The sequence below is a fragment of the Amycolatopsis sp. CFH S0740 genome (genome assembly GCF_004522315.1).
GTDB classification, from domain to species: Bacteria; Actinomycetota; Actinomycetes; order Mycobacteriales; family Pseudonocardiaceae; genus Amycolatopsis; species Amycolatopsis nivea.
Genome location: NZ_SDLS01000008.1, coordinates 225,656 through 281,006, shown reverse-complemented (window position 1 = coordinate 281,006; position 55,351 = coordinate 225,656). Strand labels below are relative to the sequence as shown.

General features: G+C 69.4%; 61 protein-coding genes (2 of these 61 cut by a window edge). 49 read left to right on the top strand and 12 right to left on the bottom strand.

Annotated features, from left to right (window positions below):
- The 23 genes from EIZ45_RS16950 to EIZ45_RS16840 form a co-directional block, all read left to right on the top strand.
- Window positions 1–1,467: the 3' portion of a thiamine pyrophosphate-binding protein gene (locus EIZ45_RS16950; RefSeq protein WP_134663573.1), read on the top strand. 159 nt of this gene lie to the left of the window's left edge; the window shows 1,467 of its 1,626 coding nt (coding positions 160–1,626); the start codon falls outside the window, past its left edge; the stop codon is at window positions 1,465–1,467.
- Window positions 1,468–1,479: 12 nt separating this feature from the next.
- Window positions 1,480–2,067, top strand: coding sequence for a dienelactone hydrolase family protein (locus tag EIZ45_RS16945; protein ID WP_134663572.1), 588 nt, complete (start codon window positions 1,480–1,482; stop codon window positions 2,065–2,067).
- 44 nt (window positions 2,068–2,111) lie between these two features.
- Window positions 2,112–3,494: an MFS transporter gene (locus EIZ45_RS16940; protein ID WP_134663571.1), complete on the top strand. Its 1,383-nt coding sequence runs from the start codon at window positions 2,112–2,114 to the stop codon at window positions 3,492–3,494.
- A complete protein-coding gene (locus EIZ45_RS16935; protein ID WP_240690663.1) occupies window positions 3,491–4,387 on the top strand; it encodes an MBL fold metallo-hydrolase in 897 nt (298 codons plus the stop codon). The genes EIZ45_RS16940 and EIZ45_RS16935 overlap by 4 nt, the downstream gene beginning before the upstream one ends.
- 14 nt (window positions 4,388–4,401) lie before the next feature.
- Window positions 4,402–5,520 carry an FAD-dependent monooxygenase gene (locus EIZ45_RS16930; RefSeq protein ID WP_134663570.1) on the top strand — a complete coding sequence of 373 codons (1,119 nt, stop codon included), beginning with the start codon at window positions 4,402–4,404 and terminating at the stop codon, window positions 5,518–5,520.
- Window positions 5,521–5,619: 99 nt separating this feature from the next.
- Window positions 5,620–6,195, top strand: coding sequence for a dihydrofolate reductase family protein (locus EIZ45_RS16925; protein ID WP_134663569.1), 576 nt, complete (start codon window positions 5,620–5,622; stop codon window positions 6,193–6,195).
- A gap of 86 nt (window positions 6,196–6,281) precedes the next feature.
- Window positions 6,282–6,857, top strand: a complete 576-nt coding sequence (locus tag EIZ45_RS16920) for a TetR/AcrR family transcriptional regulator (RefSeq protein WP_134663568.1) — start codon at window positions 6,282–6,284, stop codon at window positions 6,855–6,857.
- 128 nt (window positions 6,858–6,985) lie between these two features.
- Window positions 6,986–7,480, top strand: coding sequence for a hypothetical protein (locus EIZ45_RS16915; protein ID WP_043840253.1), 495 nt, complete (start codon window positions 6,986–6,988; stop codon window positions 7,478–7,480).
- Window positions 7,477–8,637 carry a WXG100 family type VII secretion target gene (locus tag EIZ45_RS16910; protein WP_134663567.1) on the top strand — a complete coding sequence of 387 codons (1,161 nt, stop codon included), beginning with the start codon at window positions 7,477–7,479 and terminating at the stop codon, window positions 8,635–8,637. The genes EIZ45_RS16915 and EIZ45_RS16910 overlap by 4 nt, the downstream gene beginning before the upstream one ends.
- A 7-nt stretch (window positions 8,638–8,644) precedes the next feature.
- Window positions 8,645–9,466, top strand: coding sequence for an ESX secretion-associated protein EspG (locus EIZ45_RS16905; RefSeq protein ID WP_043840249.1), 822 nt, complete (start codon window positions 8,645–8,647; stop codon window positions 9,464–9,466).
- Window positions 9,467–9,502: 36 nt separating this feature from the next.
- Window positions 9,503–10,285: a transglycosylase SLT domain-containing protein gene (locus tag EIZ45_RS16900; RefSeq protein ID WP_134663566.1), complete on the top strand. Its 783-nt coding sequence runs from the start codon at window positions 9,503–9,505 to the stop codon at window positions 10,283–10,285.
- Window positions 10,286–10,295: 10 nt separating this feature from the next.
- The gene (locus EIZ45_RS16895; protein ID WP_134663565.1) at window positions 10,296–11,384 is read left to right on the top strand and encodes a CHAP domain-containing protein; all 1,089 of its coding nucleotides are present in this window, start codon (window positions 10,296–10,298) and stop codon (window positions 11,382–11,384) included.
- A complete protein-coding gene (locus EIZ45_RS16890) occupies window positions 11,381–11,680 on the top strand; it encodes a YbaB/EbfC family nucleoid-associated protein (protein WP_037814821.1) in 300 nt (99 codons plus the stop codon). Before EIZ45_RS16895 ends, EIZ45_RS16890 begins: the two co-directional genes overlap by 4 nt.
- Entirely contained in the window at window positions 11,680–12,255 is a 576-nt protein-coding gene (locus EIZ45_RS46470; protein WP_205669961.1) for a hypothetical protein, read from the top strand. The genes EIZ45_RS16890 and EIZ45_RS46470 overlap by 1 nt, the downstream gene beginning before the upstream one ends.
- A gap of 478 nt (window positions 12,256–12,733) precedes the next feature.
- Complete coding sequence (locus tag EIZ45_RS16880) at window positions 12,734–12,925, top strand: hypothetical protein (protein ID WP_037814825.1); 192 nt, start codon at window positions 12,734–12,736, stop codon at window positions 12,923–12,925.
- Window positions 12,926–13,036: 111 nt separating this feature from the next.
- Complete coding sequence (locus EIZ45_RS16875; RefSeq protein ID WP_134663564.1) at window positions 13,037–14,815, top strand: glycoside hydrolase family 76 protein; 1,779 nt, start codon at window positions 13,037–13,039, stop codon at window positions 14,813–14,815.
- Between the two features lie 587 nt (window positions 14,816–15,402).
- Window positions 15,403–16,062: a GntR family transcriptional regulator gene (locus tag EIZ45_RS16870; RefSeq protein ID WP_134663563.1), complete on the top strand. Its 660-nt coding sequence runs from the start codon at window positions 15,403–15,405 to the stop codon at window positions 16,060–16,062.
- Window positions 16,059–16,871, top strand: coding sequence for a carbon-nitrogen family hydrolase (locus EIZ45_RS16865; protein ID WP_043840239.1), 813 nt, complete (start codon window positions 16,059–16,061; stop codon window positions 16,869–16,871). Before EIZ45_RS16870 ends, EIZ45_RS16865 begins: the two co-directional genes overlap by 4 nt.
- A complete protein-coding gene (locus EIZ45_RS16860; RefSeq protein ID WP_167756469.1) occupies window positions 16,868–17,527 on the top strand; it encodes a DUF2848 family protein in 660 nt (219 codons plus the stop codon). Before EIZ45_RS16865 ends, EIZ45_RS16860 begins: the two co-directional genes overlap by 4 nt.
- A complete protein-coding gene (locus EIZ45_RS16855) occupies window positions 17,527–18,987 on the top strand; it encodes a 4-hydroxyphenylacetate 3-hydroxylase family protein (protein WP_037814842.1) in 1,461 nt (486 codons plus the stop codon). The genes EIZ45_RS16860 and EIZ45_RS16855 overlap by 1 nt, the downstream gene beginning before the upstream one ends.
- A complete protein-coding gene (locus EIZ45_RS16850; protein WP_134663561.1) occupies window positions 18,984–19,328 on the top strand; it encodes a cupin domain-containing protein in 345 nt (114 codons plus the stop codon). The genes EIZ45_RS16855 and EIZ45_RS16850 overlap by 4 nt, the downstream gene beginning before the upstream one ends.
- A 55-nt stretch (window positions 19,329–19,383) precedes the next feature.
- On the top strand, window positions 19,384–19,902 hold the full coding sequence (locus EIZ45_RS16845; protein WP_037814847.1) for a flavin reductase family protein: 519 nt from the start codon (window positions 19,384–19,386) through the stop codon (window positions 19,900–19,902).
- A gap of 108 nt (window positions 19,903–20,010) precedes the next feature.
- On the top strand, window positions 20,011–21,351 hold the full coding sequence (locus EIZ45_RS16840) for an MFS transporter (RefSeq protein ID WP_134663560.1): 1,341 nt from the start codon (window positions 20,011–20,013) through the stop codon (window positions 21,349–21,351).
- Between the two features lie 125 nt (window positions 21,352–21,476).
- Here the strand turns inward: EIZ45_RS16840 and EIZ45_RS16830 are convergent, their stop codons facing one another.
- Together EIZ45_RS16830 and EIZ45_RS16825 are read right to left on the bottom strand one after the other, a co-directional pair.
- Window positions 21,477–22,457 carry a biotin-dependent carboxyltransferase family protein gene (locus tag EIZ45_RS16830; protein WP_134663559.1) on the bottom strand — a complete coding sequence of 327 codons (981 nt, stop codon included), beginning with the start codon at window positions 22,455–22,457 and terminating at the stop codon, window positions 21,477–21,479.
- On the bottom strand, window positions 22,454–23,407 hold the full coding sequence (locus tag EIZ45_RS16825; protein WP_043840226.1) for an allophanate hydrolase subunit 1: 954 nt from the start codon (window positions 23,405–23,407) through the stop codon (window positions 22,454–22,456). Before EIZ45_RS16825 ends, EIZ45_RS16830 begins: the two co-directional genes overlap by 4 nt.
- Before the next feature lie 182 nt (window positions 23,408–23,589).
- Between EIZ45_RS16825 and EIZ45_RS16820 the strand changes: the two genes are divergently transcribed.
- From EIZ45_RS16820 to EIZ45_RS16750, 15 genes are all read left to right on the top strand, one after another.
- Window positions 23,590–25,113 carry a PucR family transcriptional regulator gene (locus EIZ45_RS16820; RefSeq protein WP_134663558.1) on the top strand — a complete coding sequence of 508 codons (1,524 nt, stop codon included), beginning with the start codon at window positions 23,590–23,592 and terminating at the stop codon, window positions 25,111–25,113.
- A gap of 474 nt (window positions 25,114–25,587) precedes the next feature.
- Complete coding sequence (locus tag EIZ45_RS16815; protein ID WP_043840223.1) at window positions 25,588–26,295, top strand: hypothetical protein; 708 nt, start codon at window positions 25,588–25,590, stop codon at window positions 26,293–26,295.
- A gap of 23 nt (window positions 26,296–26,318) precedes the next feature.
- On the top strand, window positions 26,319–27,815 hold the full coding sequence (locus EIZ45_RS16810; RefSeq protein ID WP_134663557.1) for a YHS domain-containing protein: 1,497 nt from the start codon (window positions 26,319–26,321) through the stop codon (window positions 27,813–27,815).
- Between the two features lie 11 nt (window positions 27,816–27,826).
- The gene (locus tag EIZ45_RS16805; protein WP_043840220.1) at window positions 27,827–28,081 is read left to right on the top strand and encodes a toluene-4-monooxygenase system B family protein; all 255 of its coding nucleotides are present in this window, start codon (window positions 27,827–27,829) and stop codon (window positions 28,079–28,081) included.
- A gap of 10 nt (window positions 28,082–28,091) precedes the next feature.
- Entirely contained in the window at window positions 28,092–28,415 is a 324-nt protein-coding gene (locus EIZ45_RS16800; protein ID WP_043840218.1) for an MmoB/DmpM family protein, read from the top strand.
- On the top strand, window positions 28,412–29,398 hold the full coding sequence (locus EIZ45_RS16795; RefSeq protein WP_043840216.1) for a toluene monooxygenase: 987 nt from the start codon (window positions 28,412–28,414) through the stop codon (window positions 29,396–29,398). Before EIZ45_RS16800 ends, EIZ45_RS16795 begins: the two co-directional genes overlap by 4 nt.
- Before the next feature lie 7 nt (window positions 29,399–29,405).
- The gene (locus EIZ45_RS16790) at window positions 29,406–30,416 is read left to right on the top strand and encodes a 2Fe-2S iron-sulfur cluster binding domain-containing protein (RefSeq protein ID WP_043840214.1); all 1,011 of its coding nucleotides are present in this window, start codon (window positions 29,406–29,408) and stop codon (window positions 30,414–30,416) included.
- Between the two features lie 15 nt (window positions 30,417–30,431).
- Window positions 30,432–30,767, top strand: coding sequence for a Rieske 2Fe-2S domain-containing protein (locus tag EIZ45_RS16785; protein ID WP_043840212.1), 336 nt, complete (start codon window positions 30,432–30,434; stop codon window positions 30,765–30,767).
- Between the two features lie 33 nt (window positions 30,768–30,800).
- Window positions 30,801–31,523, top strand: coding sequence for a 5-oxoprolinase subunit PxpA (pxpA, locus tag EIZ45_RS16780; RefSeq protein WP_043840210.1), 723 nt, complete (start codon window positions 30,801–30,803; stop codon window positions 31,521–31,523).
- A 38-nt stretch (window positions 31,524–31,561) separates the two neighbouring features.
- Window positions 31,562–31,810, top strand: a complete 249-nt coding sequence (locus EIZ45_RS16775) for an acetyl-CoA carboxylase (protein WP_037717008.1) — start codon at window positions 31,562–31,564, stop codon at window positions 31,808–31,810.
- A complete protein-coding gene (locus EIZ45_RS16770) occupies window positions 31,807–33,165 on the top strand; it encodes an acetyl-CoA carboxylase biotin carboxylase subunit (RefSeq protein ID WP_134663556.1) in 1,359 nt (452 codons plus the stop codon). Before EIZ45_RS16775 ends, EIZ45_RS16770 begins: the two co-directional genes overlap by 4 nt.
- The gene (locus tag EIZ45_RS16765) at window positions 33,162–34,052 is read left to right on the top strand and encodes an allophanate hydrolase subunit 1 (protein WP_134663555.1); all 891 of its coding nucleotides are present in this window, start codon (window positions 33,162–33,164) and stop codon (window positions 34,050–34,052) included. Before EIZ45_RS16770 ends, EIZ45_RS16765 begins: the two co-directional genes overlap by 4 nt.
- A complete protein-coding gene (locus EIZ45_RS16760; protein WP_043840204.1) occupies window positions 34,042–35,007 on the top strand; it encodes a biotin-dependent carboxyltransferase family protein in 966 nt (321 codons plus the stop codon). Before EIZ45_RS16765 ends, EIZ45_RS16760 begins: the two co-directional genes overlap by 11 nt.
- 12 nt (window positions 35,008–35,019) lie before the next feature.
- Window positions 35,020–35,205, top strand: a complete 186-nt coding sequence (locus tag EIZ45_RS16755; RefSeq protein WP_043840203.1) for a tautomerase family protein — start codon at window positions 35,020–35,022, stop codon at window positions 35,203–35,205.
- On the top strand, window positions 35,205–35,594 hold the full coding sequence (locus EIZ45_RS16750) for an SRPBCC family protein (RefSeq protein WP_205669960.1): 390 nt from the start codon (window positions 35,205–35,207) through the stop codon (window positions 35,592–35,594). Before EIZ45_RS16755 ends, EIZ45_RS16750 begins: the two co-directional genes overlap by 1 nt.
- A gap of 26 nt (window positions 35,595–35,620) precedes the next feature.
- Here the strand turns inward: EIZ45_RS16750 and EIZ45_RS16745 are convergent, their stop codons facing one another.
- Window positions 35,621–36,505, bottom strand: coding sequence for an MBL fold metallo-hydrolase (locus tag EIZ45_RS16745; protein WP_134663553.1), 885 nt, complete (start codon window positions 36,503–36,505; stop codon window positions 35,621–35,623).
- A gap of 91 nt (window positions 36,506–36,596) precedes the next feature.
- On the opposite strand from EIZ45_RS16745, the gene EIZ45_RS16740 reads away from it, so the two are divergent.
- Genes EIZ45_RS16740 through EIZ45_RS16730 form a run of 3 tightly spaced genes read left to right on the top strand, consistent with a single transcriptional unit; the run spans window position 36,597 to window position 38,648 of the window.
- Window positions 36,597–36,794 carry a hypothetical protein gene (locus EIZ45_RS16740; RefSeq protein ID WP_037814852.1) on the top strand — a complete coding sequence of 66 codons (198 nt, stop codon included), beginning with the start codon at window positions 36,597–36,599 and terminating at the stop codon, window positions 36,792–36,794.
- Window positions 36,781–38,097: an amidase gene (locus tag EIZ45_RS16735; RefSeq protein WP_134663552.1), complete on the top strand. Its 1,317-nt coding sequence runs from the start codon at window positions 36,781–36,783 to the stop codon at window positions 38,095–38,097. Before EIZ45_RS16740 ends, EIZ45_RS16735 begins: the two co-directional genes overlap by 14 nt.
- Complete coding sequence (locus tag EIZ45_RS16730) at window positions 38,094–38,648, top strand: TetR/AcrR family transcriptional regulator (RefSeq protein ID WP_043840193.1); 555 nt, start codon at window positions 38,094–38,096, stop codon at window positions 38,646–38,648. The genes EIZ45_RS16735 and EIZ45_RS16730 overlap by 4 nt, the downstream gene beginning before the upstream one ends.
- On the opposite strand, the gene EIZ45_RS16725 is transcribed toward EIZ45_RS16730, so the two are convergent.
- From EIZ45_RS16725 to EIZ45_RS16695, 7 genes are all read right to left on the bottom strand, one after another.
- Window positions 38,645–39,838, bottom strand: a complete 1,194-nt coding sequence (locus tag EIZ45_RS16725; protein ID WP_134663551.1) for a GNAT family N-acetyltransferase — start codon at window positions 39,836–39,838, stop codon at window positions 38,645–38,647. The two genes, EIZ45_RS16730 and EIZ45_RS16725, sit on opposite strands and share 4 nt — an antisense overlap.
- 71 nt (window positions 39,839–39,909) lie before the next feature.
- A complete protein-coding gene (xdhC, locus tag EIZ45_RS16720; RefSeq protein ID WP_134663550.1) occupies window positions 39,910–40,734 on the bottom strand; it encodes a xanthine dehydrogenase accessory protein XdhC in 825 nt (274 codons plus the stop codon).
- Window positions 40,731–43,100, bottom strand: a complete 2,370-nt coding sequence (gene xdhB, locus EIZ45_RS16715) for a xanthine dehydrogenase molybdopterin binding subunit (RefSeq protein ID WP_134663549.1) — start codon at window positions 43,098–43,100, stop codon at window positions 40,731–40,733. Before xdhB ends, xdhC begins: the two co-directional genes overlap by 4 nt.
- The gene (locus EIZ45_RS16710) at window positions 43,097–44,521 is read right to left on the bottom strand and encodes a xanthine dehydrogenase small subunit (RefSeq protein WP_134663548.1); all 1,425 of its coding nucleotides are present in this window, start codon (window positions 44,519–44,521) and stop codon (window positions 43,097–43,099) included. The genes xdhB and EIZ45_RS16710 overlap by 4 nt, the downstream gene beginning before the upstream one ends.
- A gap of 439 nt (window positions 44,522–44,960) precedes the next feature.
- Window positions 44,961–45,383: a DUF2871 domain-containing protein gene (locus EIZ45_RS16705; protein WP_043840185.1), complete on the bottom strand. Its 423-nt coding sequence runs from the start codon at window positions 45,381–45,383 to the stop codon at window positions 44,961–44,963.
- On the bottom strand, window positions 45,380–46,078 hold the full coding sequence (locus tag EIZ45_RS16700) for an ABC transporter ATP-binding protein (protein WP_134663547.1): 699 nt from the start codon (window positions 46,076–46,078) through the stop codon (window positions 45,380–45,382). Before EIZ45_RS16700 ends, EIZ45_RS16705 begins: the two co-directional genes overlap by 4 nt.
- Complete coding sequence (locus tag EIZ45_RS16695) at window positions 46,078–47,094, bottom strand: ABC transporter permease (protein ID WP_134663546.1); 1,017 nt, start codon at window positions 47,092–47,094, stop codon at window positions 46,078–46,080. The genes EIZ45_RS16700 and EIZ45_RS16695 overlap by 1 nt, the downstream gene beginning before the upstream one ends.
- 171 nt (window positions 47,095–47,265) lie before the next feature.
- On the opposite strand from EIZ45_RS16695, the gene EIZ45_RS16690 reads away from it, so the two are divergent.
- From EIZ45_RS16690 to EIZ45_RS16665, 6 genes are all read left to right on the top strand, one after another.
- Window positions 47,266–48,441: a sensor histidine kinase gene (locus tag EIZ45_RS16690; protein WP_043840181.1), complete on the top strand. Its 1,176-nt coding sequence runs from the start codon at window positions 47,266–47,268 to the stop codon at window positions 48,439–48,441.
- The gene (locus tag EIZ45_RS16685; RefSeq protein WP_134663545.1) at window positions 48,438–49,055 is read left to right on the top strand and encodes a response regulator transcription factor; all 618 of its coding nucleotides are present in this window, start codon (window positions 48,438–48,440) and stop codon (window positions 49,053–49,055) included. The genes EIZ45_RS16690 and EIZ45_RS16685 overlap by 4 nt, the downstream gene beginning before the upstream one ends.
- A gap of 75 nt (window positions 49,056–49,130) precedes the next feature.
- Entirely contained in the window at window positions 49,131–49,508 is a 378-nt protein-coding gene (locus EIZ45_RS16680) for a hypothetical protein (RefSeq protein WP_043840179.1), read from the top strand.
- A gap of 101 nt (window positions 49,509–49,609) precedes the next feature.
- Window positions 49,610–50,566: a hypothetical protein gene (locus EIZ45_RS16675; protein ID WP_043840177.1), complete on the top strand. Its 957-nt coding sequence runs from the start codon at window positions 49,610–49,612 to the stop codon at window positions 50,564–50,566.
- Between the two features lie 142 nt (window positions 50,567–50,708).
- Complete coding sequence (locus EIZ45_RS16670; protein WP_037815060.1) at window positions 50,709–51,305, top strand: GNAT family N-acetyltransferase; 597 nt, start codon at window positions 50,709–50,711, stop codon at window positions 51,303–51,305.
- 49 nt (window positions 51,306–51,354) lie between these two features.
- On the top strand, window positions 51,355–51,726 hold the full coding sequence (locus EIZ45_RS16665) for a VOC family protein (RefSeq protein ID WP_134663544.1): 372 nt from the start codon (window positions 51,355–51,357) through the stop codon (window positions 51,724–51,726).
- Here EIZ45_RS16665 and EIZ45_RS16660 read toward each other — a convergent pair.
- Both EIZ45_RS16660 and EIZ45_RS16655 read right to left on the bottom strand, forming a co-directional pair.
- On the bottom strand, window positions 51,615–52,838 hold the full coding sequence (locus EIZ45_RS16660) for a cytochrome P450 (protein ID WP_240690662.1): 1,224 nt from the start codon (window positions 52,836–52,838) through the stop codon (window positions 51,615–51,617). The two genes, EIZ45_RS16665 and EIZ45_RS16660, sit on opposite strands and share 112 nt — an antisense overlap.
- A 91-nt stretch (window positions 52,839–52,929) precedes the next feature.
- Complete coding sequence (locus EIZ45_RS16655) at window positions 52,930–53,475, bottom strand: winged helix-turn-helix domain-containing protein (protein ID WP_205669959.1); 546 nt, start codon at window positions 53,473–53,475, stop codon at window positions 52,930–52,932.
- A 66-nt stretch (window positions 53,476–53,541) separates the two neighbouring features.
- On the opposite strand from EIZ45_RS16655, the gene EIZ45_RS16650 reads away from it, so the two are divergent.
- Together EIZ45_RS16650 and EIZ45_RS16645 are read left to right on the top strand one after the other, a co-directional pair.
- Complete coding sequence (locus EIZ45_RS16650; protein ID WP_240690661.1) at window positions 53,542–54,885, top strand: M20/M25/M40 family metallo-hydrolase; 1,344 nt, start codon at window positions 53,542–53,544, stop codon at window positions 54,883–54,885.
- A gap of 87 nt (window positions 54,886–54,972) precedes the next feature.
- Window positions 54,973–55,351 carry the 5' portion of an MFS transporter gene (locus EIZ45_RS16645; RefSeq protein WP_134663541.1) on the top strand. The gene runs 911 nt beyond the window's last position, so the window shows 379 of its 1,290 coding nt (coding positions 1–379); its start codon is at window positions 54,973–54,975; its stop codon lies beyond the right edge, outside the window.

Genomic DNA, 55,351 nt, shown 5'->3' with positions numbered 1-55,351 from the left:
AACGCCGCCGACGGGTACTCCCGGGCCAGCGGCGGCCTCGGCGTCGCGATCACCAGCACCGGCACCGGCGCGGGCAACGCGGCGGGTGCGCTGGTCGAGGCCCTCACGGCGGGCAGCCGCGTGCTGCACGTGACCGGTCAGATCGATTCCGAATTCCTCGGCAGCGGACGCGGCGTCATCCACGAGACGCGCGACCAGATCGGCATGCTGACCGCGATTTCCAAGCACGCGGCCACGGTCACGTCGGTCGAGACCGCCGAGGAGACGCTGCGTGCGGCGATCCGGCACGCGCTGTCGGTGCCGAGCGGTCCGGCGAGCGTCGAATGGCCGATCGACCTGCAGTACTCACGGCACGAGTTCCGTACTGGCTCGCTCGAACCGACCCCGATCCCGCCGCCCGACGCCGCTGCGCTCGCGGAAGCCGCCGAACTGCTCGCTGCTGCCCGCCGTCCGGTGTTCTGGCTCGGCGGGGGAGCGACCGGCGCGCGCGACGAGGTGCGCGCGCTCGCGGAACGACTCGGCGCGGCCGTGTTCACCAGCAACTCCGGCCGAGGCACGATGCCGGAGAACCACGAACTGGTCGTCGGGAACTTCGCCGCGCACGAGTCGGCGGCCCAGCTCCTCGCCGACGCCGACCTGCTCGTCTCGATCGGCACGCACTTCCGCTCGAACGAAACCAAGCACTACCACCTCGCATTGCCCGAACGGCACCTGCAGATCGACGTCGACGCCGACGCGCTGGGCCGCGTCTACCCGGCCACTGTCGGAGTGCAAGGCGATGCCGCGACCGTGCTCGCCGGTCTGTCCACTGTGGAAGCCAACACCGAACCGGGCTGGCGCGACCGCGTCGTCGAGACCCGCAAAGCGGTGCGGGACAAGCTGAACGAGGCGATCGGCCCGTACGCGGAGATCTGCGCTGCCCTGCGCGACGGCCTCCCGGCCGAGTCCGTGATCGCCCGCGACGTCACCATCCCGTCCAGCCAGTGGGGCAACCGGCTGCTGGACATCCACGACCCGCGCACCAACGTGTTCCCGGTCGGCGGCGGCATCGGACAGGGACTCGCCACCGGCATCGGGGCTGCGCTCGCGACGCCGGACGCGCCGACCGTGGTGATGGTCGGCGACGGCGGCCTCGCGGTGCACCTCGGCGAACTGTGCACGCTGGCGCAGGAACGGCCGTGGCTCGCGCTGGTCGTGTTCAACGACGGCGGCTACGGCGTGCTGCGCAACATGCAGGACCACCACCGCGGACAGCGGGCCGGAGTCGACCTGTTCACCCCCGATTTCGCGCGCCTGGCGCAGTCGCTGGACCTGCCGCACACGCTGGTGTCGAAGCCGGGCCAGTTCGCCGACGCGCTGGCGAAAGCGGTGGCCCAGCACGGTCCGTCGGTGATCGAGGTCGACGTGACCGCTTTGCCCGCCACGCCGCGGCCGTTCGTGCCGCCGGTGCCGGTTCCGGAGAGCTGAGGGAGACCAGACGTGGGAGGCACCATCGAAGCTGCCGAAGTCCACCATCACGGGCACGGACCCGCGAACCGCCGCCGCCGGGTGGTGCGGACGTCCGCGCCGCTGCTGGTGCGGCATCCGCCCGGCCGCGTGCGCGGCGCGGTGCTGGTGCTGCACGGCGCCGCGGGGCTCGACGAGTCCGTCGAGAACTGCTGCCGCACGCTCGCGAGCTGCGGATACGTCACTGTCGCGCCGCTGTTCTACTACGAGACCGGCGGCCACACCTTCGGTCCGGACAAAGCGGACGCCGCCTTCGCCGCGCTCGCGCTTTCCGACCTCGAAGCCGACCTGGCCGGCGCGCTCGATTACCTCGGGACCCGGCTGGGGATGCCGCGCCACCGCGTGGCCGCCGCCGGTTTCGGCTCCGCCGCCCACCTCGCCGAACTGGCGGGCGTGGACCTTGCCGCCGCACTCGGACCCGCGCCGCCACCGTGGCCCGGTACGCCCGGATTAGACCCGCATGCGCCCGATCGGCTCGTGCTGCCCGCCGGACCGTCCGCCGCGGACGACCTGGTCCGGTTCCTGGACGCCGAGCTGCCGGACTCTCCTCCGGCCCGCTGAAACCCCCTACGATCGATTGCACGCTCCGGCTCCGAGGAGGGCCCATGAGTATCGCCGCCACCCCCGAGGTGACCCAGCGGGACATCGCCGCCCGGCTGGAACGGCTCCCGATGTCGCGCTGGCAGGTGTCGATTCGCCTGATCATCGGCATCGTCACGTTCTTCGAGGCGTTCGACCAGCTCCTGATCGCCTACACGCTGCCGGTCATCGGCCGCGAATGGCACATGACGACCGCGTCCAGCACCGCGACGCTGACCATCGGCTCGATCGGCATGCTGCTCGGCGCGCTCGCGTCCGGCTGGGCCGCCGACCGGATCGGCCGCGTCAAGGTGATCACCCTGTGCGTCGCCGTCACGGCGTTGTGCAGCCTGGCGATGACGTTGTGCACCGCGTTGCTGCCGTTCCTGATTCTCCGATTCGTCCAAGGTCTCGCGATCGGCGGTGAAGTGCCGACCGCGGCCGCGTACATCGCGGAGATCAGCCGGGCCCGCCGCCGCGGCCGCTTCGTGCTGATGTACGAGATCGTCTTCCCGGCCGGGCTCGCGGTCGGCGCGCTGGTCGCGGCCTGGGTCATCCCGCACTGGGGCTGGCGTCCGCTGTTCGCGCTGGCCGCCGTTCCGGGCCTCGCCGCGGTGCTGCTGCAGTTGCGGATCCCGGAATCGCCGCGCTGGCTCGCCTCGCACGGGCACATCGAGAAGGCCGAGGCGACGATGGCGCTGATCGAGCGCCGGGTCGAGGAGTCCCTTGGCCGCCCGCTTCCTCCGCCCGCCGAAGCCGTCGCGGCACCGGCAGCGGTTCCTTCGAAGCGCAGTTCGTTCCGCGACCTGTTCGCCGGTCGCTACCGGCGGCGCACGCTGATGGTGTGGACGATCTGGTTCGTCGGCTACCTCGCCAACTACGGCATCACCTCGTGGCTGCCGACGCTGTACAAGGGTTCGTTCCACCTCTCCATCGGCCAGGCGCTCTGGTACAGCACCGCCACCTCGGTCGCCGGTCTCGTCGGCTGCCTGATCGCCGCGCTGGTCGTGGACGAGCTCGGCCGCCGGGTAGTGCTGGCCGCGGGCCTGGGCGGGACGACCGCGATGCTGGTCGTGCTGGGCGCGCTCGGCGCCGGGACTCCGTTGCAGCTGCTGGTGTGGTCGTCGCTCGCGGCGATGTTCAACTTCGCGGTGAACGTCTGCCTGTACCTGTACACGCCGGAGCTGTACCCGACCCGCAGCCGCGCGCTGGGCGTCAGCCTCGGCGGCGTGATGAACCGGTTCGGCCTGATCCTCGGCCCGATCCTGGTCGGCGCGCTGTACGCGGGCGGCAGCGGGCTCGCGTCGGTGTTCCTGGTGCTCGGCGGGATCTGTTTCGCCGGCGCGCTGGTCGCCGGGTTCTTCGCCGAGGAGACCAAGGGCCGCACGCTGGAAGAGGTTTCGCCGTGACGGACGCGCTGCGCGTGGTCCTGCTCGGCACGGCGGCCGGGCCGTACCCGGCGCCGGGCAGGCAGGGCTGCGCGAACGCGGTGGTGGTCGGCGGGCGCGTCTACCTGGTCGACGCGGGCTACGGGACGCTCGGCAAGTACGTCTCCGCCGGGCTGTCCCTGCGCGATCTGGGCGGGGTGTTCGTGACGCACCTGCATTCCGACCACGTCGCCGAGCTGTTCACGCTTTTCCTGCTTGGCTGGGGCCCGGTCAACCAGGGCGTCGTCGATCCGGTGCGGGTCTACGGCCCCGGCCCGGACCCGACCGACCCCGGCCCGCCCGCCGCGGGCACGGAGGGGCTGGTGGCGGGCAATCTCGCGGCGTTCGGACAGGACGTCGCGGTGCGCCAGCGGACCAGCGACCGGCCGCGGCTGGCCGGGCTCATTCACGCCACTGATCTCTCGGCGGCGGGCGCGGAAATCGTGGTGCACGAAGACGACCGGGTGCGCGTGACGGCTCGGGCCGTCCCGCATCCGCCGCTGCACCTGGCGCTGGGCTATCGGTTCGAGACCGAACACGGCGTCGTCGCCTTCTCCGGCGACACCGCCCGCAGCGACGCGGTCGGCGAGCTGGCCGCGGGCGCCGACTTGCTGGTGCACGAAGCGATGGAGCCCGATTTCTACCGCAGCATCGGCTATTCGCCGAAGCTGCTGGACTTCCTCGCTGCCTCGCACACCTCGCCCGCGGACGTCGGCCGGGTCGCCGCGGCGGCCGGGGCCCGGCGGGTCGCGCTGTCGCACCTCGGCCCGTCCGATCCCGCCCGCCTCGACGACGAAGGCTGGCTCGGCCGGGTCCGCCCGCACTACTCCGGTCCGGTCGTCGTGGGCCACGACCTGCTCGACCTCACTGTCTAAAAGGAGCTTTCGCTGTGCCGGAAATCGCGATCGTCGGCGGCGGGATCGGCGGCCTCGCCGCCGCCGTCGCCCTGCGGAAGGCCGGATTCTCGCCGGTCGTGCACGAACAAGCGGCCGGATTCGGCCGCGTCGGCGCGGACATCAACCTGACCCCCAACGCCGTCCGCGCCCTCGACGGCCTCGGCATCGGCGACGAACTGCGCGAAACCGCCGCGCGGCCGAAGTACCGGATCAGCCGCACCTGGGACACCGGCGAGGAAACGTCGCGACTGCCGATGGGCGACGAGGCCGAACGCCGCTACGGCTCGCCGCAGCTCACGATGCACCGCGCGGACCTGCTGGCTGCCTTGGAACGCGCGCTGCCGGACGGCGTAGTCCACTTGGGACACAAGCTGACCGGACTGTCCACAACGGACTCGGTGTCGCTGGACTTCGGTTCTTCGACGGCTTCCGCGGACGTCGTGATCGGCGCCGACGGCATCCACTCGGCCGTCCGCACCGCGTTGTTCGGCGCGGAACACCCGGAGTTCACCGGCGTGGTCGCCTACCGCGCGGTGCTGCCAGCGGGTTCGGTGGACGTGCCGAACCTGGACTGCTTCACCAAATGGTGGGGTCCGGATCCGGACACGCAGCTGGTGACTTTCCCGCTCAACCGCGGCGAGGACGTGTTCGTCTTCGCCACCACGAGGCAAAGCCAGTGGCGGCACGAATCCTGGACGACCCCAGGGGATGTCGACGAACTGCGCGAGGCGTACCGCGGCTTCCACCCCGAGGCCCGCGCGTTGCTGGCGGCGTGCGATTCGGTGCTGCAATCGGCGCTGTACGTCCGCGACCCGCTGCCGAACTGGTCATCCGGCCCAGTGACGCTGCTGGGCGACGCGTGCCACCCGATGATGCCGTTCATGGCGCAGGGCGCGGGAATGGCCATCGAGGACAGCGTGGTGCTGTCGCGGGCGCTGGCGGCGTACCCGAACACCGAGGTCGCGCTGAAGGCCTACCAGGCCGCCCGGCTGGACCGGACCCGCGAAGTGCAACTGGCCTCGCGGGGCAACAGCTGGCTCAAGGAGAGCGGAAACAGCTCGGCCGCGGCGGACGCGATCTACGGGTACGACGCTTGGCATACTCCGGTGTGACCCAGGTCATAGCTTGGGTCGCGGGTGGCGTGTCTGACCGGGACGGTGCCGTTCGACGCGTAGGTGAGCAGGCACCGTCCCGAACCAGGAGCTGATCCCATGCGCACCATCATCGCCACCGCGTTCGTGTCCCTCGACGGCGTCGTCGAAGCCCCCGGCGGCGAGGTCGGCTACCGGAACGCCGGCTGGACGTTCAAGGACATCGAGTTCGACCCCGCCGCCTACGCGCTCAAGGGCGCCGAGCAGGAGGAAGCGACCGCGTTGCTGCTCGGCCGCGTCAGCTACGAGGCGTTCTCGCCGGTGTGGCCGGACATGACCGAGGAGTTCCCGCACTACAACGCGATGCCGAAATACGTCGTGTCCACCACCCTGCGCGACGAGGACCTGGTGACGAACTGGGGCGAAACGACCATTCTCCGCTCCCTCGACGACGTCGCCGCGCTGAAGGAAACCGAGGGCGGCCCGATCATCGTCAACGGCAGCGCGACGCTGGTCCGCGCCCTCACCGACGCGGGCCTCGTCGACCGGCTGAACCTGCTGGTCTTCCCGGTCCTGCTGGGCGCGGGGAAGCGGCTGTTCAGCGAGACCGACAAGGACAAGCAGCCGCTGAAGTTGATCGATAGCGAGAGTTACTCGAACGGGATCCAGAAGCAGATCTTCGAGTTCGTCCGCTGAGCGGATCCGCAGGGGCACCTCGACAGCAGCCGAGCAAGCCCGCCAGCCCCATCTAGGCACTGACAAGCCGGTGCATACTCGACGCCATGGCCCGTCGTTACCACCACGGCGATCTGCGGCAGGCGGTGCTGACCGCGGCCGTCGAGGTGCTCGGCGAATCCGGCCCGGCCGCGGTCAACCTGCGCGACCTCGCCCGCCGGGTCGGGGTCTCGCACGCCGCCCCGGCGCACCACTTCGGCGACCGCACCGGCCTGCTCACCGCCGTCGCCGCGCAGGGGTTCGACCTGCTCGCCGACACGCTCGAGGAGATGCCGCCCGCGCCGGACCTGCTCGAGGCCGGGGTCGCCTACGTCTCGTTCGCGGTCGGGCACCGGGCGCATTTCGAGGTGATGTTCCGCGCGGACCTGCTCCGCGGCGACGACCCGGACCTCCGAGCCGCGCAGGAGCGGAGCAGCCAGGCGCTGGACTGGGCCGTCGCCGGGTTCCGGGACGACAGCGTCGACCCGGTGGTCGCGGGCGCGGCGGCCTGGTCGCTCGTGCACGGGTTCGCGACGCTGTGGCTGCAGCGGGCGCTGCCCGCGGACCTCGGCGACGACGCTGCGGCGGCCGCGCGCTCGGTCGCCGGACTGCTCGTCCGGGGTGCGCACCCGCCGTCCGGGTGACCCGCGGAACCGCGGCCGCGGCGGGCTCGTCTCATCGCCGACTTTCCCGGACCGGATGCCTGCGGTCCGGCTGGCTGACATACTGGTGCGCGCGTCCGAGGAGGACGCCCGCTGGGAGGTGGACTGGGGTGAGTTCGCACCGGGTTTCCGACTGGGCAGACGTCCGTGCCCTGCACAAGAAACAGGCCAAGGAGACGCACCGGTCCGGGCGGCCGGAGACGTCGGATTCCGTGCGGGACCCGTCGGGGGCGGGCAACGCCGAGATCGTCGCCGACACCGGGGTCATCGAGCTGGACCCGGCAGAGATCGCGGCGGCCGACGCGGAGCTGGAGAAGCGCGAGCAGGAGCTGACCGCGTGCCTCGAACAGGCGAAGCAGCTCACGCATCCGCTCAAGGACGGCACCAGCCCGGTGGCCGCGCACCTGCGGAAGGCGTTCGGCCTGCGCGGGTCCGCCGACGGCGGCGCGCAGGCGATCCTGCAGCAGTACCTCGACGAGCTGTCGTCCTTGCGCGAGGCCATCCGCCGGGCGAGCGCGGGGCACGTCCAGCAGGAAAGCGACGCGAAGGACTCGCTCGACGCGCTGGGCCGCCGGGCGGACGACGGGGGAGGGACGCCGGCATGAGCCGGACACCGGGCTACGAACGGCTGCCGTACGAGAAGCACCGCAAGCACCGGCTGTGGAGCGAGGACCACCCGCCCACCGCCGCGCAGCGCCGGGTCCTGCGGCGCACGAAGCTCGCCCAGCGGGCGAACATGAAGGACGCGTCCTTCGGCAAGATCAACTGGAACGCCTGGGCGCACACCACGCTCTACGACATGATCATGACCGCGGACCCGGTCGCCATGGGCGCGTCCGCGCACCAATGGGGGAAGCTGGCGTACGACGTCGACTCGGCGACCTCCGCGGTGCACAAGACGGTGCAGAAGCTGCTGCTGTCCTGGCGCGGCGGCGCGGCCGGGAACGCGGCGCAGTCGGCGTCGAAGCTGACGTCCTGGGGCGCGGGCGCGAGCGAGACGATGCGCACGGTCGGCGACAAGCTCGACCACTACACGAGCGCGGTCGAAACGGCGAAGCACAAGATGCCGGAACCGGTGTTCTACACGGCGGAGAACCAGTTCCGCGACGGCTACGACCTCAACGCGGCCAGCGGTCCCAGCGGCGCGGTGATGGTCGATCAGCTGCTCGACGACCACCTGCCGGCCAAACGCGCGGCGTCGCACGCCAAGGCCGAGGCGGTCCGCGTGATGGAAGGCTACGAGACGTCCAGCAAGGGCGTGCACGACAAGCTGCCGCATTTCACCGAGGCTCCCGCGGTCACGAACGTCGATCCGGACGGCCGGTCGCGGAGCGATTCGCGCGGCTCCCGGGATTCGTCGGGTTACTCGGACGCGGCCGTCACCACGGCTTCGTCCGCTCCGGCGGGAGGCGCCGGGCTGCTGCCGGGGCTGAGCGGTCCGGGCGGAACGGCCGGAATGCCGGGATCGCTGGGCGCCGGGCCGGGCGGTGCGCTCGGCGCGGGCGCGGGCGCTGGAAGCGGGGGCGCGTTGCCGGGCGGACTGCTGGGCGGCTCGGTCGGAGCAGGCGGCGCTGCTGCCGGGGCAGCCGGCGCCGCGGCGGCCGCGCGCGGCGGCAGCCCGATGTCCGGCGGATTCTTCCCGCCGATGGCGGGCCAGCGCGGCGACGGCTCCGACGACCACCAGAACCGCTACACCAAGGGCAGTTCCTTCGACTTCCTCGAGGACCTGCCGGACGCGTACCCGCCCGTGCTGGGCGAGTGAGGCGGGGATGGCCAGACATCTCCCGGAGGTCGACGGGGTAGCGCTCTCGCACCTGGAATTCGACCTGCTGTGGTCGGATTTCGACCTCGGCCCCATGCCGTATCCGTTCGACGTGCCCTCGCACGGTTCCACGATGGACGAACGCGACCAGCTCGGCGTCCAGGTCGCGGAAAGCCTCGCGGCGGCCGGGCTGCTCGACGAGGACGACGAACCGCACCCGCGGCTGGGCCAGGTGTTCGCGGTGCTGGCCGAGCCGGTGTTTTCGGTCGACCTGCTGGTTTTCCGGGATCCGCCGCTGCGCGCGCTGGCCGCGGCCGGGCGCAAACTGGGCGTGCTGGCCGTGCTCGACGCGGGCGAACTCGCGTTGCGGCCGTGCCTGCCCGACGACGTCCCGCAGCTCGCCGCGAGCGTCGTCGGCCCCGCCGAACCCGGGCCGGGCAACGTGGTGCGATTGCCGCGCTCGGTGTTTTCCGAGGCGATGCAAGCGTTTGCGGACAGCGGGCACGCCGCGTTCGAGCGGGTGCTCGGCCGGGCGGGGCTGGCCGGCCGGGACCTCCGGGCGATTTCGACGCTCGTCACCACGCCGCGCGTCGCGTACGGACAGTTCGCGGTGAACGGTCCGGGCGGACGTTCGCCGGTGGTCGCTTGGTACGACACGGAAGCCGGGCGGTACGGCGCGGTCGTGCACGAGTCCGCGGGCACGAAGTGGGTCACTCTCGCGCCCGCGGACCACGCCTGGCTCGCCGACCGGATGCAGGAACTGGGGCGCGGGGTTTCGTCCGTTCGGGGGACTAGGGAACCTGAGGACGAAGGCTTCCGTCTCACTTAGGGCAGCGGCGAAGCGCCCTGCTGAAGGGGGCAGGAAATGAGCAAGTTGTCGGCCGAGGAAATCGCCCAGCACGCGTACCGGGCCGGGTTCCGCGGGCACGCGCTCACCACCGCGGTCGCGGTGGCGCTGGCGGAATCGGGCGGGAACACCCGTGCGCACAACGGGACCCCGCCGGACAATTCGTACGGGCTGTGGCAGGTCAACATGCTCGGCTCGCTCGGGCCCGCCCGCCGCCACGAGTTCCATCTGCACTCCAACGACGAACTGTTCAACGCGGACGAGAACGCCAAGGCGGCCTGGGCGATTTCGGGGCACGGCAAGAGCTTCCAGCCGTGGTCCACCTACACCAACGGCGCGTACAAGAGCCATCTCGCCGCCGCGCGCAAGGCCGCCGAGGACGTCACGCGCCACCACGGCAAGGGCGCGCACCATCCGCACAAAACCGAGCACCATCCGCACAAACCGCACCATGGCAAGGGCGGCAAGGACGGCGGGTTCAAGGCCGATCTCGAGCAGTTCCTCGCCTACGAGCGCACCACCGAGCACGTCGCGAACGAACTGGTGTCGGTCGGCCGGAAGACGGTGCACCGGGTCACCGGGATCGCCAAGGACAGCTTCGGGAAGGTCGGCGAGGAAACCGGATTCTCCGACGCGCTGGGGGATTTCAGCCGTTCGCTGGAATCGCAGGTGCGGGCCACCGGAGCGCACGCGCGCACGCTGAGCGCCTCCGTTTTCCGGGCCCGGCAGGCATACGCGGGCGCGGATTCCGACGCGAGCGCGGCGATCAGCGCACACGACATCAAGGGCATCCTGGGCTGAGGGGGAATCCGTGCTGGACACCGCAGGGGTCGCGACGCTGTTCGCGGACGAGATGAAAACGCACCACGGCAAGCTTCGCGGCAAGGCCGCGGACTCGCAGGCCGCGCAGCACGCGCTGCAGCAGGCCGCGCGCGAGATCACCGAACAGTACGAAGCGCAGCGCAAAGCCGCGCACGCGCTGCTGAACACCTGGCACAGCAAGGCGAATCCGGCGTTCGAGCACGACACCGGCAAGTTCGGCCGCGATCTCAAGGTCACCGCGCAGGCGAGCACGCACGGGGCCAAGGTGGTCAGCGAGGTCACCGACGCGCTCGCCGGGCGGCACCAGGCCACCGGCAAGCTGATCGACGAGTTCGTCGCGAAGGCGCGCAAGATCATCGACGCCGGATACGTCCTGGCGCGCAACGGAAGCCCGGCCGCCCTGCTGATGGCGATCGGCGACGTGGCCGACCTGGCGGGCAAGTACCTCAAGGAGTCCGGCGGGCACCTGAAGAACGCCCGCGCGGAGATGGAGGAAGCGGCGCGCAAACTGCGTGCGCTGCAGAAGGACCTGAACCACGACGGCGTCGCCGACCCGGGCGGAACGCACCGCGCCAAGCCGGGCGACCACCGCAAGCACGAGCAGCACAAAAAGCACGAGCAGCACCACGGCAAGACGCACGCGAGCCACAGCAAGAAGGTCGACAAGATCCTCGACCACGCGCGGCACAACCTCGGCTACCACGAGGGCCCGAACAACCGGAACAAGTGGGGCCCGACCGGACAGCCGTGGTGCGCGTACTTCGCGACGTCGATGTGGCGTTCGGCCGGGGTGGACATCCCGAAGTACGGCTTCACCGGCGACGTCTACAAGTGGGGCCAGCGCCACCACCTCGCCTACGACCGCGGCGCGCTCGCGCACAACGCGCGTCCCGGCGACACGATCCTCTTCGGCGACGGTCCGTCCTGGGGGCAGAGTCACCACATCGGGATCATCGAAAAGGTCGAGGGCAACAAGATCACCACGATCGAGGGCAACGCGAACGACCAGGTCGAGCGCCTCACGTACACGCTGCCGCGCGACCTGCACAAGTTCTACGGCGGAGTGCACCCGAAGTGAGCATCACCGGCACGGCGCGGCACGCCGGGGTGACCGTCGAAGTCGCCCCCGGCGGCGCTTTGCGCACCCTGGAGTTGACCGCAGACGCCCTCCGAGCCGGCGGCCCCCGCCTGGCGGACACGATCCTGCACGCAGTCCGCGAGGCGGCCGCCGAGGCGAACGAACGCGCCCGCCGCGCGCTGGAAGCCGAACTGGGCGACCTCGGCGGTACCGACCTGCGCAGCCTCGGCCTCGGTTCGGAGCAGGACCTGGCGGACCGCGCCGAAGACACCACACCGGACACGTGGAGGGTGTGATGGCGGAGGCGTACCAGGAGAACGAAGATTCGCGCGCGGACGTGAATCCGGCTGCGCAATTCGGGCCCGGCGAGCCTCCAGGGGAGTTCGTCGACCCTGCCGACCCCGCCGGTCCCGCCGGGGACGAGCGAGGGATCGACGAACTCATCGAGATCGCCGAAGAAATCCCGGACCAGCTGGGCCTGTCCGAAGGCCTAGCCGCCCTCCGCGCGACGGCCAGCCGAGAGGGACTGAGCGTCACGGTGAACATGCACGGCATGCTCGTCCACCTGGACATCGGAGAACCCGCCCTCGAACTGGGCCCGGACGCCCTGGCCGCGGAAATCTCGCGACTCAGCACCGAAGCAGGCACGCAGGCGCTGCACCAGGGCTTGCGTGCCATCCGCGCAGGATGCGTCCCCGCAGTCGCGGCGGTAGTCGAAGACACGCTGGCGCTGGACGAGGTTCCGGAACCGACGCCCGATCCAGCCGCCACCCGCGAACCAGAACCGCCACCGCCACCGCCCGCGCGCCGCCGGGCCCCAGCCGAGGAATCGGACGACGGAGGCTTCGTACTCAAGCCGGTCAAGGACTGAGCGGGCGCACCTCTCGGGACACCTGCCCACGGTCCTCACTCGGCCGCGGTCTCGCGGCGCTGGTCGATAACCGAGACGGCGAAGGATGCCAGGCTGCCCGCCCGAGGTTTCTTCGCAGGCGAGTCAGGAACACTCGCATGCCCAGGCATGTGCCCGCAGTCCTGAACCAGCAGCCTCGCGCCTCAGCTGACGACGAGATCGTGCCTAAGCCGGTCAAGAACGGATACCGCGCACGGCATGCACCTGCCCGGGTGTGTCTCCGAGAATCCGTCCGCAGTCGTCAACCGGCCTCGGCTGACGACGGGCTCGTCCCCATCCGGTCAAGGCCCGAACACCGCGCGCGGCACCCGCCTGCTCGGCGTGTCCCGCCGCAGCGCTCGCACCCAAGCCGGTCAAGAACCGAACATCACACCCGACCCTCGAGCGCACTCGGTGCGTCCCCGAGCGCCCACTCGCCGCCGATGCCATCCTGGGAGGCATGACCCACTACGCGCTGACCCAGTCCGTGGCGATCGCGACCGACCTCGAGGCCAAGGGATTCCTCGGCACGGTCGGCAAAATCGCCGCCGCCACCGTCATTTTCTTCATCGCCATCGGCCTGATCGTCGGGCTCATTCTCGGGTACTTCATCGGCCGTTCGGTCGGACGGCGCCAGGGCAGCGGCGGCTGATCGGGTTAACCCGGCTGTCCGGAACGGGACAGAACCTCGCGCGGGCCTTCACCGTCACCCGCGCGGGTTTCTATTCTGGGTGGAAATTCACCCAGGCGAGGGGACGAGTCCATGCGGACCGTGCTCGTAGTGCTGCTCGTGTTCGCCTCGTTGACCGTCCCGCGCGCGGCCGCCGCCGTCTGCGCGCTCTCGTGCGACACCCTTGACCCGTCGCGGGCCGCGCAGGAAAGTTTTCCCTTGCCGGACAAGGACATCAACGGCCGGGTGCTGCGCCTGCACGTCTCCGACCAGGACGGGATGGCCTGGGCCAGCATCGACAACGGCCGCACCGGCGACGCGGTGTGGCTCGACCGCTCCTGGGACGGCGGCAGCACCTGGGACGGCCTGCTCGGCAAATCGAGCATCCCGGACACGTGGACCGGCACCCGCACGCTCATGTACAACCTCACCGACCCCGTCGGCCACCGCCGCGGCCTGCTCCGGGCCTGCGGGGACGCACAAGCGGTCGCCTGCACAGCCTGGATCTACCCGACCGTCTGCGCCGCCGCCTGCGACGGTTCCGCTCCCGGCACCGGCGACACCCAGCCGGTACCGCCCGCGACGATCTTCGGCCGCACCGTCCGGCTCCACTTCGACGACCGCGGTATGGCCTGGTCCAGCATCGATTCCGGCGGCCCCGGCGACGAAACCTGGCTGGACCGTTCGTGGGACGAAGGCACGACCTGGCCCGACGGCTCGTCACTCGGCCGCACGAGTGTCCCCTCCGCCGCGACCGCGACACAGACCGCAACGTTCGCCACCCAAGATCCACGCGGACGGCTGAATGGCGGCGCCGTTCGAGCATGCGGCCGGGAAGCTTCCCACCAAGAAGGCGCCTGCACCGCATGGGCACGCCCCGCACAATCCCGGGTCGCGGCCGCCGTCGACGCTTTGCTGTGGTCCTACGACATTTACCGCGCCTGGTGGCCGTCGAGCTGGTGGAATTCGGCCGTAGCGGTGACCGCACTGGCGGATTCCGGAGTACCCAACCTGGATCCGGTGCTGGCAAGGGTTTTCGACGTGAACCGCGCCGCCTTCCCCGCCGGAGCCCGCAGCTCCGACCCGATCGACGGCGACTTCATCAGCCGCGCCATCGACGACTCCGCCTGGTGGGCCCTGGCCTGGCTCGCGGCATACGACCGTACGCACGACTCCCGATATCTCGCCGAAGCCACGAAAATCGCCGATTACGTGCACGGTTTCTGGGACCCCAGCACATGCGGCGGGGGAGTGTGGTGGGATCGCGAACGGACGTACAAGAACGCCGTCACCAGCGGCCTCTACCTCCGCCTAGCCGCCGGCCTGCACCGCCGCCTGCCCGGCGACACCGAATGGCTGGCCCGCGCCCGCACCGCCGGCGATTGGTACCTGCGGAGCGGCCTGATCAACTCAGCCGGCCTGGTCAACGACGGCCTGACCGCAAGCTGCGCGAACAACGGCCAAACCGTCTGGACCTACAACCAGGGCTTAGCCATCGGCGGCTTCACCGAACTCTGGCGAGCAACCGGCGACCAGTCCTATGTGGACGCCGCCCACCGATTGGCTGATTCGGCGATAACCGGTCTGACTTCGGGTGGGGTGCTGGTAGAATCGTGTGAGAGCGGCTCGTGTGATGACAATCAGAAGCAATTCAAGGGCATCTTCCTGCGCTACTTCGGCGACCTCGCGACGGCTACCGGCGAACAGAAGTACCGAGATTTCGTGCAGCAGCAAGCGGATTCGATCTGGCAGCGAGACCGGGACTCCCTGAACCGAATCGGCGCACGGTGGACTGGCGGCACCCCGAACGCGGTGGACTGGCGGACACAGGCTTCGGGACTGGAGGCGTTGATCGCCGCTGCCGCACGCTAGCTCCGCGCTGGCCGGGACGCCGCGCGGTGGCGGGAATTGAGGGCGAGGTGACCGGCTTACCTGGAGGCTGAAGGGCCCAGGCCTTGTGGTCAGCGGATCCCGTGCAGTCACGCAGTGCGAGTCGGGATGCCTTCGGTCGACGCGCCCTCATCGGTGCTTAGGCAGCGGCTCGAACACAGGTGCCGTTGTCGCGGATTCGCCCCGGCCAGGGGTGAGGCATCAGGGCAGTCGCGTCGGGAGGTCCCGGGCCAGGTGCCAGGGCAACTGCGGTTACAGGACGTTCCGGCGGAGGCGCGAGGGCTACCGCGGCGACAGGACGTTCCAGGCGACGAGGCAGGGCGTCGCCCCGACGTCCAGCGCGACCCATCACGGCGCCAACACGACGTCCCGCGCGGGCCCATCGGGACCACCGCCCCCATGTCGCCTACCCGGCAACGCGCACCCTCCGCGAGCGGGCCTGAGCCGTCCCCCGGGCAACGCGCACCCTCCTCCGCAGGCGAACACGAGCCATCCCCACCCGGCACAGCCGCTCAACCTCGGCAAACACCCCTTGCCCGCCTGCCATGCGTGATGTATACATCTTGTCCATGAGCAGTGTACGACAGGCTGGGCGGGCCGGGTCCGCGCAGGACGTCACCTATCGGTTCCTCAAGCAGCGCATCGCCGAGCTGCCTCGCGACGGCGGGACGTTCCTCACCGAATCGGAGGTTGCCGAGGCGGCCGGAACGTCTCGGACGCCGGTGCGGGAGGCTCTGCTGCGGCTCGAGGCCGAGGGGTTCCTCGAGATCGTGCCGAAGAAGGGCGCGTTCGTGCCGCCGATCTCCGACGCGGAGGTGCGGGCGGTGATGGAGGCGCGTGAGCTGGTCGAGGACTGGTGCGTCCGCAAGCTCGCCGAGCGCGTCGACGAGACCTTTTTCGGCGAGCTGGACGACATTCTCGCGAAGCAGCGCGAGGTGGTGGACGAGCCGGTGCGGTTCATCGAGTTCGACCGCGCGTTTCACCGGGCGATCGTGCGGCGGGCCGGGAATCCGGTGCTCGCCGAGTTCTACGAATCGTTGCGGGAGCGGCAGGTCCGGATGGGGTTGCGCGCGGTCGCGGGCAGCGAGACCCGGGCGGGCACGGTGCTGGCTGAGCACGCGGCGATTGTCGAAGCGTTGCGCGGTGGTGAGCCGGAGGTAGCTGGGGAGGCGCTCGCGAAGCATCTCTCCAGCACGATGACAGCACTGCGAGTCGGGGAGCGGCTGTGAAGGTCGCGTTGGTGCAGCTCGCCAGTCCGCCGGACGAGACGGCGGCGGATCGCCGGGTGCGGGCTGGGCAGTTGGTGGAGTCCGCGCGCGGGGCTGATCTCGTGGTGCTGCCGGAGTTGTGGGCGGCTGGGTATTTCTCGTTCGACGCGTATCCGGACGAGGCGGAATCGCTCGACGGGCCGACGGTCGCGGCGGGGCGCGAGTGGGCGCGAAGCCTTGGTGCGTATGTGCATGTGGGCAGTTTGGTTGAGCGGGATGCGGCCGGGCGGTTGTTCAATACCGCGGTGTTGCTCGCGCCGGACGGCACGATCGCGCATACCTATCGCAAGGTGCACGTGTTCGGATATGCCTCGCGTGAGGCGGAATTGCTTACGCCGGGCGAAACGCTCAGCGTCGCGGAAACGGGACTCGGGCCAATTGGGGCGACGACCTGTTACGACCTGAGGTTTCCCGAATTGTGGCGTGGGCTCGTGGATCGCGGCGCGAAGACGGTCGTGGTCCCGGCTGCGTGGCCGGCGGCGCGGCGCGAGCACTGGCGGATGTTCACCTCGTGCCGGGCGGTGGAGGAGCAGGTCCTGGTGATCGCGGTCAACGCGGCCGGCACCCAGCACGGCGGCGTCGAGCTGGCGGGTACCAGCCGGATCGTCGATCCGTGGGGGACCGTGCTGGCCGAGGCGGGCGCCGGCGAGGAAGTGCTGCGCTGCGAAATAGACCAATCCATTGTGGACACGGTGCGGGCGGAGTTCCCGGTGCTGGCCGATCGGCGGTGGCCGGTGTCCACAGCAGACTTCACGGGAGCGGGAGTATGAGCACGATTGCCCTGCACGTCGCGGGAACCGGGGAGGAACTGGCGTTCGCCCCGGCGCGACTGGTGGTGGCCGGGTACACCGGGAGCGACGAGGCCGCGGTCGAGGAGCACATCGCGGAATTGGCGGCGATCGGGGTGCCGCGGCCGGAAACGGTGCCTGCGTTCTACCACCTGGATACGGGATTGCTGACGACGGAGCCGGTGGTCGGGGTGAGCGCGCCGGGGACGTCCGGCGAGGTCGAACCGGTGCTGATCCGGCACCAGGGGCGGTATTTTCTCGGGGTCGGGTCCGATCACACCGACCGCGACCTCGAGCGGGACGGGGTGGCACTGTCCAAAGCGGCCTGTCCGAAGCCGCTCGGGGAGGTGGTTGCCGAGCTCGGGACCGAAGTGTCCATTCCGGACTGGGACCACGTCGTCGCGGACTCCAGTGTGGACGGATGTCCGTACCAGAAGGGGGAACTGGCCGCGCTGCGGCATCCGGCGGATCTGCTGGACCGGCTCGGTCCGGTCGAGGGCGATTTCGCGCTGTACTGCGGCACTTTGCCGTTGCTCGGCGGCGAATTCACCTACGGCGCGTACTGGCGCGTCCACTTGGAACTGCCCGGCGGCCCGACCCTGACCCACGCGTACGAAACGAAACAGAGGAGCGAGTGATGCGCAGCGGAGCCGACTATCTGGCCGCACTGAAAGGCCCCCGGCGGATCTACCTCGACGGCGCGCCGGTCGAGGACGTCGCCCATCACCCGGCGTTCGCGCCGATCGCGAAGACCATCGCGGAACTGTTCGACCTCGCAGCCGACCCGGAATCCGGCATCTCGGTCACCGACCCGGCGTCCGGGTCCACAGTGAACCGTCTGTTCACGCCGCCGCGCAGCCGGGAAGACCTGAAGGCGTACCGCGAAGCGGCGACCACCTGGGCGCGGCACACGCACGGCTGGGTCGGCCGCAGCCCGGACCACGTGGGCGCGTTCGTCGCGGCGTTTTCCGCGCATCCGGAGGCGTTTTCGCAAGGGGAGCGCGACTTTTCGGCCAACATCGCCGCGTACCACAAGCGCGTGCTGGAAGAGAATCTGTACGTTTCGTATGCGATCATTCCGCCGCAGGTTTCGCGGGCGACCACCGCGCACGCCTGGGAAGGCGACCTGATCCAGGCGGGAGTCGCCGAGGAGCGCGAGGACGGCATCGTGATCCGCGGTGCGCAGATGCTCGCGACCGGCGGCGCGGTGGCCGACGAGATCTTCGTGTCCTGCATCAAGCCGCTCGGACCGGAGGACGCTGACTTCGCGCTCGGATTCGCGGTTCCTGTTGACGCAGAAGGACTTAAGCTCTACTGCCGCCGTCCGTACGCGCCGGCCGCCACGAGTGAATACGACTATCCGCTCACCTCGCGTTACGACGAAACCGACGCGCTGGTCGTCTTCGACGACGTCTTCATTCCGTGGGATCGAGTGTTCGTCTACCGCGATGTCGCGGGATTGCGACGGCAGTTCTTCGACACCGGTGCGCATGTGTTCGGGAACTGGCAGGCGCAGATCCGGTTCATGGTGAAGACGCAGTTCATCGCCGGGCTCGCGCGCAAGGTCGCAGCGGTCAACGGGGTCGACAAATTCCCCGGCGTGGTCGAGAAGCTCGGTGAGCTGGCTAGCCTCGCGTCCATTGTGGAATCTGCGGTACTGGCGGCTGAGTACACCGCGGAGCCGGACGAGAACGGCATGTGGCGCCCCGGTTCTCGCGCGGTGTACGGCGCGATGGGGCTGCAGGCCGAGTTGTACCCGCGGCTGCTGGCGATCCTGCGCGACCTGGTCGGCGGCGGCGTCCTGCAGGTGCCCTCCAGCGTCGCGGACCTGACGAACCCGGAGACCCGCGCCGATATCGACAAATACATTTACAGCCCGTCCGCGCCCGCCGAGGAGCGGGTGAAGCTGTTCAAGCTCGCCTGGGACGTCGTCGGCAGCGAATTCGCCGGACGGCACCACCAGTACGAGATGTTCTACGCGGGCGCGCCGTTCGTGGTGAAGGGCTACGCCTTCCGCAATTACGGCTTCGACGGCGCGCTCGGCGACATCGACGCCTTCCTGTCCAGCTACGACCTCGACGGAGCGATCACCCGATGAGCAAACCGGAACACGAATTCTTCCCGGTGACCGACGTCGCCTTCACGGTGTGCCCCGGCGACGACCCGAAGATCACCGAGCGGATTCTCGCCAAGGACCCGGAAACCGGTGTGGCGACGCGGATCCTGCGGTACGAACCGGGTGCCGATTCGACGTCGATGGGCGTGCAGAAGCACGATTTCTGGGAGGAGGTCTACATTCTCGAGGGCTCGTTCACCGACCTCACCCTCGGCCGGACGTTCACCGCGGGGATGTACGCCTGCCGTCCGCCGGGCATGCCGCACGGCCCGTGGCGGACCGACGAGGGGGTCGTCACGTTCGAGGTCCGCTACCCCGCCTGAGCCCGCTCGGGGGCGGCGGTCGCGGGACCGCCGCCCCCTTCGCAAGGAGAACGCCATGATCACTTCCTCGGCCGAGGTCGACCCGATGACGATGCGCCGCACGATGGGGCGTTTCGCGACCGGCGTCGCGGTGGTCACCACCCGGGCGGCGGGGGTGCCGCACGGGATGACCGTCAACTCGCTGACGTCGGTTTCGCTCGACCCGCCGCTGCTGCTGGTGTGCCTGACGACCGGCGCGCGCAGCACCGACGCGGTCGTCGAGGCGGGCCGGTTCGCGGTCAACATCCTGTCCGCGCGGCAGGAACAGCTCGCGCTCCGCTTCGCCCGCCGCGGCGAGGACCACTTCGCCGGGCTGGAGGTGACCGAGGGCCGCCACCGCGTGCCGGTGATCCCGGACGCCTTCGCGCACCTCGAATGCGACGTCGAACGGCATCTGGTCGCCGGCGACCACGTGGTCGTGTTCGGGCACGTGCGCAGCGTGTGCGAGCGCGACGGCGACCCGCTGGCGTTCCACGGGGGCCGGTTCGCCGACGTCGCCGACCGGGCCAACGAGCCCGTGCACTGGTTCTTCTGAGGCAGTTCCCAGGGGGGAGCACGCCTCGGTGGCTGCGCCAACAGCCACCGAGGCTTCCGGCATCAGCACTACATCCGCGTCACGGACCCTCCGACCACAGGAGCCGAAATGGCCGATACCTCTCGCGAACGTAACAGAAAACGCCCGCACACGCGGCTGGGGGTGGTGGCGGCGTCGAGTCTCGCCGGCACCGCCGTCGAATGGTACGACTTCTTTCTGTACGGCACCGCGTCCACTTTGGTCTTCAACAAACTGTATTTCCCTTCGCACGACCCGTTGGTCGGCACGGTGCTCGCTTTCGCCACCTACGCCGTCGGATTCCTGGCCCGTCCGCTGGGCGCGGTCGTGCTCGGCCACCTCGGCGACCGCAAGGGACGACGTTCCACGCTCATCGCCAGTCTGCTGTTGATGGGTGCTTCCACATTCTTGATCGCTCTGCTGCCCACGTACGAAGCGGTGGGTGTGCTGGCACCGTTGTTGCTCGTCGTCTGTCGCCTGGTGCAAGGATTCGCGCTCGGCGGCGAATGGGGCGGGGCTGTGCTGCTGGTGTCCGAACACGGCGGCAGTGCGCGTCGCGCGTTCTGGTCTTCGTGGCCGAATGTCGGGCCACCCCTGGGGAATCTGCTCGCCGCCGGCGTGCTGGCGGTGCTCGGCGCGGTGATGCCTTCGGCGCAATTCCTGTCTTGGGGCTGGCGGATCGCGTTCGGCTTGTCCGCGGTGCTGGTCTTGATCGGGTTGTGGCTGCGGCTTTATGTCGCGGAAACTCCGTTGTTCAAGGAAGCGCCGAAGCCGACGGGGCTGCCTGCCGGTGTGGTGGTCCGCAAGCATTGGCGCAGTGTTTTGCTCGCCGCGGCAACGCGTTTCGGGGAGAACGCCGGGTTCTATCTGTTCTCGTTGTTCGTGATCACTTATGTCACGACTGTGCTCAAAATGGACAGTTCGGTCGGATTGACGGCGGTGCTGGTCGGGCAGGCGTGTGCGGTGGTGACGATTCCGCTGTTCGCCCTGCTGGCCGACCGGATCGGACGACGGCCGATCTACGTGGTCGCCTCGGTGGCGACGATCGTGTGGGCGTTCGTGTTCTTCGCACTGGTCGACACGCGCAGTCCGGGATTGATCACGGTCGCGGTGGCAGGCGGGTTGCTGATCTTCGCCGCGTACAGCTCGGTGATCGGCGCGTTCTTCGCGGAATTGTTCCCGACGGAGGTGCGGTATTCCGGGGTTTCGCTGGCGTACAACCTGGCGTCGGTGCTGGCTGGTTCGCTCGCGCCGATCATCGCGATCGGGCTGTACGCGAAGTTCGGCACCGGATATGCGATCGGGGTCTACCTGGCGGTGATGGGCTTGATTTCGCTGGTGGCCTCCCTGCTGGCGAAGGAGACGAAGTCGGTCGATCTTGGTTCGGTGGCCGGGAAAACGGAGGAGGAAGTCCGTGCATCCGTTGACTGAGTATCTGGCCGCTTACGGCCGCGCCGCGCTCCGCACCATTCGGCGTGGTTTCGGCCGGGTCATGGACCACCGAGCGAGCGTCGCTGCCCTGAGCGAAGGCGACATCCTCCACCGCCAAGCAACACTCAAGACAGCGCCTTGACGTCCAGCAGCTGATTGACATGCGCACTGAGCGCCGCCGCTTGGTCCAGGTCGATTTCCCGGAACGTCACGGTATCCCGGCCGGGCCGGAGCTGGCCGACCTTCCACAGCGAGGCCGACGCGACGGTGGCGATCACCGCGAAACCGCCGGAGGTGTTGCTGTCCGGGCCGAGCACGGTGAGCACGTCGCCGTACGCCAGGATGCCGCCGGGCGGGTAGCTGGAGTCCAGGAGGTTCGACGGGTGCCCGCCCGCCACGTCGCCGGACGGGCGGGCCCAGCGGAAGCGGTGCGGGTTGAACCGGATGCCGACGCGGTCCGAGCTCAGGTCGCAGCGCCAGGACGCGGCGAGGAAGTCGGCGAAATCCTCCGCGGTCAGGAAGTCCGGGTCGGCGTGCGGGCCGCGGAGGATTTCGATTTCCCAGGCGGTCGGGTACGTCGGGCGCAGGGACACCGGGAGACGGCGCGGCCGGGAAGGAGAGGCGGGAAAAGTGTCCAGGATGTCCGCGCGTTCCAGGGCCCGGCCGTCGAGGCCGCCGATGCCGGCGAGCAGGAACGTCGAGCGGGAACCGAAAACCTCCGGTACCGCGATGCCGCCGGACAACGCCAGGTACAGGCGGTGTCCGGGGCCGCGCAGGACCTCGCACGCCAGCACGTCGCCGGTTTCCACGGGTACCGATTCCCATTGCGGGACAGGGGATCCGTTCAAGGTGACGATGGTTTCCGGGCCGGTGACGGCGATCCGCCCGGGGGTGAGGACGCCTGCCTGGAACCGGCCCAGCGGGATTTCCAGCGCGGCCGCGCCGGGGCGGTTGCCGACCAGGAGGTTCGCGAGGCGGAAGGCGAGCGAATCGACGGGGCCGGAAGGGAAGAAGCCCAATGACTGCCTGCCGCGCCGGCCCGGATAGTCCTGCACGGTCGTCTGCAGGCCGGGTTCCAGCACTTCCAATGCCGCGGTCTGCGTCACGGGATTTTCACCAGTTCCTGTGCGGCGACCCGGTCCGCGCGCCGTTTGGCCGCCTCGGCCGCGACCGCCGGGTCGGCTTGGACGGCGAGGTGGTCGGCGACCGCGTACCGGCCGGGTTCGATGTCGTAGTCGTAGCGGCCCTCGAAAACCTGCCTGCGCAATTCGATCAGCTCCGCCTCTTCGACGCGGTAGAACGAGATCCGGTCGCCGGGGTGAATCAGGATCGGGTCCGCGCGGTGCGCGCGCGGGCGGCGGACGAGGTCGCAGATCGGCAGCGTCCGGCCGAAAAGCTGGTACGAACCCGGCGATTCGATCGGGTGGATCACCAGACACGGGCCGCCGAACGCGACGGCGCCCTCGGGCGTCCAGGAGCGCGCCGGGTTGTACTTCGGGGCGACCAGTTCGGAGCGCGGGTCGAGAGGGAGCAGCGACGGCAGGCCCGGGTAGAAACCGGTGAACGCGTTCCACCACTCGGATTCCAGGATCCGCGAGTACAGCGCCTCGCGGTTCGGCAGGCCGTTCGAGCGCACGAGGTAGTCGACGTTGTTCCCGTCGACGACGTTCGGCGCGTCCGGGCGCGTGGTGATCTGGTAGCGCTCCACGGCCTCCCGCGACGTCGAATCGTCGAACGCGATCGGGAGTTTCACCCGGCGGCTCGGCAGCACGAGCGAGCCGGGCTCGGGGATTTCGCGGTGCAGCCGGTCCAGCGCGGCGATTGCCTGATCATGCTGGATCGTTTCCGGGTCGTAGTGCACGAGCAGCGAACGCAGTCCCGGCGCGACTTCCAGCACGCCGCGCACCGGGTTTTCCTCCAGCCGCCGGGCCGAGGCGTGCGCGAAGAAGTTGAGCCCGAGGTCGACCGGCAGCGGCGGCCCGTACTCGACGAGCAGCGCGCGATCGCCCGCGGTCCGGTACGTGACGTCCGGCCGGGACGGGGCAGCTGCGGGCATCGGGATCTCTTTCCGTTGTGCCGCCGGACATCCGCCGGGCGGGGAAGTCCGATCGGGACGGTTTCTACCTACCGGTGCCGGGTTTTGTCCAGAACGTTGGTTCGTCCGGGTGGCGATCGACCGGCGGCCGGACGGGCCGCCGGTTACACTTCCGGCCGCCCGATCCGTCCCCGGGAGACACCATGCCGCTTACCGTCCAGATGCTGCTCGAACGCGGCGAACACGGTCTCGAACTCGCTGCCGAAGGCTCGCCCGGGGCGTTGGACCGGGCGGTCACGTGGGCGTTGATCAGCGAGCTGCCCGACCCGTCGCCGTACCTCGAGGGCGGCGAGCTCGTGCTGACCACCGGGTCCCGGCTCGCGCTGGGCGAAGCGGCCAGCAGGGAGTATGTCGACCGGCTCGTGGCCGGCGGTGCGGTGGCGCTGGGATTCGGGGCCAGTTCGTTCTATCAGAACGTGCCGCGGCCGCTGGTCGAGGCGGCAGGCGAGGCCGGGTTGCCGGTGTTGGCGGTACCCGCGACGACGGGCTTCGCTGCGTTGAGCCGGCTGGTCGCCGGGCATCTGTCCGATGAGCGGCAGCGGGAGTTGAACTACGCGGTTTCGGCGCAGCGGGATTTGACGCGGGCTTCGTTGTCGCCGTATTCGGCGCGGGCGATTGCGGAGCGGCTCGCGAAGGCGGTGCGGGGGTGGACGTTGCTGCTCGACGCTGCCGGCGGGTTTCGGGCGGGCGTGCCCGCGGCGCGGATGCATGCGGCGCGGGTGCGGATCGAGTTGCCTCGGCTGCGGGACCGGGCCAATTCGGCGAGTCTGAGCATGACGATCGCGGGGGAGTCCGTGGTGGTGCTCCCGCTTGCCGTGCGGGGACGGGTGCAGGGGTTTCTCGTGGTGGGGCGGTCTACTCCGCTTACTGCCGCGGAGCAGGCGATTGTCACTACTGCGGTGTCGTTGCTGTGCGCTGAGCTGCACAGTGCGCGGGGAGTGCTGGACAGCGAGCGGCAGCATCGGCTGGCGGTGTTCAAGGCTGCGGTTGCGGGGGATGTCGGGCTGGCCACGGCGATCGGGGAGGCGCTGGACACGGATTTTCCGGAGGGGGATCTTCGGGTCGCGATTCTGGGGGTTCCTTCCGGGCACGAGCGGGAATTGCTCGAACATGCCGAGGGGGATCACGGGCTGCGCAGTTTGCGTGCGTTGGTCGCCGAGTGGGAACGGGGGCGGGTGGTGGTGTTGATGCCGCCTGCCGAGGGGGATACGCGGACGTTGGAAGCGTTGTTGCGGCGGATTCCGCTGGCTCGGGGGGCGGTGAGCGATCCGACTCCTCCTGGGGAGCTGTCCGCTGCTTGGGAGCAGGTTCGGTCGGTGTTCACCAGTTCTCGTGGGGGTGCCGGGGTGCTGACCTGTGCTGGGGACGTGGCTACCAGCGGGTTGATGCGGTTTCTCGACAATGACGAGGTTCGGGGGTGGGCTCGGGCTTTGCTGGAGCCGGTTACGGACAAGACCGGATCGGCGAAGATCGATTTGCGGCATACGCTGCGGACGTTTTTGGCGCATAACGGGCAGTCGGATGCTTCGGCTAATGCGTTGGGGATTCATCGGCATACGTTGCGGTACCGGATGGGGAAGGTGGCGGAGGCGCTGGGGCGGGAGGTCGACGATCCGGCTGTTCGGGCGGAGTTGTGGATCGCGTTGCAGCTGGATGATCAGTTGTGATTCGGCTCGTCGCCTGGCGGCGACATTGCGCCCGTTGGGTGCGCCCACCACCCCGAAGGCAATTGTGCTGACGGTCGGTGGGTGCTTGTCAAGGCGGGAAAGATGCCTTGACAAGCACCCACCGACCGCAGGGCGGCTTCGTATCGGGGTGCAGGGCTCGGGCTGGGTGCTTCGGTCGTTGGGGGCGGCGGTGCGGTTTTGTGGTCGTGAGGGGAACCCTGAGGGAATCAGAGTTCCTGAGGGTTCCCCTCACGGCGTTCGGGGGGCTTGACGGATTCAGAAGCGTCTCGGGTGATCGCGTTGCGGGTGGCTGACCTGCGTTGACGCGGGTGGGTGCTCCGGTTTGGCATTCCTGGCTCGGTCGTTGTCCAACTTGCGCACTATCCGGTCACGGGTCGGTCGCGCAGTCTTTGGGGCACCGCTTCGAGCTGAGGGAGCGGGGCAAGTTCAACGGTGAACCTGGAGGCAACCCCTATGGGCACGTCGCTGCATCCGCCGCAGCTGGTGACCGGGTCGCGGACTCTCTACCTCGTCTGGGTACCTGAGGATCCCGACGGCGTCGCGGAGCTCGTTCCGGCGGGACTCACGCCGGCTGCTGATCGGTCGTGCTACATCAACCAGTATGTGGTCGAGGGGGACGCTCAGACGTCGGCCAGCGAAGGGGACGACGCGTTCGGTGCGTATTCCCTGACGTATCTCGGCGTGAATCTGTCCGGTCTGGACACCGAGGCGGGCGTTCCGGGGCGGTGGTGGACCGATTACCACAACAGTTCCGAGCCCATGATCCGTTACGCCCGCGAGCACGGCGTTCCGGCGGGGGCTCCGGGGGAGACGACGCTCGATCTCGACGGGGACCGGCTGGTCGCCACGACGGTCGTCGAGGGGCGACCCGTCATCCGTACTACCGCGCGTCTCGCGATCGGCACGCCGCAGCGAGTTACCGGACAGTTGCGGTACATCACGAGCCGCGGCGGCGAGTTTGTCAGCGGGCGTTATGCCTATGTCGCTGACATCGCCGAGGAATTCGCGGTGGAATCCTTCGAATTCCTCGACAAAGAGCATCCCGTCTACCGGTTGCGGCCTGCGCACCCCTTGCAGGTGACGTTCGGGTTCTACTCCCCGTCCATGTCCTTCGTCTACCCCGGCGGCGAGGGGCCGCTGGGTTCCGAGCACGGCAGCTAAAGAAACCACAAGGAGCGACCCGCATGGCTCTGCTGGACCGAGCACAGTGGTACGACATCGCCCGCGACACCCAATGGACTCCTCGCTACGTCACCGAAGCGGAGTTGTTCCCGCCGGAATTGTCCGGCGGCGAGGGATTGCCCGACGAGGTGTGGGCGACCTATGACGAGCCGTACAAGGTGAGCTATCGCGAATACGTCGACATTCAGCGGCAGAAAGACGCCGGGGCGTATTCGGTGAAGGCCGCGCTCGAGCGCGCGGATTTGTACAACAAAGCCGACCCGGGCTGGATTTCCATTCTCAAGGAGCACTACGCGGCCGTCGCGCTCGTCGAGTACGGCGCGTCGTTCCAGGAGTCGCGGTTCGTGCGCTGGTCGAAGGCGCCGGGCATGCGCAACATGGCGACCTTCGGGATGCTGGACGAGATCCGGCACGGGCAGATCCAGCTGTACTTCCCGCACGAGTACGTGAACAAGGACCGCCAGTTCGAGTGGTCGCACGCGGCGATGTTCACCGACAACTGGGTCACCCTCGGCGCACGGCATTTCTTCGACGACGTGATGATGACCCGCGACGCCGTGTCGACCTCGATTTTCGCGAACTTCTCCTTCGAGACCGGGTTCACGAACCTGCAGTTCATCGGCCTTTCCGGCGACGCCGCGAAGGCCGGGGACTTCACGTTCTCCAAGCTGATCCAGAGCATCCAGTCCGACGAGGCCCGGCACGCGCAGCTCGGCACGCCGCTGCTGCAGATGCTGATCGAGAACGGCCAGAAGGACGAGGCGCAGAAGAAGATCGACATCGCGTTCTGGCGCTCGTACCGGCTGTTCACCATTCTCTCCGGAATTCCGATGGACTACTACGTCCCGCTGGACGTGCGCGAAGCGTCCTTCAAGGAATTCATGGAGGAATGGATCGTCACCCAGTTCATGCGCTCGCTGGAGGACCTCGGCCTCTCCAAGCCGTGGTACTGGGACATCTTCCTGCGCGACATCTCCGAGCACCACCACGGCCAGCACCTCGGCACCTACTCGTGGCGGCCGACGCTGTGGTGGGACCCGGCGGCGGGCGTCAGCCCGGAGGAGCGCGACTGGCTGGAGGAGAAGTACCCGGGCTGGAACGACACCTTCGGCAAGGTGTGGGACGTCCTGATCGACAACTTCGCCAACGACCGCCCGGAAAAGACGGTGCCGGGCACGCTGCCGATCATCTGCAACGTCTCGCAGCTGCCGATCGTCGGCACGCCTTCCCAGACGCTGCGCGACATTTCGCTGGTCCATGAAGGACGGCGCTACCACTTCGCGTCCGAAGTGGACAAGTGGATCTTCGAGGACGACCCGGAGCGCTACCGGCACCACAAGAACCTGGTCGACCGGTTCCTCGGCGGCGAGATCCAGCCCGCGGACCTCGGCGGCGTCCTGGAGTACATGGGCCTCGGCTCGGTCGGCCCCGGCGGCGACGACGCGCACGGCTTCTCCTGGGTCGACACCTACCGCAAGCAGCTCGTCAAGGCCGGCTGAAAGGAACGCTGATGGCCACCATTCCGCTCGCCGTGCACTTCGACGGCGACTTCGTGCTCAAGCTGCTCCCCGCGGACAGCGAGCACACGATGGACGAACTCGCCGCCGCGGCGGCCGAGAACTCGGTCGGCGTCCACGTGCCCGACCAGCCCGGCCGGACGCTGCGGGTGCGCCGCCAGGGCGAACCGCAGCCGTTCGAGCGCACCAGCACCGTCGCGGCGGCCGGTCTCGGGCCGACCGAATGCGTCGAAGTCTATTTCGAGTGAGGAGGACCGGATGAGCACCGCTGAACCCATCGCCGACCCGGTCGGCCCGGTCCTCCAGGTCGGCGAGGTGGCGCGTGCCGTCGCCGACGCCGCGGTGACCGACAACCCCGGCTGCCGGGTCGACATCCGCGACCGCGGTTCGTACGTGCGGGTCGAGGTCGAGGGCGGCGAATGCGTCCTGCGCCGCGAGACCATCGCCGAGGAGCTCGGCCGCCCGTTCAAGATGTCCGAGCTGGAGCTGATCATGCCCTCGTTCGTGGGCCGGATCGAGACCGGCGGCGACGTCTTCCGCTTCTACCTGGGCACATCCGCCCGCAAGGAGGCCAGCTCGTGAGCACTCCGCTCAAGCCGCTCAAGACCTGGGGGCACCTCGCCGCCCGCCGGCGCAAGCCGAGCGAGTACGAGATCGTCTCCACCAACCTGCTGTGGCACACCCGCGACCCCGAGCAGCCATGGGACGTCGGGCACACCGGCTTCATGGCGGACTTCTACCGCCGCTACCGCAACCAGAGCCCGATCACGCACCCGGACTGGAACGCTTTCCGCGATCCGGACGAGCTGGTGTACCGCACGTACAACATCCTCCAGGACGGCCAGGAGTCCTATGTGGACGGCCTGCTCGACCAGCACGACGCCGAGGGCCACGACCGCGGCCTCTCGCCGGAGTGGGTCGCCGTGCTGGCGCAGCTGTACACGCCGAGCCGCTACCTGCTGCACACCGTGCAGATGGCCAGCGCGTACCTCGTGCACATGGCCCCGGCCAGCACCATCGCCAACTGCGCGGCGTTCCAGGCCGCCGACTCGCTGCGCTGGCTGTCCAATGTGGCCTACCGCACCGCGGAGCTGCGCCAGGCGCATCCGACCGCCGGGTTCGGCGAGCGCGAACGCGAGCTGTGGGAGGAACTGCCTGCCTGGCAAGGATTCCGCGAGCTGATGGAACGTCAGCTGACTACGTTCGACTGGGCGGAGGCGTTCGTCGCGCTGAACGTGGTGGCCAAGCCGGCGCTCGACGAGATCGTGCTGCGCCAGCTCGGCGTCAGCGCCCGGCGGCACGGCGACGTGCTGCACGCGCTGCTGGCCGAATCGGCGTTGCGGGACAGCGAGCGGTCGCGGCGCTGGACCGAGGCGCTGGTCAAGCAGATGTCCGAAGTGGACTCGAATGTGCCGCAGCTGCGCGAGTGGGTCGCGAAGTGGCAGCCGCTCGCGGTCGCCGCGATCGAGGCGTACGGCGCGGAGGTGGCGGAAAACGCCGAAGCGGCGGAGAACGCGATCGGCGCGGTCCGGGCGTTCCAGCGGCAGCTCGGCATCGGAGGCTGAACCGGCCATGACGACCGAACACCACGTCCTCCTGCGGGGGACCGGCGTTCGCTTTCCCTGCGCGGAGGGCGACACGCTGCTGCGTGCCGCCCTCCGCGCGGGGGTCGGCCTCAGCTACGAGTGCAACAGCGGAGCCTGCGGAAGCTGCCGGTACGAGCTGCTGGAAGGCGACGTCCGCACGCGCTGGGCGGACGCGCCCGGGCTCAGCGCCCGCGACCGGCGCAAGGGCCGCAGGCTGGCCTGCCAGAGCGAACCGGCCAGCGACTGCGTGGTCGACCTGAGCTCGCTGCCGGAACCCGCGCCGCACCGGCCGATCCGGCAGCACGCCCAGCTGCGCGAGGTGCACCGGCTCACGCACGACATGGCCGAATTCGTGTTCGTCGCGGAAAAGCACGCCGCGTTCAGCGCCGGACAGTACGCGATGCTCGGGTTCCCCAGCGGCATCGAACGCGCGTATTCGATGAGCAACCTCGGGAACTGCCAGCGGGAATGGAAATTCGTCGTCAAACGGTCGCCGGGCGGGAAAGCGACGTCGATCCTCTTCGACGGGCTCGACCTCGGCGAGACGATCGAACTGGACGGCCCGTACGGCCAGGCGTACTACCGCGCCGGCGACGACCGCGACATCGTGTGCGTCGCAGGCGGTTCCGGGCTCGGCGCGATGGTGAGCGTCGTCCTCGGCGCGGCCGCGCAGGCGAACGCCGCCGAGCGCACGGTCCATTTGTTCTGCGGCGGCCGTGCTCCGCGCGATGTGCACATTCCGGAAGCGATGGCGATGGCGCAACGCCGATTGCGCGCCCTCCACGTGCACACCGCGGTTTCCGAACCCGGCGCGGCGGATTCCGAATCGCACCAAGGGTTCGTGCACGAGGCCGTGGTCGCGAAACTGGGCGAAGCGCTGACTGACTTCACTTACTACGCCGCCGGGCCGCCCGCGATGACCGACGCGCTCGCCCGCGCGCTGGTGCTGGACGGCGGGCTCGCCGCCGACCGGCTCCACTTCGACCGGTTCAGCTGAGAAAGGAGCTTCCGCATGGGTTTCGTGCGGGTGTGCAGCCTCGACGACGTCTGGGAAGGCGACATGGAGTCGTTCGAGGTGGGGGACAAGGAAGTGCTCGTCGCCCACCTCGACGGCGGGGAGGTCGTCGCGACCCAGGCGATCTGCCCGCACCAGCAGGTCGAACTGGTCGAGGGCGAACTGGACAAGAAAACCCTCATGTGCAAAAGCCACCTGTGGACGTTCGACCTCACCACCTGCCAGGGCATCAACCCCGGCCACGCGCAGCTCGCCCGGTACCCGGTGCGGCTCGAGGGCGACGACGTCTACATCGACCCCGACGGGGACACCCCGAAGATCGCGCATTCCTGACGGAATTCCGGAAAGAGACAAGGAACAGCACTCATGGTTGCCATCAACTGCGACATGGGCGAGGCCTACAGCATCTACCGCTGCGGCGACGACGAGGGCATCATGCCCTACATCACGGTCGCGAACGTCGCCTGCGGCTTCCACGCCGCCGACCCGGTCGTCATGCGGCGCACGGTCGCGCTGGCGCACGAGCATTCGGTGAAGGTGGGCGCCCACCCGTCGTTCCCGGACCGCGACGGGTTCGGCAGGCGGGAGCTGAAGATGGAGCCCGGGGAACTCACCGCCGCGGTGGTGTACCAGGTCGGCGCGCTGACCGGATTCCTTGCCGAGCACGGCATGCCGCTCAACCACATCAAACCGCACGGCGCGCTGTACGGCCTGGCCTCGCGGGACGAGACGGTCGCGCGGGCGATCGCCGAGGCGGCCGACGTCTTCGACGTGCCGCTCATGGGCATGGCCAACACCGTGCACGAGAAGGTGTGGGGCAAGCGCAGCCAGGGCTTCATCGCCGAGTACTACACCGACCTGGACTACCGTGCCGACGGTTCGCTGATCATCACCCGCGAGCACGTCGCCTACGACCCGGCGATCGCCGCCGAGCGGTCCGTGCGCGCGGTCACCGAGGGGCTCGCGACCTCTGTGGACGGTCAGGACATCCCGATGCGCGCCGACTGCATCTGCGTGCACTCCGACACTCCTGGCGCGGTGGATCTGGCGAAAAGCGTGCATGATGCGCTGACGCCCTACCTGACCTGAATCCCGAACTTGTCCCTACCGAGTGCGAGGTGACGCTGATGTCCCGTCTCGAAGTGGTTTCGCCCATTCCCGGGGTCTTTTACCGCAAGCCCGACCCGGACAGCCCGGATTTCGTGAAGCCCGGCCAGAAGGTCGGCGCGGACGACACGGTCGGGCTGGTCGAGGTGATGAAGTCCTTCTACCCGGTGCCCGCGGGCGCGGCCGGGACCGTCGTGGAGTTCGCGGCTGACGCCGAGGCGGTCGTCGACGCGGGCCAGCCGCTCGTAGTGCTCGAGGTGGACGCATGAAACGGCTGCTGATCGCCAACCGCGGCGAGATCGCGGTCCGGATCATCCGCGCGGCAGGCGACCTGGGAATCGAGACGGTCGCGGTCGTCAGCGAGGCGGACCGCAGCGCCGCGCACGCGCTGCTCGCCGACCAGGTCGTCCCGATCGGCCCGGCTCCGGCGACGAAGAGCTACCTGGTGGCGGACGCGATCCTCGCCGCGGCGAAGGAAACCGGCGCGGACGCGGTGCACCCGGGCTACGGTTTTCTGTCCGAGCGCGCGTCGTTCGCCGCGGCGGTGGCGGACGCCGGACTGACGTTCGTCGGTCCGGACGCCTCGGTCATCGAGCAGATGGGGGACAAGGTCCGGGCGCGGCAAGTCGCGCAGGCGGCCGGGGTGCCCACGGTGCCCGGGACGCCCGGCGGAGTGTCCGATGTGGCCGAAGCGGTCGCCGCGGCGGGCGAGATCGGGTATCCGATCATGCTGAAGGCGGCGGCGGGCGGCGGCGGTCGCGGAATCCGGGTCGTCGCGAACGAGGCCGAGCTGAAGGTCGCGTTCCCGCAGGCTTCCGGCGAGGCCGCGAGTGCGTTCGGCGACGGCCAGATGTATTTGGAGCGGTTCGTGCGGGCCGCGCGGCACGTCGAGGTGCAGGTGCTCGGCGACGGTTCCGAGACTGTGCACGTTTTCGAGCGCGAGTGTTCGCTGCAGCGGCGGCGGCAGAAGGTGGTCGAGGAGGCGCCGTCGCCGGGCATCGACGAGCGGATCCGGACCGAGATGACCGCCGCGGCCGTGCGGCTGTGCAAGGAGGTCGGCTACCGCAGCGCGGGCACCTGCGAGTTCCTCGTGGACGACGACACCGGCGAGTTCTTCTTCATCGAGATGAACACCCGGATCCAGGTGGAGCACCCGGTCACCGAGCTGATCACCGGGATCGACCTGGTCGCCGAGCAGCTGCGGATCGCGGCCGGGGAACCGTTGCGGTTCCGGCAAACGGACGTGACCAAGCGCGGGCACGCGGTCGAATTCCGGGTCTGCGCGGAAGACCCGGAGCGCAATTTCCTTCCCGGGCCCGGGAAGATCGGCGACGTCCGGTTGCCGGGCGGCCCGTGGGTCCGCACCGACACGTGGCTCGCACCGGGCAGCCAGGTCCCGCCGTTCTACGACTCCTTGGTGGCCAAGGTGATCGTGTGGGGCGACGACCGGCCGACCGCGTTGCGCCGGGCAAAGCGCGCACTGTCCGAATTGGTCGTCGAAGGCGTTCCCACCACCACGACGCTGCTCGTCGAACTTCTCGGGCAGCAATGGTTCGCCGACGGCGCGTTCACCACCGGCACGCTCGAAGAGTGGCTCACGAAGCGGGCGGAGGCAGGCGCATGAGCGGCGCGACTCCCGCCCGGTACAGCTGGGGCGGCGACGAGCACATTTTCGTCGAGCTGGCTGAGGAAATGAGCCTGCAGGCCAACTTTCGCGCAATGGCGATCACCACCTCGCTGCGCGAGAACCGGCCGGACGGCGTGATCGAAATCTGCCCGGCGAACGCGTCCTATCAGGTCCGGTACGACCCGGACGTCATCGAGCCGCGCACTCTGATGGCGTATTTGCGCGACATCGAGGAGAAGGTCGGCGACGCCGCGGACTTCAGCCTGTCGACGCGGGTGGTCGAGATTCCGGTGCTGTACCAGGATCCGTGGACGACTGAAACGCTGATGCGCTTCCGCGACCGGCATCAGGACCCGGACGCGACCGACATCGAGTACGCCGCGCGGATCAACGGATACGCCGGTGCGGAGGAATTCATCGCCGCGCACAGCGGTGCGCCGTGGTTCGTCTCGATGGTCGGGTTCGTCGCGGGGCTGCCGTTCATGTACCAGATGGTGCCCCGGGAACGGCAGATCGTCGTGCCGAAGTACCTGCGGCCGCGCACGGACACTCCTAAGCAGACAGTCGGCTACGGCGGCTGCTTCAGCTGCATTTACTCGGTGCGCGGCGCGGGCGGGTACCAGATGTTCGGCATCACGCCCGCCCCGATCTACGATCCGGCGCAGGAACTGCCGGACTTCGGCGAGTTCATGGTGTTCTTCCGGCCCGGCGACATCGTCCGGTTCAAGCCGATCGACCGGGACGCCTACGACGATCACGTCAAGGAGGTCGAGGCCGGGACGTTCCGGATCCGTTCGCGCCCGGTCGACTTCGGGCTGCGCGAGTACCTCGACGACCCGGACGGCTTCACCGCGGGACTGATGGAGGTGCTCCGTGCCGATTGAGGTCCGCCAGCCCGGACTGGCCACGACGATCCAGGACGCCGGCCGCAACGGCTATTACGACGTCGGCATCCCGCCCTCGGGGGCGCTCGACCAGTACTCGTACTCGGTCGCGAACCGCTTGGTGGGCAACGATCCCGGTGCGGCCGTGCTCGAGTGTGTCTACATGGGACCCGAGCTGCACTTCACCGAAGACACCGTCATCGCGATTACGGGTGCGGAACTTCCGCCGAAACTCAACGGCGAGGAACGGCCGCTGTGGGAAGCATTCGCGGTGAAAGCGGGCGATGTCCTCACGTTCGGGTTCTGCAAACGAGGCGCTCGCGCATATATCGCGGTGAGCGGCGGCGTTGACGTCCCCTTGGTGTTGGGCAGCCGATCCACCTACGGACTGGGAAAGCTCGGCGGGATCAGCGGAGCGCCGCTCGTCGCCGGAGACGTCATTCCGGTCGGTGCCGGCGCGGGCGTCGCCGGGCGTGCACTGCCGGAATCCTTGCGCCCGGCGTTGTCGAAGGAGATCGAAGTCCGGGTGGTGATGGGGCTTTACGACCACGTGCTCACCGACGCGGGCCGCGCGACGTTCCTGGACACCGACTGGACGCTCACCCCGGTCGCCGACCGGGTCGGTTTCCGGTACCAGGGCGCGCACTTGGAAACCAAGCCGCGCACTCCGCCGTTCGGCGCGGGACAGGACCCGTCGAACATCGTGGACGCGCCTTATCCGATCGGCTCGATCCAGGTTCCCGGTGGAGTCGAACCGATCATCCTGCACCGCGACGCGGTGTCCGGCGGCGGGTACATGATGGTCGGCACTGTCCTCAGCGGAGACCTGGACCTGGTGGCGCAGTCCGCGCCGAACACCCGCACCCGTTTCGTCGCGGTCGAGCTGGACGAAGCGCTCGCCATCCGCCGCGAATACCGGGCCCGCACCCAGCGGGCCGCCGAATCACTGAGCTGACAAGGAGTTCCCATGCCGCACGTCCAGATCGACTGGTTCCCCGGTCGCACCACCGAGCAGAAACGCGAGCTGGCCGAGGTGCTGACCCGCGAGATCTGCCGGATCGGCGACTGCGCCCCGGAATCGGTCGGCATCGTGTTCACCGACGTCGACACCGCGAACTGGGCGCGGGCGGGCAAGCTTTTCTCGGACAGCTGATGGCCGCCCTGCGCTCCCATGTCCTGATCGACGCACCCGCCGACGCGGTCTGGCAGGTGATCGGCGATCCGGCAGCGGTCGCCGACTGGTTCCCGTCGATGAAGTCCTCCACCGGCGACACCCGGCACCGCACCGTGGTGCTGGGGGACGGTTCGGTCCTGGAAGAGGCCGTCGTCACCCACGACCCGGCCCGGCGACGGCTGCAGTACCGGGTGACCGGCGGCGATCTCCCTGTCGCCGATCATCTCGGCACGGTGGACGTCCTGGAGATCGATCCAGGCCGGTCGATCGTCGTGTACAGCACGGAAATCTCGCCGGACTCGCTGGCCGACGCCTTCGACGGGGCGATCAGCGAAGCGGTCGCAGGCCTGCCGATCTACCTGTCCTGAGGTCCGTGAAGGACTCCTTGCGGGAATCAGATTCCCCCAAGGAGTCCTTCACGGCTTTCCACGAGCCGGTAGTTGGCCCCGCCCCGCACCAGGTGGCCGCCGGTGGGCGGGGTGAAGTGTGTGCCCAGTACGAGCGCGCGCGAATCGGCCAGTTCGGCGAGCAGGCGACGGCGGGTTTTCTCGGATTCCGCCGGGTCGATGTCCACCGACGCGCCGATCTCCGGGTGCGCGAACTGCACCGGATGGTGCACCGCGTCGCCGGTGATGAGCGCGGTTTCGCCGGCACTGCGCAGTTCGATCGAGACGTGCCCCGGCGTGTGGCCGGGCGTCGGCAGCAGCCGCACGCCGGACACGATTTCCGCCCCGTCCGCTGGGACGTCGACGAGGTCCAGCAGGCCCGCGCGTTCCACTGGCAGCACGGAATCCTCGAACATCTGCCGCCGCGGTTCGTCCATCGCGTAGCCCGCCCAGAACTCCCGCTCGGCGCGGGCGGTGACGTGCCGGGCGGAGGCGAACGTCGGAACCCATTCGCCGTCCTGCTCGCGGGTGTTCCAGCCGACGTGGTCGGCGTGCAGGTGGGTGAGCAGCACCAGATCCACGTCGTCCGGCGCGAACCCGGCGGCGGCCAGCGCGTCCAGGTATCCGGTGTCGAGCCCGTGCCACGCCGGGTTGGCGCGGGTCTTTCCGTTGCCGATCCCGGTGTCCACGAGGATCTTCATCCCGTCCTTCTCGAACGCGAAACTGTGGCTGTGCAAGCGGATCGCGCCGCCGTCGGCGAAGTCCGGCCGCAGCCAGTCCTCGCCCGAGACGACCCCGGCGGTCGCGCCGGGAAGCAGCCAGGGTCCGGTAGCGGCGGGGAATTCGATCTCGTCGATCCGGTGGACAGCGATCTCGCCGACGGTCCAGGACATGGGCAACGCCTCCTTAACGCAACATGTTTGCGTTAAGCCACGATAGTCGCTACTGTCGCTTAACGCAAACGCTTAGCTTTTAGGAGTCCTTGTGTCCGACCTGACCCCCGAGGAGGCGGCGAGCCTGGCCGCCCGAGCCGGATTGCCGCTGGCTGCTGCCCGGCATTCCGACGTCGCCGCCGTCGCCAACCACATCCACTCCGTGGTGACCGTCCTGCGCGACCTGGATTTCGGCGACACCCCACCGGCTTCCCTCTACCGCGCGGAGGAGAGCCATGTCGCTCGCTGACCTCACCCTCACCGAAGCTTCCGCCGCGATCCGGGACCGCCGGGTGTCGCCGATGGAGCTGGTCGAAGATGTCCTGGCGCGCATCGACGAGGTGGAACCCCGGCTGCACGCGTACGTCTCGGTGGACGCCGATCGGGCTCGTGCGGTAGCCGCGGAACTCGGCGACCTCCGCGGCCCGCTCCACGGCATCCCCGTGGGGTTGAAGGACCTGATCGACGTCGTCGGAACCGCGACCACTGCCAGTTCCCAAGTCCGTGCCGGACACCGCGCCGAGCGGGACAGCACCGTCGCTGCCCAGCTCAAGGCCGCCGGAACGGTCCTCCTCGGCAAAACCCATACGCACGAATTCGCTTACGGCCTCACGACTCCGCAGACGCACAACGCGCGCAACCCATCCCGGGTCGCCGGGGGTTCCAGCGGCGGTTCGGCAGTAGCCGTCGCCGCGGGTGCCGCGACCTTCGCCCTCGGCACCGACACCGGCGGCTCGATCCGGGTCCCCGCCGCGCTGAACGGAGTCGTCGGCCTCAAGCCGACTTACGGCCTCATCCCGCGGAACGGCGTGACGTCGGTGTCCTGGTCGCTGGACCATGTCGGCCCGATCACCCGTACCGTCGAGGACGCCGCGCTCGTACTGTCCGTCCTTATTGGACAGTCGTTCTCCCTTGGCGAAGACCTGACCGGCCTCCGCGTCGGAGTACCGGGCAACTACTACTTCGACCACCTCGACCCGGCAGTGGAAACCGCCGTCCGCGAGGCCATCGACCACCTCGTCGAACTGGGCGCGGAGCTGGTCGACGTCGAAATCCCGATGACCCGCTACCTCCAGGCGACGCACTGGGGCCTGATGGTTCCCGAGGCCACGGCGTATCACGAACGAAGCCTGCGCACCGCGCCCGACCAGTACACCGCCGACGTCCGCGTCCTGCTCGAAGCCGGCGAGCTGATGAGCGCGGGGGACTACCTGCGTGCCCAACGCGCCCGCACCCTCATGCGCCAGGAATGGACGCGGCTGTTCGACAAGATCGACGTCCTGGCCGCACCGACCGTCCCGACGACCGCCGTTCCCGCCGGACAGGAGACTGTCACCTGGTCTGACGGGAGCGTCGAAACAGTCTCGGACGCATACATCCGGCTCTCGGCCCCGGCGAACATCACCGGCGTGCCCGCCTTGACGCTCCCGATCGGCGACGATCCCGACGGGATGCCGATCGGCCTGCAACTCCTCGCCCGTCCGCACGGCGAGTCCGTGCTGCTGCGGACCGGACACGCACTGGAACGGGCGCGGCTTACAGTGGCACGGTGAGCCAGAAGCGGATGGTGCGCCCGGGCGGGCGCAGTGCGCGAGTCCAGGAATCGGTGCACGCCGCCGTCCGCGACCTGATCGCCGAATCGGGCCGGGACGCGCTGACCGTGCCGCAGGTCGCCGCCCGCGCGGGCGTCACGCCGTCGACGATCTACCGGCGCTGGGGCGACCTGCAAGAACTCCTGTCGGACGTCGCGGTCGAGCGGCTGCGCCCGGAAGCTCCGCCGGAGGACCACGGTTCGCTGGCAGAGGACTTGACGGCGTGGACCGAACTGTTCCTGGACGAAATGTCCTCGCCGGCGGGCCGCGCCTACATCCGCGACGCGCTGCTCGGCGATCCGGACGGCAGCAACGCCGGACAGTGCTCGGCGTACGCCGTCGACCAGGTGGAAGTGGTCCTGGCCAGGGCAGTCGCCCGGGGCGAGGCCGCACCGGCGGCGGAGACGGTGATGGACCGGGTGGTGGCCCCGATCATGTACCGGATCCTGTTCCGCCCGGACGGCCTCGACGCGGCGTACGCGCGCCGGTTGGCGGCGGAGGTGCTGGTTTAGAACCAGTGCACGCAGTGGGGCGCGCGGTCGGACCGGAACAGCGCGTCCGCCAACCCGGCCGCTTCTCCGCTGTGCGCCTGAACATGCCCAGCCCGCACGAGCACACTAGGCAAGGTCCCGCCGAGATAAATCGACCCGAGGTCGCTCACGTCCAGCGACAAGTCCGGCGCGAGGTCCGTTCGCACGCATTCCGCCTTCCCGTCGCGCACCGTGAGCCGGTACCGGCCGCTCTCCGCCAGGAACGGGTCCGTCACGTCGAGGACCAGCGACCCGTCCGTGAACCAACCACGACTGGTCAGGGCGCGCGGGATGTCCAGCAAACGCACCCAAAGCCAGTCCGTCGTGGTGGGCTCGCCCGCGCGCAGGTCCGCCAGCTGCCAGCGCAGCGGGTTCCCCGGCGGGAGGTGCCTGAAGTCGATCTTCTTCACCAGATCGTGCCCCAGCAGGTACTGGCTGAGCGAGGTGAAAGCTGCGTCGTCGACGGCGATGACCTCGTCGACGGTCAGGACGGTGTCGTTGACCAGGTAGCTCGCGTACCCGTCAGCGGTGCCGTCCGCGTCGCGGTGCACGGCGAGGTACCGCGGCTCCGGGCCGGTCGGCGGATGTCCCGCGCCCAGCGCCCACCAGCGGTGCGGTCGCGACAACGCGCCAGGCTGGGTGCGGCGGTAGCGGTCGTAGATCTCTTCCAGCAGCTCACCGCAGTCGACGCGGCGGAGCAGCTCGACGGAGCCGGTCGCGACCGGCGTACCTCCGCGTGGGGTGCCGAAACCGGAGCGGTGCCGTTCGACGGTCATCTGCTCCGTGTAGGTGGCCGGTCCGTAGCCGAACCGCCGGTAGATCACCGCTTCGGAGCAGAGCAGCACCGACAGGAACTCCCCGCGAGCACGGACGTCGGCGAGGTGTTCCTGCATCATCGCGCGGAGCACGCCCTGCCGCCGGTGCGTCGGCAGCACACCGACGGCGGTCACGCCGGCCGCGGAGGCGAGCACGTCGCCCGGAAGCGTGAGGTCGAACGAGTACGCGCCGGTGGTGCCGACCGGCTTCCCGTCCGGCGCGTGGGCGATCAAGCTCCGTTCGCTCTCGAAAGCGCCCAGGATCCCGCTGCCCGCCGAGTCGGGCCAGTACCGGCCGAACGCGGCCTGGACGGTGCTGAAGAAGAGCTCGTAGTCGTTGTTGCGCCGGATTTCCATCGCAGGAGGCCCCCAGGAGCTGACGGTGTCTCCCCGTATCCCAGTCGTGCTCCCGGGGGCAGGCAAGCGAATTACGCCTTAAGGGCTCCCGGCTGGACGCGCGCCTGGAATTTCTGCAGCAATGAAGCCGCGATGCTCACCGCGATCACCGCCGGTTCCTTCCCGGCCAGGTCCGGAAGCCCGATCGGCGTCGTGATCCGGGACAGCGCCGCCTCGTCGTGCCCGAGATCGGTCAGCCGCTTCCGGAACCGCGACCATTTCCCGGCGGACCCGATCAGCCCGATCGGCCCGCAGGTGCCGCTGCGCAGAGCCGCGTCGCACAGTGCGATGTCCTCGGCGTGGTCGTGCGTCATGATCAGCACGTGCGTGCCCGCGGGCAGTTCCGACAGCACCGTTTCCGGCAGCAGCGGGACCTGGTGGACGTGCACGCTGGCCACGGCGTCGTCGAGCACCGCCAGCCGTTCCGCAGTGAGCTGCTCGGGTCGGCTGTCGATCAGGTGCAGCGAAACCTCGTGCCGGGCGAGCACCCGCGCCAGTTCGAGACCGACGTGCCCGACCCCGAAGACCGCCACCGCCGGACGCACCGGAAGCGGCTCGAACAACAGCGTCATCGTCCCTCCGCAGCATTGCACGCCGTGCTGGTAAGGAGCCTTGTCGGACAACGAAAGCGTTTGCAGCACCGGCGCGGTCGCGTTGTCCCGCAACAGCTCCCGGGCCCGCTCGATCGCGACCGCCTCGGCGTTGCCGCCGCCGATCGTGCCGTGCGTTTCCGACGAGCCGACCACCATTTTCGCGCCGCCCTCGCGCGGGGTGTGCCCGCGCGAGGACGTCACGGTGACGAGCACGCCGGGCAGCCCCGCGTCCCGCAGGTGCTGGACCGCGCTGAGCCAGTTCACGGCTGGCCCACCAGATCCGGTACCTGCTCCTCGACCACCGGAGCGGCGGTGACGGCACGGTCGATCGCCCAGAACACGGCCTCCGGCGTCGCAGGCGAAGCGAGGTCGACGCTGTGCCCGGGCTCGCCGAACGCGGAGACCGCCTGCCGCAACGCTTCCCGCACCGCGAAGGCCAGCATCAACGGCGGCTCGCCGACCGCCTTCGAGCCGTAGACCGCGCCTTCTTCTGCGGCGTCGGTGAGCAGCGTGACGTTGAAGACCTCCGGCATCTCCGAAAGACTCGGCAGCTTGTACGTGCTCGCCGCCTGGGTCGCGAGCCGTCCGCGAGAGGGCCGGTCGGACTCGTCCCAGCGCAGGTCCTCCAGGGTCAGCCAGCCCATGCCCTGCACGAACCCGCCCTCGATCTGGCCGATGTCGATCAGCGGGGACAGGCTGTCGCCGACGTCGTGCACGATGTCGACCCGCCGCGTCCGGTACGCGCCGGTGAAGTCGTCCACCTCGACCTCGGCCAGCGCCGCGCCGTAGGCGAAGTACTTGAACGGGGTGCCGCTCATCGTGGCGGAATCCCAGCTCAGGCCCTCGGTCCGGTAGTACCCGGCCGCGGAAAGGTGCACTCGGTCGAAGTAGGCCGCGTGGACGAGTTCGTCCCAGCCGATCTCCTCGCCGGACGGGGTGCGCGCGGCGCCGCGGACGATCCGGACGTCGCTTTCGGGCACGCCGAGCTTGCCCGCCGCGACGGTGAGCAGCCGGTCGCGGATCTGCTCGCAGGCGTTCTTCACCGCGCCGCCGTTGAGGTCCGCGCCCGAACTCGCCGCGGTGGCCGAGGTGTTCGGCACCTTGTCCGTCCGGGTCGGGGCGAGGCGCACCTTCTCCGGCGGCACGCCCAGCGCGGTCGCGGCCACCTGCAGCATCTTCGTGTGCAGGCCCTGGCCCATTTCGGTGCCGCCGTGGTTGATCAGCACCGAGCCGTCCTTGTAGACGTGCACCAGCGCGCCGGCCTGGTTGAACGCGGTGAGGTTGAACGAAATCCCGAACTTCACCGGCGTGATCGCGAGGCCGCGCTTGGAATGCGCGTGCTTCGCGTTGTACGCCGCGATCTCGGCCTGCCGCTTTTCGGCGTCGCCCGAGTCCAGCAGTTGCTGCCAGATCCGGTGGATGCGTTCCGGGTGCCGCACCGGCATCCCGTACGGCGTCTCCTGGCCTTCGGAGTAGAAGTTGCGCCGTCGCAGTTCGGTCGGGTCGATGCCGAGCAACGGCGCGCAGCGGCCGAGGATGTCCTCGATCACCAGCATGCCCTGCGGCCCGCCGAAGCCGCGGAACGCGGTCTGCGACGTCTTGTTCGTCTTCGCGATCCGCCCCAGCGCGCGGACGTGCGGGATCCAGTACGCGTTGTCGACGTGGCACAGCGCGCGGGCGAGCACCGGTTCGGACAGGTCGAGGCTCCAGCCGCCGTCCGCGGTCAGCACGACGTCCAACGCCTGCAGCTTGCCGTCGGAGTCGAAGCCGACGCTCCATTCGGCGCGGAAACCGTGCCGTTTGCCGGTCATCGTCATGTCCTGGGTGCGGGTGAGCCGCAGCCGCACCGGACGTCCGGTGAGCGTCGCGCCGAGCGCGGCGACGGCGGCGTACCCGTGCGGCTGCCATTCCTTGCCGCCGAACCCGCCGCCCATCCGCAGGCTCTGCACGGTGACCTCGTGGCTGTGCTTGCCCAGCACGTGCGCCACGATGTCCTGCGTTTCCGACGGATGCTGCGTGCTGCTCTGCACGAAAACCTGGTCGGATTCGTCGACGTGCGCCAGCGCGCACTGGGTTTCCAGGTAGAAGTGCTCCTGTCCGGCGAAGTCGAATTCGCCGCGGAAAACGTGCGCTGAACTGGCCATCGCCGGGTCGACGTCGCCACGCGCCACCACTCGCGGCTCGCCCTGGAAACTGCCCGCGGCGATCGCGTCGGCGACGGTCACCAGCGACGGCAGCGCTTCGGTGTCCACCTCGACCGCCGCCGCGCCCAGCCGCGCCGCTTCCAGCGTCTCGCCGAGCACCCAGGCCACCGCATGGCCGTAGAACATGACCTCGGACGGGAACAGCGGTTCGTCGTGGTGCACGCCGGAATCGTTGACGCCAGGGACATCCGCTGCGGTGAGGACGCGAACCACGCCGGGTACGGCTTCCGCTGCCTCGGTGCGGATCGCGAGCACCTTCGCGTGTGCCTCCGCTACCTGTACGGGGTATGCGTGCAGGACGTCTTTCGTGCGGGCGACAAGGTCGTCGGTGTACAGCGCGGTGCCCCGGACGTGCGCGGCGGCAGCTTCGTGCGGACGGGCGATCCCGATGGACGGGCTTTCGGGGCGATCGGAAAGTGCACTCATGCTCGTGCTCCCTCAAGAGAGTCGGCGTGAAGTTTCAGCAGGCTGCGGCCCAACGTCGCGGCGCGGTAGGCGGCACTCGCGCGATGGTCGTCCATCGGCGTGCCCTCGCCGCGCAGGATTTCCGCTGCGGCGCGGACGGTTTCCTCGTTCCAGGACTGTCCGACGAGCGCCGCTTCGGTGTCTTTGGCGCGAATCGGCGTCGCGGCGACCCCGCCGAGGCCGATCTGCGCGGTGCGCACGAGACCGTCTTCGATGTCGAGCGCGAACGCGACGGCGACGCTGGAAATGTCGTCGAACCGCCGCTTGGCGACCTTGTGGAACGCGGTGGTTCCGGCCAGTGGCAAGGGAATCCGCACGGACCGGATCAGTTCGTCTTGCCGTCGCACACTCTGCCGGTATCCGGTGAAGTACTCGTCGAGCGGCACTTCGCGCTCTCCGTCCACAGAGGACAACACGACGCTTGCGCCCAGGGCGAGCAACACCGGTGCGGAGTCGCCGATGGGTGAACCGGTGCCGAGATTTCCGCCGAGTGTCGCGGTGTTCCGGATCAGCCGCGACGCGAACTGCGGAATCAGCTGGCTCAGCAACGGCACCCGGCCGTCGAGGCGGCGGTCCATTTCGGTGAGGCTCAGCCCGGCCCCGATTTCGATCGCGTCCGCGCCGATGTCCAGCACCTGCAGTTCCGGCACGCGGTCGATGGCGACGACGCACTCCGCCCGGACGCCGCGGATGTTCACCTCGACTCCCCAGTCCGTCGACCCGGCCACGAAAGTCGCGTTAGGACGGTCGTGGCGCAGTTGCAGTGCTTCGCTCCAGCTGGCCGGGCGGAGGTAATCCCGTCCGTCGTCGTGCAGTCGCGTCGCAACGGGTTCCGGCGCGCGGCAGGTGCGGCGCTGTGCCAGCGGATCCTCGGCCGGGGGAGCGCCGAGCGCGTGCGCGGCGTCGCGGATCGGCCGGTATCCGGTGCAGCGGCAGAGGTTTCCGCTCAGCGCGTGGATGTCGAAGCCGTTCGGCGCGTGCTCGTCGCCGGTCGCGGCGCGGTCGCCGCGGTAGTACTCGGCGGCCATGCTGCAGACGAACCCGGGAGTGCAGTACCCGCACTGGGATCCGCCGCGCACGGCCATTTCGTGCTGCACCGGGTGCAAGTCCTCAGTGGACCCGAGACCCTCGGCCGTCCACACTTCCTGCCCGTCCAGCGATCCGACCGGGGCGAGGCACGCGTTGATCGCGACCAGGTCCGTCGGGGATTCGACGCCGGGCCGCGCGACCAGGATCGCGCACGCGCCGCATTCGCCTTCGGCGCAGCCCTCCTTGCAACTGGTCAGGCCCTGTCCGCGGAGCCAGTCCAGTGCCGTGGTGTGCACGGGAACGGCGCCGATCGCGGTGCGTTTCCCGTTGACGGTCACCTCGGGGTCGACCATCGGAGTTCCTCTCGTCTTTTCTCGGCTGGGGCCACGGCCGCCGACGCGCCGGGTCGGCGCGGGTCAGGGGACCGTGGGAGGAGCGGCAACGGGAAAGCGATCCCGTGCGCGGAGCGTGACCGAGCGGAGACCGCTCAGTGCCGCGTTGGCCAGCCGTGCGCGACGCGCCCCTTGTTCCAAGCGGACTGGCGCGTGCGCTGACGGAGGTCGGCGAGCTGTCCGGAAGTCAGAAGCACGCGCACCTCCTCGAGAGCGAACGGAACGGACGGTGCGGGCGCACCGCCGTCGACGAAGCGTAACGCCGGTCTCAGCCCGAGACAAGGGCCGGGGTCGCCCGGAAGGAGGCCCGGGACGCGGGCGCGCCCGGCGACCTTCCGCCGCCAGTAAGTACGTGAGGGGACCCCTCAGGGAATCAGATTCCCTGAGGGGTCCCCTCACGTCATGCCTTCGACTCGGCGGGCTTCCCGATGCGGCCGTGGAGACCGGCGAACAACAGGACGAACGCGACCGTCAGCAGAATGTGCCCCAGGCCGGCGATCCCGGCGATCGCCGCGCCGGATTCCTTGCCCAGCACGGTGAGCGTGCCGTGCACGACCATTCCGCCGACCGTGACGAGCATCCCGGCGTGGTAAATCCAGAAGAACGGCGCGAACGACCTCGTCGCCGAGAGCGTGAACACCTTGTCCAGCACCAGGACGATCAGGAACACGAGCGTCCCGAGCGCGAGCAGGTGAGTGTGCACAATGGACAGCTGGGTGTCGCCGGTGAAGTGCTCCGCCTTGGTCAGCTCGCGGTAGTACAGCCCGCCGAGCAGGCCGAGGATCGTGTAGATCGCGGCGGCCCAGTAGATCTTCTTCGTCATCGGTTCTCCTCGGCGCCGGCCCGGGCCGGCTGGTGGATCCGTCCGTCGACGACCTCGTGCACCGAGTCGACCCCTTCGAGGTGGGAGCGGTCGTGGGTGACCAGCACGGTTGCCGTCGCCTGTTGATGCGTGATCGTAGTGAGCAGATCGATCACCGCCGCGCCGCGGTCCTGGTCCAGCGCGCTCGTCGGTTCGTCGACCAGCAGCACGGCGGGCTCGTTCATCAAGGCGCGCGCGATGTTGACCCGTTGCTGCTGTCCGCCGGAAAGACGGCCCGGCCGGTGCGTCGCGCGATCGGCCAGCCCGACCGCGTCGAGCAACTCCGCGGCCCGTTTCGCCGCCTCGCGGCGCGGCGTTCCGCTCAGGTGCGCCATGACTTCCAGTTGTTCCGCCGCGGTGAGCGACGCGAGCAGATTCGGTTGCTGGAACACGATCCCGATCTTGGTGCGCCGCAGTTCCGCCAGCGCGGCGCGGTCCAGATCAGTGGTGTCGACGCCGCCGACGACCACGCTTCCGCGATCAGGCCGGATGAGCGTCGCGGCGACGGCCAGCAGGCTCGATTTGCCGGACCCGGACGGTCCGACCACCGCGGCGACGCTCCCGGCGGGCACGTGGAGGTCGACCTGGTCGAGTGCGGTGAGGCGGGCATCGCCGTCGGGGTAGGTGAGGGTGATGCCGGACAGGTGCAGGCTCATCAGTGCGCTCCGGAGGTGAGGGCGGTCAGCGGGTCGACGGACGTGATGCGGCGGACCGCGAGCGCGGCGCCGAGCACCCCGAGGGCCACGAGCACCGCCGCCGGGCCGAGCAAGGTGCCCGCGCTGAGCATGAACGGCACCGTCCCGGACGCGACCGCTCCGAGCGCCGCGGCGAGCCCGGTCCCGAGCGCGGTCCCGCCGACCAGCAGCACGACGACCTGGCCGAGCGCGTCCCGCAGCAGGTACTTCGTCGTCGCGCCGAGCGCTTTCAGCACCGCGATGTCACGGCTGCGCTGGATTGTCCACACGGTGAAGAACGCGCCGATCACCAGCGCGGAGATCACGAACAGGAAGCCGCGCATGAGCTGGAGCGAGCCGTTTTCCGCCGAATACGAACCGATTGCGGACAACGCGTCGTCCTTCGTGACGGTCCGGGTGCCGAGGCGGGCGTCCGCGGCGGCGAGATCGGCGGACGGGTCGGTGGTCAGCGCGAGCATTGTCGCGTTTGGACCGGCGAGGTGCGTCCACACCACTGGGAGATGGCTGTAGGACGCGTCCCCGGAGATGGCGGACACGGTGACTTTCTGGCCTTGCAAGGTGAGCTGATCGCCTTCGCGGGCCTTCAACGCGTCAGCCGCCTCGGTGGACAGCACCGCGGTGCCCGGGCGCTGGGTTTGGACTCCGAACGCCGCCAAGGTCGCGGTGCGCTCGCCGACCGCCGCGCTGGCCGTGCTGATCGCGATCGGCTCCGCGCTGGTCACCCCCGGGACCCGGGCGTACTGCTCGGCTTGCGCACGGGTCACTGTGGACTGTCCGAACGAGAGCGATCCGCTGCCGGGCTCGGCGAAGACCAGATGGTCGGCCTTCAACCCGGTGATCGCGGACGTGCTCTGCGCGGCCAGCCCCGCGGTCAGCCCGGACAACAGCCCGACCAGCAACGTCATCAGCACGACGACGGTTCCCATCAACGCGAACCGCCCCTTGGCGAAGCGCAGATCCCGCCACGCGACGAACATGTGCGTCCCTTCCTTCTCGGTGTGCTTCCCAGCGTCGTCCGGCCGGGGATCGAGGACATCGCGCCGCGGACGGTCTCCCGGGAATCGATGGGTGCACTCGCCGCTCAACCTTTCGATTGATGCGGATTCCGCCCGGGACCCGGACAATCGGCGGGGGAGGTAGCCGCTTTCGTGAACCCGCACACCCTCGACCGGCCGTTGCGCGTGCTGCGCGTCTGCCTGCACCTCCTGCTCGCCGGGCTGCTGGTGCTCGCCGTCGCGCGCGCGTTCGCCGACGGGGCGCCGCACGCGCCCGCGGTGCTGGCGGGCGCGTTGGTGATGGGCGGCGTCTACACCGCGGGCCCGCTGCTGCCTCGCGTCGGCCGGTTGCCGGGCGCGACGGCCGGGTGGCTGGCCGTATTGGGCGTCGCGTGGCTCGTGCTGCTGTGGCTCACGCCCGACGGGGTGTGGCTGGCTTTCCCGCTGTACTTCCTGCAAATGCACCTGCTGCCGACGCGCTGGGGCCCGGCCGTCGTCGCGCTGACCACGGTGCTGGCGATCGCCGGTTTCACGCGCCACCAAGGCGGATTCAGCGTCGGCGTGATCATCGGCCCGGCGCTCGGGGCGGCGGTCGCGATCGCCACCGTGCTCGGCTACCAGGTGCTCTACCGCGAAAGCGAGCAACGGCGGCAGCTCATCGAGGAGCTCCGCGAGACCCGCAACGACCTCGCCGCGATGGAACACTCCGCGGGCGTGCTAGCCGAACGGGAACGCCTCGCGCGGGAAATCCACGACACGCTGGCACAGGGTCTTTCGAGCATCCACCTGCTGCTCCGCGCCGCCGAACGCGCGCTGCCGGACCGTCCCGACGCCGCGGTCCCGCACGTCACGCAAGCCCGGCAAGCCGCCCAGGACAACCTCACCGAAGCCCGCCGCCTCGTCTACGCACTGGCCCCGGTGGAACTGGAAGGCGCGTCCTTGCCCGCAGCCCTGGAACGCCTGTGCGCGACCACGCAACAGCGTTCCGGCCTGACTGTCCACTTTCACCTCAGCGGCGCCCCGTTCGACGTGCCGACCGCGTACGAGGTCGCGTTGCTGCGGATCGCCCAGTCGGCGCTGGCCAACACCGTCCGGCACGCGGCGGCCGGCCGCGCCGAGCTGACCTTGAGTTACATGGACACGAGCATCACCCTGGACGCCGTGGACGACGGCATCGGCTTCGACCCGCAGGAAGTGCGCGGCGGCAGCGGCTTCGGCCTGCCCGCGATGCGCGCCCGCGCCCGCTCCCTCGGCGGCTCGTGGACGGTGGAATCGTCGCCCGGCAACGGCACCGCGCTGGCCGTGAGCTTCCCCGTGGACCCGCGATGATCCGCCTCCTGCTGGCCGACGACCACCCCGTCGTCCGCGCCGGATTGCGCGCCGTCCTGGAAACCGAACCGGACCTGGAAGTCGTCGCCGAAGCGTCCTCCGCCGAAGAGGCCGTGCGGCTGGCGGCAGGCGTGGACGTCGTGCTGATGGACCTCCAATTCGGCTCCGGAATGCACGGCTCCGAAGCAACCGCGGCGATTACTGCGGCGGCCGACGCGCCGAAAGTGCTGGTCCTGACGACGTACGACACCGACGGCGACATCCTGGCCGCGATCGAAGCAGGCGCGACCGGATACCTGCTGAAGGACGCCCCGCCGGAAGACCTCGCCGCCGCGGTGCGCAACGCCGCCACCGGACAGACCGTGTTGGCCCCCGCGGTCGCGCACCGGCTGATGAACCGCATGCGCACCCCGGCGGCCGCGTTGTCCCCGCGGGAAATCGAAGTGCTGGGTCTGGTCGCGGACGGATTGTCGAACCTGGAGATCAGCAAACGGCTGTTTTTGAGCCAGGCGACGGTGAAATCGCATCTGGTGCACATTTACACGAAGCTCGGGGTGGATTCCCGGACCGCTGCGGTGGCGGCGGGGAAGGCGCAGGGGCTGATCCGCCGCTGACGCGTACCGCTTCGGACCTGGCCCGCCCGCCTGCGACCGGACGACAATGGCTCCCGTCGAATCGAGGGAGGCGTCGTGAAGGAACACTGGAAAGACGAACCGGACGAGCACGATTATCCGGCGGCATCCGACTATCTCACGCTGGTCGCGCCCGAGGACATCGCGACCCGTCTGGTCGATCAGCTGAAAGACGCGAAACTGACGCACCGCAAAGCGAAAGACATCCTCCGGGCCAGCAAGCTGAAGCTTCTCCCGGAGGACAACGCGCACGTCGCGAAGGACCTCGAGAAGGTCAAGGACGGCAAAGCGCTCTCGCCGGTCCTGCTCGTCCGCGGGCACGGCCACCCCGGGTTCGAGACGGCCGACGACCTGGTGATCGCGGACGGTTACCACCGCGTGTGCGCTTCGTATCATCTCGACGAGAATGCCGACATTCCGTGCAAAGTGATTTAACCCGCTTGGATTCCGAAATGATTGCGAAGCCCGGCCGCTCGTAACGCCTGCTCGCGGTTGTCGATCTTTCGATGCGAGATCGACGAGACAGGCGGGGGCACGTGGACGAGCACGACATCGAGAGCCATCCGGACCTGATGGACCCGGATTGGCAGCGGCACGCCGAGAAGGAAGCCTGGACCGGCCTGCGCCGCGGCCGCCGCCGCGCGCGTCAGCGCAGGTTGGCCGCCATCTGGGGCGCGGTGGTGATCGTCGTGGCGGCGGCGGGGTTCTACCTGTGGAAGCAGGGGGCGAGCCCGGAGGACGTCGCCGGGAGCACTCCCGCCGCGCCCGTGCCGACCACCACCGCGCCCGCGCCGACCGATCTCCCGGACTCCGGGCACGTCGACCTGACCTGGCCGTTCCTCAACACCCCGGCGCAGAACTGGCCCGAGGGCATCGCCGGGCTGAAGATCCCGGCTCCGGCGAAGGCCGGCTCGTTCTCCGCGAAGCAGGTCGGGGCGGCGCAGGAGCAGGTCAAGCACGCGGTCGAGGTCGCGCAGTTCGACAAGAACGTCCTCGAAGGGCATCACCCTGAGGCGTTTCTCGGTCTCTTCGCCCCGGATGCGCGGGCGGGTCTCCAGGCCGATCTGCAGTCCTACGCGGTCTACCTGGAGGAGGGCTATCACCTCCTGCCCGTGCAGCCGAGGATGACCGGGAAGATGACCTTGCGGCCGGGCGAGGCGGGGGAGTTGTACCTGCACGTTTCGTACGTCGTGGCCTACGCCTTCGATCCCGGCAGCCGACCCGTCGAGGGCCCGGGCGACCCGGAGCCGTTCGTGCGGACCGACGCCGACTACATCGTGCGCAGCGGCTCGGCCTGGGCGCCCGGCAGCCGCGGCCTGTGGATGGGCGAGACCGGCGGGTACTCCACCGAGGTCTCGTGCGTCGCGGCCAAGAAGCTGCTGCTCGCCCCGGCGTTCGCCGACCCGGATTTCACCGGGCCTTCGCTGAAGCCCGACCCCGGGCAGTTCGATCCGGAGAAACCCGCTCCGGTGAAGGGAAACTGCAAGGAGTGACGGGTCCGGGCGCCGATCGGGGATTCTCTGAAACCCGCCCGGACGCGGCCCGGTACCATCACTCCCGATGATCACGAATGCGTCTCGGCGGCCCCGGTCCGGCGCCGTCGCCCCGTGGCGGGTCGACGAGGTCGGACGGAAGGTGCGGCTGCGCGAGGTCCGCCCCGGCGACCAGCGCACCCTCGCCGGATTCGACCGGGACTCGGTCCGGGCGCGCGATCCGCAGGTCGGCGGCTACCGGCACTGGGCGACGCACCGCGGGCACTCCTCCCCGGACGGCTTCCACTTCGCGATCGAGACCCTGCACAACCGGACGCTGGTCGGCTCCGTGTGGGTCGAAACGGACCCGTTCTCCGGCCGGTTCAGCTACGGCGTCGGCATCGGCCCGCAGCACCGTCGCTGCGGTTACGCCGCCGACGCGGTCGCGCTGCTGCTGGCGTTCATGTTCGAACGGTGCCGGTACCGGGCGTGCGAGGTGAGCGTCAACGGCAGCAACTTCGCCTCGCTGGCGCTGCACGGCGAGCTGGGCTTCCGGGAAGAGGGCCGGCTCCGCGACGCCGAGTTGCTCCGCGGGGAGGTCAAGTACCCCGTTCTGATGAGCATCACCGCCGAACAGTTCGCGGAGCGTCACGTGGCACTGGAAGCTCGCGACTCCGGCCGGTCCTCGTCGCGCGGACGGCACTGGCGAGTCCAACGCCCCGGACGGCACCGCCGCATCGCCTACTCCGCCGGCAGCTAGCTCCCCTTTCTCCAAGACCCGCGCCCGGCGGATCTGCGACGCTCACCGGGTGATCAACCGCATCATCGCCTACTCCGAAGGCATCGACGACGCCGCGACCCGCGACTTCTACGTCCACGTCCTCGGACTCGACGTCGCCATGGACCATCCCGCGCTCGGCCTCCGCAGCAGCGACAACCCGGCCGCGCAGGTGCTCGTCCTCCCGCCCGGAAGCACCGACCCCGTCCCTCGCTGGGGCATCGATCTCGGCACCCCCGAGGCAGTCGACGCAGCCCACGCCGAGTCGGTCCGGCGCGGGCTGCGGGTGGTTTATCCGTTGACCGACGAATCGTGGGGCGTGCGACGGTTTTTCGTCGAGGATCCAGGCGGCAATGTGGTCAACGTGCTCGCCCACGTGACGGGCAGTTCGCGCACCGAGTAGAAGATCGCGTTCTCCTTGAACTCCAAGCGATCCAGCGGCACCGCCAGCGCCAGCGTCGGCACCCGTCGCCGCAACGTCGAGTACGCGACCTGCAACTCCACCCGCGCCAGCGGCGCACCCAGACAGAGGTGCCGCCCGTAGCCGAACGCGACGTGGTGCCGGGCGGACCGGTGGAGGTCGAAGGAATCGGGATCCGGAAAGGCCAGCGGATCCCGATTCGCGGTGCTCTTCACCGCGATGATGCCCTCGCCCGCGCGGATCACCTGCCCGCCGATTTCAAGATCCGCCAAGGCGACGCGACGCGCTTCGGTGTGCGTGATCGACAAGTAGCGCAACAATTCCTCCACCGGATCCGCCGCATCGTGGAACTGCTCCGGATGCGTCAACAACACGGCCGTGCCTAACGCGATCATGGCCGCGGTGGTGTCGTGGCCCGCCACCAGCAGAAGCTGCCCCAGCACCGCGATCTCGCGCGGAGCCATCGCGGGAGCCAGTTTGCCGAGCAAGCCCGGCCCGGCGGATTTCGTGGCGACGAGGTCTTCCAGATACGCATTCAGCTCTTCGCTGGCAGCCACGGCACGCGCCGGGTCCGGGTCGTCCATGACGAGTGTGCGGGCCACTCCCTGAAAGAAGTCGCGATCCGCGTAAGGGACGCCGAGCAGTTCGCAGATCACCAACGAGGGCAGCGGCATCGCGAACGCCTCGACCAAATCGGCCGGATTCGGCCCCGCGAGCATTCCGTCAAGAAGGTCGTCCACCAACTCTTGAATACGCGGCCGCAACGCCGCCATTTTCCGGACGGTGAATTCCGAGGCGAGCATCCGCCGCTGAACGGTGTGCTCCGGCGGGTCCATCTGCATCAGAGTCTTCATCCGCGCGTCCCGGGCCTTGCTGACCGCGTTGGTGTGCGGAAAACCAGGCTGCGCGACATCGACGCTGACGCGCGGATCCGCAAGCACGGCACGGACATCGGCATACCGGGTGATCAGCCAGGGCTCGCTGCCGTCCCACAGCCGCACCCGCGACACCGGTGGCCGCGCCGTCAATCCAGGGGCGGGGGCGAAGGGGCATCCAGCCGCCCGCGCCATCGGGAAGGTTTCGCTGCCGGTCATGCCAGCTCCTCACGGTCGAGTGCGTTTCGGAGCTGAAGCATGGCTGCGCGGGGGAGCCCGGTAATCAGACAAAAGGGATGTGACGTGCGCCTCAGTCTTCGGCGATATCCGGCTCTCCGGGGCGTTCGACCACGCTCCACAGGAACGAATGCCTCCGCCCGGCCGGTTCCTCGCGCGCGACGAACTCGTCCAGCAGTGCGTCCAATCGCGACTGCAGTTCGGCCGCGGCCTCGTCGCTCAGCCGGACCACGCCGCGGCGGGTTTGCTGGATCGACGTGGGGTCGGCTTCGAGCATTTCGGCTCGGTGGGCGTCCAGGGTCGCCAGTTCGACGCGTGCGGTCAGTGCCGGATCGCCTGCTTGGTCGAGGTCGAGGTGCCAGGTCCGCCGCGTCGTCCGGTAGGGGCGTTCCCAGGCACCGAGGTCGCTCCGGCGGGCCGGTTCGGCGACCAGGAAACCGGCTTCGGCGAGTGCGTGGACCCGGCGCAGGACGGTCGCCGGCGACTCCTGCAGCCGCTTCGCCAGTTGCTGGTTCGTCCACGCGGAATCCAGGCACAGCCGCAGAATCCGCCAGCTCAGCGGGTGTGCGAGCGCGCGGAGGTCGTCGGCGGTCGCTTGGCGCGGGAGACGGTCGTCCATTGACAGCAGCTTAGCCGATTTGCTTCGATGGCATCGATATCAGAAAGTGAAATCACTGGAGGTCGGGTGCGCCGCATCGAGTCGTACGTCGAGCAGTACCGGGAGCGGCACGAGGCGGAGCTGGCCGAGTGGATCGCCGTCCCGAGCGTGAGCGCCACCGGCGAGGGCATGGCGGAGGCGGCGGAGTTCGCGTGCGAGTTGCTGCGGCGCAGCGGGCTCGAAGCGCGGCGGGTCGAGACCGGCGGCTGGCCGTTGGTGGTGGGCCGCGCCGACGGGCCGCCCGGATCGCTGCACGTGGTGATCTACGGCCATTACGACGTCCAGCCCGCCGGACCGCTCGCGGCCTGGGAAAGCCCGCCGTTCGAGGCGAGCGTCCGGGACGGCCGGATGTACGGGCGCGGCACGGGGGACAACAAGGGGCAGCACCTCGCGCAACTGCTTGCCTTGCGCGCGCTCGCCGAGACCGGCGAACTGCCGTGCAGCGTGACCGTTCTGCTCGACGGCGAGGAAGAAATCGGCAGCCCGAACCTGGAATCCGCGCTCGCTGGCCTGCGCGACGAGTGGGACGCGGATCTGGTGCTGTGGAGCGACGGTCCGGTGCACGACAGCGGCGAGCCGACGGTCAGCCTCGGCGTGCGTGGTGCGGTCCGGTTCGAGATCCGGGTGCACGGTGCACCGGCCGCGCTGCATTCGGGGAACTGGGGCGGGGTCGCGCCGAATCCGGCGTGGGAACTGGTGTGGCTGCTGTCGACGATGCGCTCGCCCGAAGGCGAGGTGCTGGTGAAGGGAATCGCGGATGGCATGGTTCCGCTGAGCCCGTCGGAACGGGACGCGCTGGACGCGCTCCCGGTCGACGTTCCCGCCGCGCTCGCCGAGGTCGGGCTGGACCGGATGGACGTGCCCGACGGCGTCGGGTTCAACGACCGCCTGGCTTCGCCTACCTTCAGCATCAACTCGCTGTCCTGTTTGGACGAAGGTGACCACCGCACGGTCATTCCGGCCGTCGCGGTCGCCCGCTGCGACATCCGGACGGTCGGTGGCCAGCGCGCCACGACGGTCATCGAGGCGTTGCGCGCACACCTCGCCGAACACCTTCCGCACGCCGAACTGCACGTACCGGGCGGGCGGATGGAAGCGTCCCGGACGCTGCCGGAATCGCCTTACACCGCGGTGATCGCCGACGCGGTCAGCGCGGCCGCCGGCCGTCCGGCGGTGCTGGTGCCCGCGATGGGCGGGAGCCTGCCGATCGCCGCGCTGTCCGACGGCCTCGGCCTGCCCTGTTACGGAATCCCGCTCGCCAACGTCGACGAGCACAACCACGGCCCCAACGAGAATTTCGAACTCGCCCGGTTCCACGCCGGAATCACCACCGCCGAGAATGTCCTGCTCGAATTGGGCAAGCTTCGCTGAATTCCCCGCGCACATGGTTGGTCCGGGCCGGTGTGCCCGGAACCGCGCTTCACCAATGACGCCGAACGCACCGCCCCGGAGGCGACCATGTCGATCCCTGCTCCCGATTCCCCTGCCGTCAGAACCGAAAACGCCCCCTCGCCGCGCTCGTCCCGGATCGTGCTCGCGGCCACGATCGGCAACACCCTGGAATGGTTCAGCCTCGGGGCCTACACGCTGTTCGCCGACGTCCTCGCGAAACAATTCTTTCCCGCGACGGATCCGGCGGTCTCGCTGATGCTGGCTTTCGCCAGTGTCGCGGTCGCGTATTTGATCCGCCCGTTCGGCGGGATGATCCTCGGCTCCTACGCCGACCGCGCGGGCCGCAAAGCCGCGCTGGTGTGGTCGATCCGGATCATGGCCGTGGCCTCGCTGCTGATCGCGATCATGCCGAACTACGCGACGATCGGCATCGCGGCCCCGATCG

Excerpts from the sequence above, each read along its gene's own strand:
- EIZ45_RS16940 (WP_134663571.1), top strand. The coding sequence starts at position 2,112 with ATGAGTATCGCCGCCACCCCCGAGGTGACCCAGCGGGACATCGCCGCC.
- EIZ45_RS16925 (WP_134663569.1), top strand. The coding sequence starts at position 5,620 with ATGCGCACCATCATCGCCACCGCGTTCGTGTCCCTCGACGGCGTCGTC.
- EIZ45_RS16920 (WP_134663568.1), top strand. The coding sequence starts at position 6,282 with ATGGCCCGTCGTTACCACCACGGCGATCTGCGGCAGGCGGTGCTGACC.
- EIZ45_RS16910 (WP_134663567.1), top strand. The coding sequence starts at position 7,477 with ATGAGCCGGACACCGGGCTACGAACGGCTGCCGTACGAGAAGCACCGC.
- EIZ45_RS16905 (WP_043840249.1), top strand. The coding sequence starts at position 8,645 with ATGGCCAGACATCTCCCGGAGGTCGACGGGGTAGCGCTCTCGCACCTG.
- EIZ45_RS16900 (WP_134663566.1), top strand. The coding sequence starts at position 9,503 with ATGAGCAAGTTGTCGGCCGAGGAAATCGCCCAGCACGCGTACCGGGCC.
- EIZ45_RS46470 (WP_205669961.1), top strand. The coding sequence starts at position 11,680 with ATGGCGGAGGCGTACCAGGAGAACGAAGATTCGCGCGCGGACGTGAAT.
- EIZ45_RS16880 (WP_037814825.1), top strand. The coding sequence starts at position 12,734 with ATGACCCACTACGCGCTGACCCAGTCCGTGGCGATCGCGACCGACCTC.
- EIZ45_RS16875 (WP_134663564.1), top strand. The coding sequence starts at position 13,037 with ATGCGGACCGTGCTCGTAGTGCTGCTCGTGTTCGCCTCGTTGACCGTC.
- EIZ45_RS16870 (WP_134663563.1), top strand. The coding sequence starts at position 15,403 with ATGAGCAGTGTACGACAGGCTGGGCGGGCCGGGTCCGCGCAGGACGTC.
- EIZ45_RS16860 (WP_167756469.1), top strand. The coding sequence starts at position 16,868 with ATGAGCACGATTGCCCTGCACGTCGCGGGAACCGGGGAGGAACTGGCG.
- EIZ45_RS16855 (WP_037814842.1), top strand. The coding sequence starts at position 17,527 with ATGCGCAGCGGAGCCGACTATCTGGCCGCACTGAAAGGCCCCCGGCGG.
- EIZ45_RS16850 (WP_134663561.1), top strand. The coding sequence starts at position 18,984 with ATGAGCAAACCGGAACACGAATTCTTCCCGGTGACCGACGTCGCCTTC.
- EIZ45_RS16845 (WP_037814847.1), top strand. The coding sequence starts at position 19,384 with ATGATCACTTCCTCGGCCGAGGTCGACCCGATGACGATGCGCCGCACG.
- EIZ45_RS16840 (WP_134663560.1), top strand. The coding sequence starts at position 20,011 with ATGGCCGATACCTCTCGCGAACGTAACAGAAAACGCCCGCACACGCGG.
- EIZ45_RS16825 (WP_043840226.1), bottom strand. The coding sequence starts at position 23,407 with ATGCCCGCAGCTGCCCCGTCCCGGCCGGACGTCACGTACCGGACCGCG.
- EIZ45_RS16820 (WP_134663558.1), top strand. The coding sequence starts at position 23,590 with ATGCCGCTTACCGTCCAGATGCTGCTCGAACGCGGCGAACACGGTCTC.
- EIZ45_RS16815 (WP_043840223.1), top strand. The coding sequence starts at position 25,588 with ATGGGCACGTCGCTGCATCCGCCGCAGCTGGTGACCGGGTCGCGGACT.
- EIZ45_RS16810 (WP_134663557.1), top strand. The coding sequence starts at position 26,319 with ATGGCTCTGCTGGACCGAGCACAGTGGTACGACATCGCCCGCGACACC.
- EIZ45_RS16805 (WP_043840220.1), top strand. The coding sequence starts at position 27,827 with ATGGCCACCATTCCGCTCGCCGTGCACTTCGACGGCGACTTCGTGCTC.
- EIZ45_RS16800 (WP_043840218.1), top strand. The coding sequence starts at position 28,092 with ATGAGCACCGCTGAACCCATCGCCGACCCGGTCGGCCCGGTCCTCCAG.
- EIZ45_RS16790 (WP_043840214.1), top strand. The coding sequence starts at position 29,406 with ATGACGACCGAACACCACGTCCTCCTGCGGGGGACCGGCGTTCGCTTT.
- EIZ45_RS16785 (WP_043840212.1), top strand. The coding sequence starts at position 30,432 with ATGGGTTTCGTGCGGGTGTGCAGCCTCGACGACGTCTGGGAAGGCGAC.
- pxpA (WP_043840210.1), top strand. The coding sequence starts at position 30,801 with ATGGTTGCCATCAACTGCGACATGGGCGAGGCCTACAGCATCTACCGC.
- EIZ45_RS16775 (WP_037717008.1), top strand. The coding sequence starts at position 31,562 with ATGTCCCGTCTCGAAGTGGTTTCGCCCATTCCCGGGGTCTTTTACCGC.
- EIZ45_RS16770 (WP_134663556.1), top strand. The coding sequence starts at position 31,807 with ATGAAACGGCTGCTGATCGCCAACCGCGGCGAGATCGCGGTCCGGATC.
- EIZ45_RS16765 (WP_134663555.1), top strand. The coding sequence starts at position 33,162 with ATGAGCGGCGCGACTCCCGCCCGGTACAGCTGGGGCGGCGACGAGCAC.
- EIZ45_RS16755 (WP_043840203.1), top strand. The coding sequence starts at position 35,020 with ATGCCGCACGTCCAGATCGACTGGTTCCCCGGTCGCACCACCGAGCAG.
- EIZ45_RS16750 (WP_205669960.1), top strand. The coding sequence starts at position 35,205 with ATGGCCGCCCTGCGCTCCCATGTCCTGATCGACGCACCCGCCGACGCG.
- EIZ45_RS16745 (WP_134663553.1), bottom strand. The coding sequence starts at position 36,505 with ATGTCCTGGACCGTCGGCGAGATCGCTGTCCACCGGATCGACGAGATC.
- EIZ45_RS16735 (WP_134663552.1), top strand. The coding sequence starts at position 36,781 with ATGTCGCTCGCTGACCTCACCCTCACCGAAGCTTCCGCCGCGATCCGG.
- EIZ45_RS16725 (WP_134663551.1), bottom strand. The coding sequence starts at position 39,838 with ATGGAAATCCGGCGCAACAACGACTACGAGCTCTTCTTCAGCACCGTC.
- xdhB (WP_134663549.1), bottom strand. The coding sequence starts at position 43,100 with ATGAGTGCACTTTCCGATCGCCCCGAAAGCCCGTCCATCGGGATCGCC.
- EIZ45_RS16710 (WP_134663548.1), bottom strand. The coding sequence starts at position 44,521 with ATGGTCGACCCCGAGGTGACCGTCAACGGGAAACGCACCGCGATCGGC.
- EIZ45_RS16705 (WP_043840185.1), bottom strand. The coding sequence starts at position 45,383 with ATGACGAAGAAGATCTACTGGGCCGCCGCGATCTACACGATCCTCGGC.
- EIZ45_RS16700 (WP_134663547.1), bottom strand. The coding sequence starts at position 46,078 with ATGAGCCTGCACCTGTCCGGCATCACCCTCACCTACCCCGACGGCGAT.
- EIZ45_RS16695 (WP_134663546.1), bottom strand. The coding sequence starts at position 47,094 with ATGTTCGTCGCGTGGCGGGATCTGCGCTTCGCCAAGGGGCGGTTCGCG.
- EIZ45_RS16685 (WP_134663545.1), top strand. The coding sequence starts at position 48,438 with ATGATCCGCCTCCTGCTGGCCGACGACCACCCCGTCGTCCGCGCCGGA.
- EIZ45_RS16660 (WP_240690662.1), bottom strand. The coding sequence starts at position 52,838 with ATGACCGGCAGCGAAACCTTCCCGATGGCGCGGGCGGCTGGATGCCCC.
- EIZ45_RS16655 (WP_205669959.1), bottom strand. The coding sequence starts at position 53,475 with ATGGACGACCGTCTCCCGCGCCAAGCGACCGCCGACGACCTCCGCGCG.